Genomic DNA, 55,910 nt, shown 5'->3' with positions numbered 1-55,910 from the left:
GCGACCTCGGCGGGCGCAGCCCCGCGCCGCTGGCGGCGCGGGTCGCCGAGGGGCGGCCTGCCGCCGTGATCCTCGCCCTCGCCGAGGAGACGGGCGCGGACCTCATCGTGCTCGGCAGCCACGGCCGCTCCACCCTGGGCGAGGTGCTGGTGGGCTCCACCGCCCACCGGGTGAGCCAGCGCGCGCGGGTGCCGGTGCTGCTGGTGCCGCTGCGCTGACCGCCCCGCCCCTCAGTCGAGGAGGCGGCGCAGCACGTAGGGCAGGATGCCGCCGTGGCGGTAGTAGGCCAGCTCGTCCTCGGTGTCGATGCGGCACAGGGCCTCGAAGGTGCGCGGCCTGCCCCGCCGCGGGTGCACCGTGACCTCGAGCCGCGCCCGCGGCGCGAGCCCCTGGGCGATGCCGCGGATGTCGTAGGTCTCGCTGCCGTCGAGGCCGAGGCTGCGCCGGTCGACGCCCTCCGGGAACTCCAGCGGGAGCACTCCCATGCCCACCAGGTTGGAGCGATGGATGCGCTCGAAGCTCTCGGCGATGACCGCGCGCACGCCGAGCAGCCGCGTCCCCTTGGCCGCCCAGTCCCGGGACGAGCCGGTGCCGTACTCCCGCCCCGCGATCACCACCAGCGGCACCCCCTCCTCGGCGTAGGCCATGGCGGCGTCGTAGATGGACATCTCCGCGCCGTCCGGCATGTGGCGGGTGAAGCCGCCGCGCCGTCCCGGGACCATCTCGTTCTGCAGGCGGATGTTGCCGAAGGTGCCGCGGATCATCACCTCGTGGTTGCCCCGGCGCGAGCCGAAGCTGTTGAACTCGCGCGGCTCGACGCCGTGGGCGACGAGATAGCGCCCGGCGGGGCTGTCCGGCTTGATGGCGCCTGCGGGCGAGATGTGGTCGGTGGTGACGGAGTCGCCGAGGATCGCCAGCGCCCGCGCGCCCAGGATGTCGTCCACCGGCGGCGGCTCGCGGCCGACGCCCTCGAGGAAGGGCGGGCGGCGGATGTAGGTGCTGCGCGGGTCCCAGCGGTAGAGGACCCCCTCCGGGACCTCGATGGCGCGCCACGCCTCCGGGCCGCGGAAGACGTCGGCGTAGCGGCGGCGGAAGGCCTTCGGGCCCACGTGGCGACGCACCGCCTCGGCCACCTCCGCGGCGCTCGGCCAGAGATCGCGCAGGTAGACGGGGTTGCCGGCGCGGTCCTCGCCCAGGGGCTCGCGCGCGAGATCGACCCCCATGTTGCCGGCGAGGGCGTAGGCCACCACCAGGGGCGGCGAGGCGAGGTAGTTGGCCCGCACCAGCGGGTGGATGCGGCCCTCGAAGTTGCGGTTGCCCGAGAGCACCGCGCAGGCGACGAGGTCGCCCTCCTCGATGGCGCGGGCCACGGGCTGCGGCAGCGGGCCCGAGTTGCCGATGCACGTGGTGCAGCCGAAGCCCACGACGTGGAAGCCGAGGGCCTCGAGGGGCGCCACGAGGCCGGCCGACTCGAGGTAGTCCACCACCACCTGCGAGCCCGGGGCGAGCGAGGTCTTGACCCACGGCCGCGTCGTCAGCCCGCGCTCCACCGCCTTGCGCGCCACGAGGCCCGCGGCCAGCATCACCGACGGGTTGGAGGTGTTGGTGCAGCTCGTGATGGCGGCGATGACGATGTCGCCGTCGCGCAGCCGCCAGTCCACCCCTTCCACCGCCGCCGACTTCGTCTCCGCCGCCTCCGCCTCCCCCTCGCGCATGGCGGTCAGCGCCATGCGGAACGCGGCCGCGGCGCGGCCGAGGGGCACTCGGTCCTGGGGGCGGCGCGGGCCGGCGACGGACGGCTCGATGGCGCCGAGGTCGATCTCCACCACCTCCGTGTAGTCGGCCTCGGGGCCGTCGTCCCCGCGCCACATCCCCTGGGCGCGGGCATAGGCCTCGACGAGCGCGATGCGGGCCGGGTCGCGCCCGGTGAGCTCGAGGTAGCGCACGGTCTCGGCGTCGATGGGGAAGAGCCCGCAGGTGGCCCCGTACTCCGGTGCCATGTTGGCGAGGGTGGCGCGGTCCGGCAGGGGCAGATGGGCGAGGCCCGGCCCGAAGAACTCCACGAACTTGCCCACGACCCCGTGGGCGCGCAGCCGCTCGGTCACGGTGAGGACGAGATCGGTGGCGGTGGCGCCCTCGGGCAGGACGCCCTCGAGGCGCACCCCCACCACCTCCGGGATGCGCATGGTGACGGGCTGGCCGAGCATCGCCGCCTCGGCCTCGATCCCGCCCACGCCCCAGCCGAGCACGCCGAGGCCGTTGATCATGGTGGTGTGGCTGTCGGTGCCCACGAGGGTGTCGGGATAGGCGAGGGGCGCATCGTCGCCGGCGGCCTCTTCCGTCCACACCACCTGGGCCAGGTGCTCGAGGTTGACCTGGTGGCAGATGCCGGTGCCGGGGGGGACGACCCGCAGCCGGCCGAAGGCCTGCTGGCCCCAGCGCAGGAAGGCGTAGCGCTCGCGGTTGCGCTGCATCTCCAGGGCGACGTTGGCCTCGAAGGCGTCGGGGCTCGCCCAGCGGTCCACCATCACCGAGTGGTCGATGACGAGGTCCACGGGGGTGAGGGGCTCGATGCGCGCCGGATCCCCGCCGAGGGCGGCCATGGCCTCCCGCATCGCGGCCAGATCCGCCACCGCGGGCACGCCGGTGAAGTCCTGCATCAGCACCCGCGCCGGGCGGAAGGCGATCTCGCGCTCGGAGCGGCGCGACGCGAGCCAGGCGCCGATGGCGGCGACGTCGTCCTCGGTCACGCTGCGCCCGTCGAGGTGGCGCAGCAGGTTCTCGGCCAGGATCTTGAGGGCGAAGGGCAGGCGGGCGGGGTCCCCCAGCCGCTCCGCGGCGGCCTCGAGGCTGTGGTAGCGGTAGCGGCGGCCGCCCGCCTCCAGGGTGCGCAGGGTGTCGGCGTGCAAGGGTGTGCCTCCCGTGGCTGGATCGCTGCCCTCAGTCTAGGACCGCGGCGGCGGCGCGGCCAGCTCAGGGCAGGACGAAGGCGAGCACCGCGGGAATGGTGACGAAGGCGCCGAGGTTGCCCAGCATGACGATGGAGGCCACCTTGGCGGGCTCCTGGCGGTAGCGCTCGGCGACGATGTAGTTGAGGACCGCCGGCGGCAGCGCGCCGAAGAGGAGCAGCTGCGCCTCCTGCAGGGGCGGCAGGTGGAGCAGGGGGCGCACCGCGAGGGCGACGGCGAGCCCCGTCGCCGGGCACACCACCGCGCCCACGAGGCCCGTCCGCCAGTGGGTCAGGTCGACGTCGATCAGGCGCACGCCGAGGGCGAAGAGCAGCAGCGGGATGCAGACCTGGCCCAGCATGTCGATGGGCACCGCGAGCACCGGCGGCAGGGTCAGGCCCGTGAGGCTGAAGGCGATGCCGGCGAGGGTGGCGACGACGATGGGCATGCGCAGCACCGCGAGCCAGTGGGCGCGATGGTCCATGATCCAGGTGCCCAGGGTGAAGTGCAGCCCGTTCTCGATGATGAAGAGCACCACCGCCGCCGGCAGGGCCTGCTCGCCGAAGGCGAACACCGCCAGCGGCAGCCCCATGTTGCCGGAGTTGGAGAACATCATCGGCGGCACGAAGGTGCGCGGCGCGTAGCCGAGGAGCCGCGCCACCGGCAGCGCCAGCAGCCCCGAGCCCAGCACCACCGCGAACCCCCCGAGGGCGAGGGGGCCGTAGGCGCCGGGGTCGAAGTCCTTGCCGGCGAGGACGCCGAAGAGCAGCGCCGGCACGAAGACGTCCATGTTGAGCTGGTTGGCGAAGGTCATGTCCGGGCGCTTGAGGCGCCCGTAGAGATAGCCCGCGCCGACGATGGCGAAGAGGGGGAAGACGATCTCGAGGATGCGCAGGGCGAGCATGGGGCGGGCACGTTAGCGCGCCCCCGCCGCCCGCGCAAGCGAGCCCTAGTGCGGCTTCGCCAGGTCGTCCATCACCGCGCGCAGGAAGCGCGCCGCCTCCCCGCCGGTGACGCAGCGGTGGTCGAAGGAGAGCGACAGCGGCAGCACGCGGTGGATGGCCGGGCCCTCGTCGGTGGCCACCACCTCGCGCCGCAGCCGCCCGGCGCCGAGGATGGCCACCGTCGGCGGCACCACCACGGGGTCGGCATAGCGGCCGGCGATGGTGCCGAAGTTGGACAGCGTGAAGGTGTAGCCGCGCATCTCCTCCGGCGGGACCTGCCGCGTCCGCACGTCGGCCTTGATGCGGTCGAGGGCCGCGCGCAGGTCCTCGGGGCTGCGCCCGGCGACGTCGCGCAGCACCGGCGTGAACAGCCCGTCGGGGGTGTCGACGGCGATCGCGAGATGGATCGCCTCCACCACGCGCCGGGTCATCGCGTGGCCGTCGTACCAGGCGTTGAGGCCGGGCTCGGCGCGGCAGCCGGCGACGATGGCGCGGACGAGGCGCAGGGTCACGTCCTGGCCGTCCTCCCACGCCTCGATGTCGGCGTCGTCCACCACCGTGACCGCGGCCACCTCGGCGTGGGCCTGGGCCATGTTGCGCGCCATCGCCCGGCGCACCCCGCGCAGCGGCTCCGGCGGGCCGGCCTCCTCCAGGGCGCGAGCGGCGCGCTGCACGTCGGCGGCGGTGATCATCCCGTCGGGGCCGGTGGGCTTGACCATCGCGAGGTCGACGCCGAGGCGCTGGGCGAGGGCCCGCACCGCCGGGGTCGCGCGCACCCCGGCGGGGCTCGGGCGCGCGGCCGGGGGGGCGGGCCGCGGCGGCGGGGCGGCCGCCGCCGGGGGCGCCTTGGCCACCTCGCCCACCACGGCGCCGGCGTCCTCGCGCCCGCCCTCGCCGAACTCCACCAGGGGGTCGCCAACGTGGACCACGTCGCCGGGCTCGGCGTAGAGGCGGACCACGGTGCCGCTCTGCGGCGCCGGGATCTCGACGATGGCCTTGGCGGTCTCCACCGAGACCAGCGGCTGGTCGGCGACGACGCGGTCGCCGGGCGCCACGTGCCAGGCCACGATCTCGGCCTCGGCGAGGCCCTCGCCCAGATCGGGCAGCTTGAAGATCTGCATCAGGCGTACTCCAGGATGCGGCGCGCGGCCTCGACGATGCGCGCGGTGTCGGGCAGGTAGGCGCGCTCGAGCCGCGGCAGGGGCATGACGGTGTCGTAGCCGGTCACCCGCAGCACCGGCGCAAGGAGCGAGGTCAGCCCCTCCTCGGCGAGCACCGCCGCCACCTCGGCGCCGACGCCGCCGGTGCGCGCCGCCTCGTGGACGACGACGCAGCGCCCGGTGCGGGCCACCGAGGCGAGCAGCGTCTCCGTGTCCATGGGCTTGAGGGTGGCCAGGTCGAGGACCTCGGCGGAGACCCCCTCCTCGGCCAGGACCTCCGCCGCGGCCAGGGTCTCCACCAGCATCGCCCCCCAGGAGACCAGGGTGAGGTCCGTGCCCTCGCGCAGGACGAAGGCGGTGTCCAGCGGCAGGGTCCCGGCCCCCTCGTCCACCTCCTCGCGCATCATCCGGTAGATGCGCTTGGGCTCGAGGAAGACCACCGGGTCGGGGTCGCGGATGGCGGCCAGCAGCAGGCCGTAGGCCCGCGCCGGCGACGACGGGATCACCACCCGCAGGCCCGGGATGTGGGCGAAGAGCGCCTCGGTGCTCTCGGAGTGGTGCTCGGGGGCGTGGATGCCGCCGCCGTAGGGGGCGCGCAGGACCATGGGGCAGGTGAGGCGCCCGCGGGTGCGGTTGCGCAGGCGCGCGGCGTGGTTGAGGACGTGGTCGATGGTGGGGTAGATGAAGCCCATGAACTGGATCTCGGCCACCGGGCGCAGGCCCTGCGCGGCCATGCCCACCGCCATGCCCGCGATCAGGGTCTCGGCGAGCGGGGTGTCGATGACGCGCTCGGGGCCGAAGCGGGCCTGCAGGCCCTCGGTGGCGCGGAAGACCCCGCCGTTGGCGCCCACGTCCTCGCCCAGGACCACCACCGACGGGTCCTCCTCGAGGGCGCGGGCGAGCGCCCGGTTGACGGCCTCCACCAGGGTCAGCTCAGCCATGGCCGCCCCTCCCCGCCACCTCCGCCCGCTGCCGTGCGAGGGCCGCGGGAAGCTCCGCGTGGAGGTGGTCGAACATGGCCTCGGGCGCCGGCGGCGGGGTGGCGAGATAGGCCGCCACCGCCTGCTCCACCTCGGCGCGGGCCTCGGCGAGCAGCGCCTCCTCGTCGGCCTTGCCCCAGGCGCCCACCGCCACCAGGTGGCTTCGCAGCCGGGCCGCCGGCTCCTCGGCCCAGCGCCGGCGCACCTCGTCGTCGTCGCGGTAGCGGCTCGCGTCGTCGGCGGTGGTGTGGTCGCCGAGGCGGTAGGTGAGGGCCTCGACGAGGCTCGGCCCCTCGCCCGCGCGGGCGCGGCCGAGGGCCTCGTCCAGCGCGGCGCGCAGGGCGACGACGTCGTTGCCGTCCACCTGCTCGCCGTGGATGCCGGCGGCGACGGCCTTCTGGGCCAGGGTCTCGGCGGCGCTCTGGCGGCTGCGCGGGACCGAGATCGCCCACTGGTTGTTGTTGACCACCACCACCAGGGGCAGGCGCCAGACCCCGGCGGCGTTGAGGGCCTCGTAGAAGTCGCCCTTGGAGGTGGCGCCGTCGCCCATCACCGCCACCGCCACCCGCGCCTCCCCGCGCAGCCGGAAGGCGTAGGCGACGCCGACGGCGTGGCAGGCGTGGGTCGCCACCGGGATGCAGACCGGGAAGTCCTCGCGCGGGCCCGCGAAGTCGCTACCGCGTTCGTCGCCGCCCCAGTAGAGCAGGAGCTCGGTCATGGTGACGCCGCGGAGCAGCTGCGCGGCGTGCTCCCGGTAGGAGGGCAGGAGCACGTCCTCGGGGCGCATGGCGCTGCCGACGGCGACGCCGATGGCCTCCTGGCCGAGGGCGGAGGCGTAGGTGCCGAGCTGGCCCGTGCGCTGCAGCGCCACCGCCTTGGCGTCGAAGGTGCGGGCGCGCACCATGGCCCGGTAGAGCGGGATCAGGCGGGCGGGGTCGCGGGCGAAGGCGGGGGCGTCGTCGTCGAGGCGGCCGTCGGGGTGGAGGTGGCGCCGGTAGGCGACGGCGAAGCGGGCGACGGTCTCGCGCATGGGGCCTCCCTTCGGCCTCGGAACGGGCCTTCGGGCCTGCCCCTATAGACCGGCCGGCGCGCGCGGTCGTTCCGCGCCGCCGTCCGCGGCTCAGCCCGGGATGAAGATCCCGGCGCTGCGGATGGCGCGGATGTAGCGCTTGGTGGACTCCTCGAGGCTCTTCACCGCGGCCTCGAAGTCGCCCGCCGCGGCCTGCTCCTCGGCCTCGCGCCGCAGGGCCTCGGCCTGCGCCGAGAACCGCGCCACCATCTGGGCCGTGTACGGGTTGTCCTTCTTCTCCTGGAGGAGCAGGTTGACGAGCATCTTGTGGCTGTCGTTGCGGTCGAGCTCGTACTTGTACTCGTCCTCCTTGGTGGCGAAGTTCAGCGAGCGGGTCAGGGTGTCGCCCTCGCGCATGCGCTGGATCGCCATCTTGGTGGTGATGTACGCCCGGTCCAGAAGGGCCCGGGCCTCCTCGAGCCGGCCCGCCCGGAAGGTCGCATCGGCCTCCCCCACGAGGCGGGCGACCTCGTCGTGGACCTCCCTGGCCGCCTTCCCGACCTTCTTCTCCTCGGCGACGCGGTCGTGGGCCTCGAGCAGGGCCTCCACGCTCTTGTGCCGCGCCTCGTAGTCCCGCCGCTGCTTCTCTGCCAGGAGCGCGCCCGAGTCGGCGTGGCGGATGGCCTGGAACATGGTCCGCGTGGCCTCCGAGAAGAGCTTGTTGGCGCCGCCGTAGTCGCCCGCCTCCAGGGCCTGCATGGCCTCGCGGTAGGTGGCGCGGGCCTGCTCGTGCAGCTCGTGGGCCTGGGGGTTGCCGCTCCCCTCGACCCGCTGCGCCCCGGAGGAGCGCTCGAGGAGCCGCTCCACCTGGGCGGCACGGGCCTTGAGCTGCGCCTCGGGGGTGGTGTCGGCGGCGCGCGGTGCGGCGGTCGAGGCCGCGAGGAGGAGGGCCGCCGCCCCCGCCAGGAACCTTCGCTTCTTCATCTGCCGGGTCTCCCCTGCCGCTCCCGCCGCCATTGTACCGCCCCCGCGGGCCGCCTTGCGGGGGGCGATGCCGTGGTCTACGGTTTTAGAGTGAGTGCGGGGGCCGACGGTTCAGGCGGATGGAGGAGACGACGATGACGCAGAGCGAGCAGGAGGTGGTCGAGGCCCTTCTCGAGGAGAGCCGGCTGTTCCGGGAGCTGCACGAGCAGCACCGCGTCCTCAAGGCGCAGATCCGGGAGGCCGAGCTCGGCACGCTGCCCATGGACGACCTCACCCTGCATCGGCTGAAGAAGGAGAAGCTGCGCATCAAGGACCGCATGGCCGAGATGGTGCGCGCCTACCGGCGCAGCAGCACGGCCTGAGCCGCGGGGGCGGGGGTGGCGGTCTTCCGGCAGCTCTTCGACCCCGAAAGCAGCACCTACACCTATCTCCTGGGGGAGGCCGGCGAGGCCGTCCTCATCGACCCGGTGCGCGAGCAGGCGGGGCGGGATCTCGCGCTGCTGGCGCGGCTGGGCCTGCGCCTGGTCTGGAGCCTCGACACCCACGTCCATGCCGACCACGTCACCGCCGCCGCGCTGCTGCAGGCGCGCACCGGTTGCGCCACCGCGGTGGGGCAGCGCGCGGGGGTGGCCTGCGCCGACCGGCTGCTCGCCGAGGGCGACGAGATCCGCTTCGGCGGCGAGGTGATCCGGGTCCTCGAGACCCCGGGGCACACCGCCGGCTGCGTCAGCTACCTCTGGCGCGACCGCCTCTTCACCGGCGACGCCCTCCTCATCGGCGGCTGCGGCCGCACGGACTTCCAGGACGGCGATCCCGGCACCCTCTACGACAGCATCGTGGGCAAGCTCTTCACGCTCCCGGACGAGACCCTGGTCTACCCGGCCCACGACTACGAGGGTCGGCGCGTCTCCTGCATCGGCCAGGAGAAGGCCATCAACCCCCGGCTCGCCGGACGCAGCCGCGAGGCCTTCGTGGCCCTCATGGAGTCGATGGCCTTCCCGCTGCCGCGGCGGATCCAGGTGGCGGTGCCGGCCAACCGCCGCTGCGGGCGCGAGGGGATCGGGGGCGGGGCGTAGGGAGGACAACTTTTCCTTATGCCTCGGATAAGAAGGGGTTGCGGATGCCCCTCCTTGCCGGTAAAGTGCGCGCCCCATCGGGCGGGGCCCCCGCCCGAGCGGAGAGGATCGGAGGAGGCGCAGGGGCGGGACGATCCCGTCCCGGCGGCGGGCACCGTCGGCGCATCCCCGCCCGTGCGGGGTGGCCGAGGGTCGGGCAACGACAACCACAAGGCCGCGACACCGTCCCCCGCAGCGCCCCCGCATGGTGGCAGGTTGACCTGAGTCCGAGACGACGGCCCGACGGCAGCCCCGGGGCGGCGCGGACGTGGACCGCCGCCGGGAGCGAGGAGCGGAAGCCATGGCCTACTTCCTGCAGCAGCTCGTCAACGGCATCACCCTCGGGATGATGTACGGCCTCATCGCCATCGGCTACACGATGGTCTACGGCATCATCGGGATGATCAACTTCGCCCACGGCGAGATCTACATGATCGGCTCGTTCGTGGCGATCATCTTCTTCACGCTCTTCTCCATGATGGGGGTGAGCAGCGTCGCGCTGGGGATCCTCGCGGTGCTGCTGATCTCGATGTTCTTCACCTCCGTCTACGGCTGGACCCTGGAGCGCATCGCCTACCGGCCCCTGCGCGGGGCGCCGCGCCTTGCGCCGCTCATCTCCGCCATCGGCGCCTCCATCTTCCTGCAGAACTACGTGCAGCTGCTGCAGGGGGCGCGGGTCCGGCCCATGCCGCCCCTCATCCGCGGCGGCATCACCCTCTATCAGGAGGGCGACTTCGTGGTCCAGCTCAGCTACGTCCAGATCATCATCTGGGTCACCACCATCGTCCTCATGGCGATCTTCGCCACCATCATCGCCAAGACCTCTCTCGGGCGCGCGCAGCGCGCCTGCGAGCAGGACCGCGTCATGGCCGGCCTGCTGGGCATCAACGTCGACCGCACCATCTCCACCACCTTCGTGATGGGCGCGGCGCTCGCCGCGGTGGCGGGCACCATGGCCACCCTCTACTACGGCGTGGTGGACTTCTTCATCGGCTTCCTCGCCGGCATCAAGGCCTTCACCGCGGCGGTGCTGGGCGGCATCGGCTCGCTGCCGGGGGCGATGCTGGGGGGACTCATCCTCGGCCTGGTGGAGGCCTTCTGGTCGGGCTACTTCACCACCGAGTACAAGGACGTGGCGGCGTTCTCCATTCTCGTGCTGGTGCTGATCTTCCTGCCCACCGGCTTCCTCGGCAAGCCCGAGATCGAGAAGGTGTGAGGCGATGAACCGTCAGAGCGTGACCGCGGCGCGGGGCCGCATCGATCTTGGCGAGATCCTCAAGGACAGCGGGCTTGCGGCGCTGGTGGCGCTGCTGCTCGCCTTCCCCCTGGTGGGCTTCCAGACCGTCGACCAGGTGGGCGGGCGGCTGGGTCTGAACACGCGCTTCGACTGGGTCGCCGTCGGGGTCGGCGCGGTCTTCGTCGGGCGCGTCCTCGTCCGGCTGCTGGCCGCGCTGTGGCCGCGCCGCGAGGAGGGCAGGAAGGGCGTCATGGCCCGCGCGGGGCTCGCCATCCGGCCCTACATGCGCTGGATCGGCGCCGCCGGCATCGCCTTCGCCATCGTGCTGCCCTTCCTGCCCTTCGCCAGCCGCTACGTGGTGGATCTCGCCACCGGGGTCCTGATCTACGTCATGCTGGGCTGGGGGCTCAACATCGTGGTGGGCCTCGCCGGGCTGCTGGACCTCGGCTACGTGGCCTTCTACGCCGTGGGGGCCTACAGCTACGCGCTGCTCTCGGTCCACTTCGGGCTCTCGTTCTGGGTGGTGCTGCCGCTCGCCGGGCTGCTCGCGGCGACCTTCGGCGTGATCCTGGGCTTTCCCGTGCTGCGCCTGCGCGGCGACTACCTGGCCATCGTGACGCTGGGCTTCGGCGAGATCATCCGCGTGGTGCTGCTCAACTGGTACAAGGTCACCAACGGACCGGACGGGATCTCGGGCATCCCCCGCCCGACCTTCTTCGGGCTTCCCTTCGCCCGCACCGCACCCGACGGCGGCACCACCTTCCACCAGTTCTTCGGCCTCGAGTACGCCGGCATCCATCGCATCATCTTCCTCTACTACCTGATCCTCGCCCTCGCCCTCATCACCAACTTCTTCACCCTGCGCATCCGCCGGCTGCCGGTGGGCCGTGCGTGGGAGGCGCTGCGCGAGGACGAGATCGCCTGCCGCTCGCTGGGCATCAACCCCACCAACACCAAGCTGACGGCGTTCGGCATCGGCGCCATGTTCGGCGGCTTCGCGGGCTCCTTCTTCGCCACCCGCCAGGGCTTCATCAGCCCGGAGAGCTTCACCTTCATCGAATCCGCGACCATCCTCGCCATCGTGGTGCTGGGGGGCATGGGCAGCCAGATCGGCGTCGTCCTCGCGGCGATGGTGCTGATCCTGCTGCCGGAGTTCGGGCGCGAGTTCGCCCAGTACCGGATGCTCTTCTTCGGTGCGGCGATGGTCATGATCATGGTCTGGCGGCCGCAGGGGCTGCTCGCCTTCCGCGAGCCGACGGTGCGGCTGCATGCACGCTCCGAGGGGGAGGCCGAGCGATGAGCGAGTACCGCCCGAGCGAGCCGCTGCTCACCGTCGAGCACCTCACGATGCGCTTCGGCGGCCTCGTGGCCGTCAACGACCTGTCCTTCGTCGCCGGCAAGCGCGAGATCACCGCCATCATCGGTCCCAACGGCGCCGGCAAGACCACGGTCTTCAACTGCCTGACCGGTTTCTACCGCCCGAGCGTGGGCAGGCTGACCCTGCACCGCGACGGCCGTCCCCGCTACCTCGAGCGCATGGACGGGCACAAGATCGCCCAGGCCGGGGTGGCGCGGACGTTCCAGAACATCCGCCTCTTCTCGGGCATGTCGGTGCTGGAGAACCTGATCGTGGCCCAGCACGTGCGGCTGATGAAGGCCTCGCGCTGGACCGTCGGCGGCCTGCTCGGCCTGCCGGGCTACCGCAGGGCCGAGCGCGAGGCGGTGGAGCTGGCGCGGTTCTGGCTCGACCGCATCGGGCTGACCGCGCGCGCGGACTGGAACGCGGGCAGCCTCCCCTACGGCGACCAGCGCCGCCTCGAGATCGCCCGCGCCATGTGCACGCGCCCGGTCCTGCTCTGCCTCGACGAGCCGGCGGCCGGCCTCAACCCCAAGGAGTCGGCCGAGCTCAACGAGCTGCTGCTCTCGATCCGGGACCAGGAGGGCATCGGGATCCTCCTCATCGAGCACGACATGAGCGTCGTGATGGAGATCTCCGACCACATCGTCGTCCTCGACTACGGCCGCAAGATCGCCGACGGCACCCCGGACGAGGTGCGGCGGGACCCGGCGGTGATCCGCGCCTACCTGGGCGAGGAGGAGGACGAGGCGCTGCCGGAGGAGGTGGCCGCCGACCTGGGCGGCGGGCCGGCCGGCGGCTGAACACGGTTCGGGGGTAGGAGCCATGCTGAGCATCGAGGGGGTCGAGACCTTCTACGGGCACATTCAGGCCCTGCACGGCGTCGACCTGCACGTCGAGGAGGGCGAGATCGTGACCCTCATCGGCGCCAACGGCGCCGGCAAGACGACGCTGCTCATGACCATCTGCGGCCATCCGCGGGCGGCCGCGGGGCGGATCGTGCTCGAGGGCGAGGACATCACCCATCTGCCCACCTACGAGATCGTGCGACGCGGCATCGCCCACGCCCCGGAGGGGCGCAGGATCTTCCCCAAGATGACCGTGCTCGAGAACCTGCAGATGGGCGCCACGGTGGCCGACCCCAGGTACTTCGACGAGGATCTCGAGCGGGTCTTCACCCTCTTCCCCGTCCTCAAGGAGCGGCAGCACCAGCGCGGCGGCACCCTCTCCGGCGGCGAGCAGCAGATGCTCGCGATCGGCCGGGCGCTCATGGCGCGCCCGCGCATCCTCCTCCTGGACGAGCCGTCGCTGGGGCTCGCCCCGCTGGTGGTGAAGCAGATCTTCGAGGTCATCCGGGAGATCAACCGCCAGCAGAAGGTGACCATCTTCCTGGTGGAGCAGAACGCCTACCATGCCCTGCGCCTGGCCCACCGCGCCTACGTCATGGCCACCGGCAGGATCATCATGACCGGGACCGGGCAGGAGCTGCTGGCCAATCCGGAGGTCCGCGCCGCCTATCTCGAGGGCGGCGTCAAGCACTGACACGGCCTGCGAGGAGGACGACGCGATGGAGGCCTTGCTCGGCGCGCGACTGGGGGTGTTCATCGGGGTCACGGTGATCCTCATGGGAGGCGCGGCCTGGATGACGGGGCGGGCGGTGGCCAACACCTGGCGCCCGGCCTGGCAGGTGGTCGCCTACTGCATCCTGGAGGCCGCCGGTAGCCGCTTCCTCATCTACGCCCTCTTCGAGGGCAGGCTGCTCAGCGCCACGGGCTTCCTCGCCGACGCGGCGGTGCTCGTGGCCATCGGGCTGGTGGCCTACCGCTACTACCACGTGCGGCGGATGGTGGAGCAGTACCCGTGGCAGTACGAGCGGGCGGGGCTCTGGGCCTACCGGGAGAAGCGCAGCTTCGGCTGAGGGCGACGATTTGACGGGCGCCGGCCGCGTGCTATGGTTCGGACGTCCGCGCGGTTCCGTCCCCCGCGGGGATGGAGGGCGCGGCGGGCCCCGAGGGGGCCCGGCGTGCAGATCGAGAGCCACCACGAAGGAGAGAAAGGCATGAAGAAGATCGCGCTCCTTTCGGGTGTGGCGGCGATGGCCTTCGGGCTTGCCGCCCACGCCGAGATCAAGATCGCGACCGTGGGCCCGATGACCGGCCAGTACGCCTCCTTCGGCGAGCAGATGCGCCGCGGCGCCGAGATGGCGGTGGCCGACATCAACGCCAAGGGCGGGGTGCTGGGCCAGAAGCTCGAGCTGATCATCGGCGACGACGCCTGCGACCCCAAGCAGGCGGTGGCGGTGGCCAACCAGCTCGTCAACAAGGGCGTGGTGTTCGTGGCCGGGCACTTCTGCTCCGGCTCGTCGATCCCGGCCTCCGAGGTCTACGCCGAGGAGGGGATCCTGATGATCTCGCCCGCCTCCACCAACCCGAAGCTGACCGACCGCGGCCTGCCCAACGTCTTCCGCGTCTGCGGCCGTGACGACCAGCAGGGCATCGTCGCCGGCAACTACATCGCCGACCACTTCGCCGATCGCAAGATCGCGATCCTCCACGACAAGACCGCCTACGGCAAGGGGCTGGCGGACGAGACGCGCAAGCAGCTGCACAAGCGCGGCATCCGTGAGGCCATGTACGAGCCCTACACCGCCGGCGAGAAGGACTACTCGGCGCTGGTCTCCAAGATGAAGGACGAGGGCATCGGCCTCATCTACATCGGCGGCTATCACACCGAGGCCGGGCTCATCATCCGCCAGGCCCGCCAGCAGGGGCTCGACGCCGTCCTGATGTCGGGTGACGCGCTGGTCACCGACGAGTACTGGGCGATCACGGGCAAGGCCGGCGAGGGCACGCTGATGACCTTCAGCCCCGACCCGGCGAAGAACCCGGAGGCGCGCCCGGTGGTGGAGAAGTTCCTCGCCGCCGGCTACAAGCCCGAGGGCTACACCCTCTACACCTACGGCGCCATCCAGGTCTTCGCCCAGGCCGCCGAGAAGGCCGGCACCACCGACCCGATGAAGCTGGCGAAGGTCCTCAAGAGCAGCCAGTTCGACACCGTCCTCGGCCGCATCGGCTTCGACGCCAAGGGCGACGTCACCGCCCCCGGCTACGTCGTCTACGAGTGGAAGGACGGCAAGTACGACTACGTCCAGAACTGACCGGTCCCTGAGGCCGCTCTGAGACGCGAGGGCCCGGGGCCGCGACCCCGGGCCCTCGCCGTTTCCGGCAGCCGCGGCGTCCCCGGGCCTTCGGCCGCGGGGCGCGCCGCACCACACGGGTGGAAGGCCCATGATCCGTCCGCAGAACATGTCCTCCGCAGGGGGCGCCGGCCTCCGGGCCGTGCGCGAGGCCTATCTCGCGCCCGAGGCCGACGCGGTCATGCGCCTGGTGGCGGAGGCGCGCACCGACGCCGCCACCGGCGCCCGCATCGAGGCGCGCGCCCGCGCCCTGGTGGAGACGGTGCGTGCCGAGCGCACGCGGCGCGGCGGCCTCGACGCCTTCCTCCACGAGTACGACCTCTCCAGCCGCGAGGGGATCGTGCTCATGTGCCTGGCGGAGGCGCTGCTGCGCATCCCCGACCCCGAGACCGCCAACCGCCTCATCCGCGACAAGCTGGCCGAGGCCGACTTCTCGCGCCATCTCGGCGAGGGCGGCTCCATCTTCGTCAACGCCTCCACCTGGGCGCTGATGCTCACCGGCCGCCTGGTGCGCCTGAGCGAGCGCGAGACCGAGGACGTCGGCGGCTTCCTCCAGCGCCTGGTGGCCCGCAGCGGCGAGCCCGTGGTGCGCCAGGCCCTGCTCGCCGCGATGCGCATCCTGGGGCGGCAGTTCGTGATGGGGCGCACCATCGGCGAGGCCCTCGCGCGGGCGCGCGAGGCCGAGGGGCGCGGCTACCGCCACTCCTATGACATGCTCGGCGAGGCGGCGCGCACCCGCGCCGACGCCGAGCGCTACCACCGCGCCTACCTCGGCGCCATCGAGGCCATCGGCCGCGAGGCCGGCGGACGCGGCCCGCTGGAGGGGCCGGGGATCTCGGTCAAGCTCTCGGCCCTCCACCCGCGCTACGAGGAGGCCCAGCGCGAGCGCGTGCTCGCCGAGCTCTGGCCGCGCCTGCGCGAGATCGCGGCGGCCGCGCGCGAGGTGGACATCGGCCTGACCATCGACGCCGAGGAGGCCGAGCGGCTGGATCTTTCGCTGGCGCTCGTCGAGCGTCTGGCGCGCGATCCGGGGCTCGCCGGCTGGGAGGGGCTGGGGCTTGCGGTGCAGGCCTACCAGAAGCGGGCCCGTCCCCTCATCGACTGGCTCGAGGGGCTGGCGCGCGCGAGCGGGCGCCGTCTCATGGTGCGGCTGGTCAAGGGCGCCTACTGGGACACCGAGATCAAGCGCGCCCAGGAGCGGGGGCTGGCCGGCTACCCGGTCTTCACCCGCAAGGTCTACACCGACGTCTCCTACCTCGCCTGCGCCCGCCGCCTGCTCGCCGCCGGTGCGGCCTTCTACCCGCAGTTCGCGACCCACAACGCCCACACCGTGGCCTGGGTCCTGGAGATGGCCGCGGGCCGGCGCGACCTCGAGTTCCAGCGCCTCCACGGCATGGGCGAGCCGCTCTACGACCAGGTGGTGGGCCCCGAGGGGGTCGCCTGCCGGGTCTACGCCCCGGTGGGCAGCCACGAGGACCTGCTGCCCTACCTGGTGCGGCGGCTGCTGGAGAACGGCGCCAACACCTCCTTCGTCAACCGCATCGTGGACGAGCGGCTGCCGGTGGAGGCCATCGTCGCCGACCCGGTGGCGCGGGCGGCGGATCTCGCCGGCGCCCCCCATCCGCGCATCCCGCTGCCCGCCGACCTCTACGCGCCGCAGCGGCGCAACTCCGCCGGGATCGAGCTCAACGACCCGCTGGCCCTGGCGCGCCTGGCCGAGGGCATGGGCGCTTTCGGCGAGCATCGCTGGCGCGCGGCGCCGCTGGTGGCGGGCCGCGCCCGCGAGGGCCGGGCCCGCCCGGTGCACGAGCCCGCGGATCGGCGCCGGGTGGCGGGCGAGGTGGTGGAGGCGGACGAGGCCCTCGTGGACGAGGCGCTGGCGGTGGCGGCGGCGGCGCAGCCGGCCTGGGACGCCACCCCCGCGACGCGCAGGGCGGAGATCCTCGAGCGGGTGGCCGAGCTCTACGAGCGCCACCGCGACGAGCTCATGGCCATCGCCGTGCGCGAGGGCGGCAAGACCATCCCCGATGCGCTCGCCGAGGTGCGCGAGGCGGTGGACTTCTGCCGCTATTACGCGGCGCAGACCCGCGCCGCCTTCGCCGAACCCATGCGCCTGCCCGGGCCCACCGGCGAGGACAACCGCATGAGCCTGCACGGCCGCGGCGTCTTCGCCTGCATCAGCCCGTGGAACTTCCCTCTCGCCATCTTCACCGGCCAGGTGGCGGCGGCGCTCGCTGCGGGCAACGCGGTGGTGGCCAAGCCCGCCGAGCAGACCCCGCTCATGGCCGCGCGCGCGGTCGCCCTCATGCACGAGGCCGGGGTGCCCGGCGAGGTCCTGCACCTGCTGCCGGGGGCGGGCGAGGTGGTGGGGGCGCGCCTGGTGGCGGATCCCCGCACCGCCGGCGTCGCCTTCACCGGCTCCACCGAGACCGCCCGCCACATCCACCGCGCGCTGGCCGCGCGCGAGGGGCCCATCGTGCCCCTGATCGCCGAGACCGGCGGCCAGAACTGCATGGTGGTGGATTCCAGCGCCCTGCCCGAGCAGGTGGTGGTGGACGTGCTCACCTCGGCCTTCCGCAGCGCCGGCCAGCGCTGCTCCGCGCTGCGGGTGCTCTTCGTCCAGGAGGAGGTGGCCGAGCGGCTGCTGCGCATGATCGCCGGGGCCATGGACGAGCTCGCCATCGGCGACCCGCGCTGGCTCGCCACCGACGTCGGCCCGGTGATCGACGAGCAGGCGCGGGCCACGCTCGCCGCCCACGTCGAGCGCATGGAGCGCGAGGCGCGCATCCTGCACCGCCTGCCCCTGCCCGGGGAGACCGCCAACGGCACCTTCTTCCCGCCGACCTTGGTGGAGCTGGACCACATCGGCCGCCTCGAGCGCGAGGTCTTCGGCCCCGTGCTGCACGTCATCCGCTACCGCGCCAGCGCGCTCGACCGCGTCATCGAGGCCATCAACGGCACCGGCTACGGCCTGACCCTCGGCGTGCACACCCGCATCGACGCCACCGCGCGCTACATCCACGCCCGCGTCCGGGTCGGCAACACCTACGTCAACCGCAACATGATCGGCGCCGTGGTGGGGGTGCAGCCCTTCGGCGGCGAGGGGCTGTCCGGGACCGGCCCCAAGGCCGGCGGCCCCCACTACCTGCTACGCTTCGCCACCGAGCGCACGCTGTCCATCGACACCACCGCCGCCGGCGGCAACGCCAGCCTCGTCTCGCTGCAGGACGAGGAGGCCGAGGGAGGAAGCAAGCCGTGAGCGATGCCTACCACGCCGTCCCTGCGGAGCTGCGCCTCGACGCGCTCTGGAAGCCCTTCACCGCCAACCGCCAGTTCCGCGCCGCACCGCGCCTGGTGGTGGGGGCCGAGGGCGTGCACTACCGCGCCGCCGACGGGCGGCGCATCCTCGACGGCTGCTCCGGCCTCTGGTGCGTCAACGCCGGCCACGGCCGGCGCGAGATCGTCGAGGCGATCCAGGCCCAGGCCGCACGGCTGGACTACGCGCCGGCCTTCCAGATGGGCCACCCGGGCGAGTTCCGGCTCGCCGAGCGCCTCGCCGCCATGGCCCCGCCCGGGCTCGACCACGTCTTCTTCGTCAACTCCGGCTCCGAGGCCGTCGACACCGCGCTCAAGATCGCGCTCGCCTACCATCAGCTGCGCGGCGAGGGCACGCGCACCCGCCTCGTGGGGCGCGAGCGCGCCTACCACGGGGTCAACTTCGGCGGCCTCTCGGTGGGCGGCATCGGCGCCAACCGCCGCCTGTTCGGCCCGCTCCTGCCCGGGGTCGACCACCTGCCCCACACCCACCACCCCGAGCACAACGCCTTCTCGCGCGGCCAGCCCGCCTGGGGGGCGCACCTCGCCGACGCCCTCGAGGATCTGGTGGCGCTGCACGGGGCGGGCACCATCGCCGCCGTCATCGTCGAGCCCATGATGGGGTCTGCGGGGGTGTACCTGCCGCCGGTGGGCTACCTGGAGCGGCTGCGCGCGCTCTGCGACCGCCACGGCATCCTGCTCATCTTCGACGAGGTGATCACCGGCTTCGGGCGCCTCGGCGCCGCCTTCGCCGCGGAGCGCTTCGGGGTCGTCCCCGACCTCATGACCGTGGCCAAGGGGCTGACCAACGGCGCCGTGCCCATGGGCGCGGTGCTGGTGAGCGAGGCGGTGCACCGCACCTTCATGGAGGCGGCCGCGACCCCCATCGAGCTCTTCCACGGCTACACCTACTCGGGCCACCCCCTCGCCTGCGCCGCCGGGCTCGCCACCCTCGGGGTCTACGAGGACGAGGGGCTGTTCGCGCGGGCGGCCGAGCTCGCCCCGGCGTGGGAGGATGCGATCCACGCCCTGCGCGGGCGGCGCCACGTGACGGACCTGCGCAACCTCGGCCTCGTGGGGGCGGTGGAGCTCGAGCCGCGGCCCGGGGCCCCGGGGGCGCGCGGCTTCGAGGCCTTCCTGCGCTGCTTCGAGCGCGGCGTGCTGGTGCGCGTCACCGGCGACGTCATCGCGCTGGCGCCGCCGCTGGTGATCGAGCGGGCGCACATCGACGAGCTCCTCGGCGTGCTCGCCGAGGTGCTGGAGACCATCGACTGAACCCCGGACGGAGAGTGCCATGAAGATCGGCGTGCCCACCGAGATCAAGGTCCACGAATACCGCGTCGGCCTCGTGCCCTCGAGCGTGCGCGAGCTCGCCGAGCGCGGCCACCAGGTGCTGGTGCAGTCCGGCGCCGGCGCCGGCATCGGCATCGGCGACGACGACTACCGCGCCGCCGGCGCGCGCATCCTGCCCGACGCCGAGGCGGTCTTCGCCGAGGCCGAGATGATCGTCAAGGTCAAGGAGCCGCAGCCGCAGGAGTGGCGCATGCTGCGGCCGGAGCAGGTGCTCTTCACCTACCTGCACCTTGCCCCCGATCCGGCGCAGGCCGAGGGGCTCATGGCCTCGGGCTGCACCGCCATCGCCTACGAGACCGTCACCGATCCCCACGGGCATCTGCCGCTGCTCGCCCCCATGAGCGAGGTGGCCGGCCGCATGTCGATCCAGGCCGGCGCCCGCTGCCTCGAGCGCGAGATGGGCGGTCGCGGCATGCTGCTCGGCGGCGTCCCCGGGGTGGCGCCGGCCCGGGTGGTGGTGATCGGCGGCGGCGTGGTGGGCACCAACGCCCTGCGCGTGGCCATCGGGATGGAGGCCCACGTCACCGTGCTGGACCGCTCGCTGGAGCGGCTGCGCGAGCTGGACGCCCAGTTCGGCGCCCAGCTCAACACCATCTTCTCCACCCGCAGCGCCCTCGAGGAGTACGTCACCGACGCCGACCTCGTCATCGGCGCCGTGCTCGTGCCGGGGGCGGCGGCCCCCAAGCTCGTCACCCGCGACATGATCCGCGCCATGCGCCCGGGTTCGGTGGTGGTGGACGTCTCCATCGACCAGGGCGGCTGCTTCGAGACCAGCCGCCCCACCACCCACGCCGATCCCACCTACGTGGTGGACGAGGTGGTCCACTACTGCGTCGCCAACATGCCCGGGGCGGTGCCGCGCACCTCGGCCTTCGCCCTCAACAACGCCACCCTGCCCTACGTGCTGGCGCTGGCGGACAAGGGCTGGCGGCAGGCCCTGCGCGAGGACGAGCACCTGCGCAACGGCCTCAACGTCCACCGCGGGCGGATCACCCACGAGGCGGTGGCGCGCGACCTCGGCAAGCCGTACACGCCGGCGCTCGAGGCCCTGGAGATCGACTGACGGCGGCCCGGAGGCCGCGGGGAGCCACGCCATGGGCGGGATCATCGGGCACTGGATCGGCGGGCGCCGGGTCGCGGGGGGGGAGCGCACGGCCCCGGTCTACGACCCCGCGCGCGGGGTGGTGCAGGCGGAGGTGGCGCTCGCGGGGGCGGCGGAGGTGGAGGCGGCGGTGCGCGCCGCCGCGGAGGCGCTCCCGGGGTGGGCGGCGGCGCCGCCGCTGCGGCGCGCGCGGGTGCTCTTCCGCTTCCGCGACCTCCTCGAGGCCCACCTGGACGAGCTCGCCGCCCTCATCGCCCGCGAGCACGGCAAGGTGCTCGCCGATGCCCGCGGCTCGCTCCAGCGCGGGCTCGAGGTGGTGGAGTACGCCTGCGGCGCGCCCGAGCTCCTCAAGGGGGAGTTCACCGCCGCGGTGGGCACCGGGGTGGACAGCCACGCCCTCTTCCAGCCCGTGGGGGTCTGCGCCGGGATCACGCCGTTCAACTTCCCCGCCATGGTGCCGCTGTGGATGTTCCCGGTGGCCATCGCCTGTGGCAACACCTTCGTGCTCAAGCCCTCCGAGCGGGTCCCCTCCACCGCGCTGCGGCTCGCCGAGCTGCTGGCCGAGGCGGGCCTGCCGCCGGGGGTGTTCAACGTCGTGCAGGGGGACCGCGAGGCGGTGGACGCGCTCCTCGCCCACCCCGACGTGGCGGCGGTCAGCTTCGTCGGCTCCACCCCGGTGGCCGAGCACGTCTACCGCACCGCCGCCGCCCATGGCAAGCGGGTGCAGGCCCTCGGCGGGGCCAAGAACCACGCCGTGGTGCTGCCCGACGCCGACCCCGACCACGCCGCCGAGGCCCTGGTGGGCGCCGCCTACGGCTCCGCCGGCGAGCGCTGCATGGCGATCTCGGTGGCGGTGGCGGTGGGGGAGGAGACCGCCGACGCCCTCGTCGCCGCCATCGCCGCGCGGGCGCGGGCGCTGCGGGTCGGGCCGGGCACGGACCCGGCCTCGGAGATGGGGCCGCTGGTGACGCCGGAGCATCTGGCGCGGGTGCGGGGCTACGTCGACCTCGGGGTGGCCGAGGGCGCGGAGTTGGTGGTGGACGGGCGCGGCCTGCGCGTGCCGGGCCACGAGGAGGGCTTCTTCCTCGGGCCGTGCCTGTTCGACCGCGTCCGCCCGTCCATGCGCATCTGGCGCGAGGAGATCTTCGGTCCGGTGCTGTGCGTGGTGCGCGCCGCCGACGCCGAGCAGGCCCTGCGGATCGTCAACGGCCACGAGTACGGCAACGGCGCCGCCGTCTTCACCCGCAGCGGACGCGCCGCGCGGGCCTTCGCCGAGCGGGTCGAGGCCGGCATGGTGGGGATCAACGTGCCGATCCCGGTCCCCATGGCCTTCCACAGCTTCGGCGGCTGGAAGCGCTCCCTCTTCGGCCCCCTGCACGTGCACGGCCCCGACGGCGTGCGCTTCTACGTGCGGCGCAAGACGGTCACCGCGCGCTGGCCCGAGGGGCCGGACGGCGGCGGCCTCACCATGCCGGTGATGCGCTGATGGCGGTGCGCGGACCGGGCTTCGCCAGCGACAACTACGCCCCCATGTGCCCGGAGGCGCTCGAGGCGCTGGTGCGGGCCAACGAGGGGCCGGCGCCGGCCTACGGCGCCGATGCCTGGACGGCCCGGGCCGAGGCCGCCATCGCGGCGTGGTTCGAGGCCGAGTGCCGGGTCTTCTTCGTCGGCACCGGCACCGCCGGCAACGCGCTGGCGCTGGCGACCCTCGCCCGGCCCTATGAGCGGGTCCTGTGCCACGAGGCCGCGCATGCCATCCACGACGAGTGCGGGGCGCCGGGGCTCGTCGGCGGCGGGGTGCGGCTGACGCCCCTTCCCGGCGCGCACGGGCGGATCGACCGGGAGACGCTGGCCGGGGCCCTGGCCGGGCGCGCCGACGTCCACCACGGGCGCGCCGCCGCTCTCACCCTGACCCAGCCCACCGAGCTCGGCACCGTCTACACCCCGGAGGCGCTGGCGGGGCTGTGCGCGCTGGCGCACGGGCACGGCCTGCGGGTGCACGTGGACGGGGCGCGGCTGTTCAACGCCGTGGCCGCGCTCGGCTGTGCGCCGCGGGCGCTCGGGCCCGACGCCGGGGTCGACGTGCTCACCCTCGGCGGCACCAAGGGCGGGCTCGGGCTCGGCGAGGCGCTGGTGTTCTTCGACCTCGAGCTCGCCGAGGGTTTCGCGTGGCGGCACAAGCAGGCCGGGCAGCTCTTCTCCAAGATGCGCTTCCTCAGCGCCCCCTGGACGGGGCTTCTGGAGGGCGATGCGTGGCGCCGCCACGCCGCCCACGCCAATGCCTGCGCCCGCCGCCTGGCCGAGGCGGTGGCCGGGGTCGAGGGGGTGCGCCTCGCGCATCCGGTGGAGGCCAACGCGGTCTTCCTCGAGCTGCCCGCCGCGGTGGCCGCGGGGCTCGAGGCCCGCGGCTGGCGCTTCCACGCCCTGCCCGCCTGGGGCGGGGCCCGCTTCCTGTGCGCCTGGGACACGGAGGAGGCCGCGGTCGACCTCCTCGCCGCCGACATCGCGGAGCTCGCCGCCGGCTGAGCGGCGGCCTTCTGTCGGCCCCGGTTTCCGGCTACCCTTTGCGCCGGGTCCGCAGGCGCCATCCCATGTCCGGCAACACCATCGGCAGGCTGTTCACCGTCACCACCTTCGGCGAGAGCCACGGCCCCGCCCTCGGCGCCGTCGTCGACGGCTGCCCGCCGGGGCTCGCGCTCACCGAGGCCGATCTCCAGCGCGACCTCGACCGGCGCCGTCCCGGGCGCTCGCGCTACACCACGCAGCGGCGCGAGCCCGACCGGGTGGAGATCCTCTCCGGGGTCTTCGAGGGGGTCACCACCGGCACCCCCATCGGGCTGCTGATCCGCAACCAGGATGCGCGCTCGCGCGACTACGAGCGCATCCGCGACCGCTTCCGCCCCGGGCACGCCGACTACACCTACACCATGAAGTACGGCCGCCGCGACTGGCGCGGCGGCGGGCGGGCCTCGGCGCGGGAGACGGCGATGCGGGTGGCCGCCGGGGCCATCGCGCGCAAGTACCTGGCCGAGCGCCTGGGCGTGCGCATCCGCGGCTGCGTGACCCAGATCGGCCCGGTACGCGCGGCGCGGGTGGTGTGGGAGGCGGTGGAGGAGAACGAGTTCTTCTTCGGCGACCCGGACCAGGTGGCGCGGCTGCGCGAGCTCATCGAGCGGCTGCGCCGCGAGGGCGACTCGGTGGGGGCGCGGGTGGAGGTGGTCGCCGAGGGGGTGCCGCCGGGGCTCGGCGAGCCCGTCTTCGACCGCCTCGACGCCGATCTCGCCCACGCCCTCATGGGGATCAACGCCGTCAAGGGGGTGGAGATCGGGGCCGGCTTCGCCTGCGTCGCCCAGCGCGGCTCCGAGCACCGCGACGAGATCACGCCGCAGGGCTTCCTCAAGAACGATGCCGGCGGCGTCCTCGGCGGCATCTCCAGCGGCCAGCCCATCCGCGCCGCCATCGCCCTCAAGCCCACCTCCAGCATCCGCATCCCCGGGCGCACGGTGGACGCGCGGGGCGAGGCGGTGGAGGTGGTGACCGAGGGGCGCCACGACCCCTGCGTCGGGATCCGCGCCGTGCCCATCGCCGAGGCCATGGTCGCCATCGTCCTCATGGACCACTGGCTGCGCCACCGCGCCCAGAACGGCGAGGTCGAGCCCCCGCTCGCCCCCATTCCGCCGCAAGCCTGAGGGGATGCTGGCCGTCCGCGCCGTCCCCTACTGGCGCCTGTCCGCCTTCTATCTCCTCTACTTCGCCTCGCTCGGGGCGCTGATCCCGTACTGGGGGCTGTACCTGCGGGCGCAGGGCCTCGACGCCGCCGCCATCGGCACCCTCATGGCGGTGCTTGCGGGCACCAAGATCGTCGCCCCCAACCTCTGGGGCTGGATCGCCGACCACGCCGGCGTGCGTATGGGCATCGTGCGCCTCGGGGCGCTGGCGGCGGCGGTCTGCTTCGCCGGGGTCTTCGCCGGCAGCGGCTACGGGTGGCTGCTTCTCGTCACGGCGGCCTTCAGCTTCTTCTGGAACGCCGTGCTGCCCCAGTTCGAGGCCACCACCCTCGGCCACCTCGGCGAGCACAGCCACCGCTACGCCCACGTCCGCCTGTGGGGCTCGGTGGGCTTCATCGTCGCGGTGGGCGCCCTCGGGCGGCTGCTCGATCGGCACGGACCGGCGCTGCTGCCCGGGGTCATCCTCGGGCTCCTTGCGGGCATCTGGCTTGCCAGCCTGCTGGTGCCGGAACGCGCCGGCGCAGGGGGCGACGGCGCGCGCGCGGGCGCCGCGGCCGTGCTCCGGCGGCCGGCGGTGCTCGCCCTGCTCGCGGTGGTCTTCCTCATGCAGGCGAGCCACGGGCCCTACTACGCCTTCTACACCCTCTACCTCGTGGATCACGGCTACAGCCGCGAGGCGGCGGGCTGGCTGTGGTCGCTGGGGGTGGTGGCGGAGATCGGGGTGTTCCTGGTCATGCACCGGCTGCTCGCGCGCTACGGGGCGCGTGCGATCCTGATCGCGAGCCTGTGGCTTGCGGCGGCGCGCTGGCTGCTCATCGCGGGGCTGGCCGAGCAGCCCGTGGTCCTTGTGCTGGCCCAGACCCTGCACGCGGCGAGCTTCGGCAGCTACCACGGCGCCGCCATGCACCTCATCCAGCGCCACTTCCCCGACGGCTGGGAGGGGCGCGGCCAGGCCCTGTACTCGAGCCTGAGCTTCGGCGCGGGGGGTGCCGTCGGCAGCCTCGCCGCCGGGCACCTCTGGGGCAGCGTCGGCCCCGAGGCCACCTACGCGCTCGCCGGCCTCGTCGCCGCCTGCGGCGCCCTCGTCGCCGGGCGCTGGCTGCGCTAGGGCGCGGACGGCGGCGCCGGGCGCTCCTCGCGCAGCATGTCGAGGAAGGCGCGGGCGGGGTTGGAGAGCGTGCGGTGGACGTGGGTCACGGCGCCGAGCTGGCGGCGCAGCACCAGCCCGGGCACGCGGTGGACGACGAGGCCGTCGTCCACCATGGAGGCCGGCAGGCAGCCCCAGCCGAGGCCCACCGAGATCATCACCCGCACCGTCTCCATGTAGTTGGTGGCGAGGCGCTCGCGCACCTTGACGCCGATGCGGGCGAGGCCCTCCTCGATGATCCCGCGGGTGCAGGTCTCCACCCCCGGCAGCACCGCGGCGTGGCGCGAGAGGTCCTCGGCGGTGACGCTGCGCCGCCGCGCCAGCGGATGATCCGGTGCGCTCGCCACCACCAGCCGCTCGCGCCAGACGGGCTCGAAGCGCAGCCCCTCCATGGGGCGCGGCGGCAGGGTGACCACGGCGAGCTCCAGGTCGCCGGCGCTCACCATGCGGCAGGCGCCCTCGGAGTCGGCGAAGTGCAGGTCCAGCTCCACCTCGGGATAGCGCGCGCTGTAGCGGCGCAGCAGCTGGGGCAGCAGGCGCAGGCCCACGTGGTGGCTGATCGCCAGCGGCAGCCGCCCCGCGACCCGTCCCACGAGGCGGTGCAGGCCGCGGCGGGCCTCCTCCACCTCGGCGAGGATGCGCTCGGCGCGGGCGAGCAGGGCGCGCCCGGCCTCGGTGAGCACCACGCGGCGCCCCATGCGGTCGAAGAGGGGCCCGCCGAGCTCGCGCTCGAGGGCCTGGATGCGCTTGCTCACCGCGGGCTGGGACAGATGCAGCCGCTGCGCCGCGGCGGTGAAGGAGCCGCAGCGCGCCACTTCGCGGAAGGTCTCCAGCTCGGCGATCTCCATGGGGGCAGGATAAGCCGCGCCGCCGCCGGCGGCGAGCCTGCGGCCGCGCCCCCGTGGCCCGGATCCGCGCCATGCCGTAAACTGCCCGGTCTTCGACGAGGGCACCCCGCAGCGGGCGGGGCCCGGGGGCAGGGGCGCGCTGGGGCGCCCCCCGACGAGAGGCTGCGATGGCGGGCAAGACGCTCTACGACAAGCTCTGGGACGCGCATGTGGTGCGCGAGAACGAGGACGGCTCGACCCTGCTCTACATCGACCGCCACCTCGTGCACGAGGTCACCTCGCCGCAGGCCTTCGAGGGGCTGCGGCTCGCCGGGCGGCGCCCGTGGCGGCCGCAGGCGGTGCTCGCGGTGCCCGACCACAACGTGCCCACCACGGGGCGCGAGCGCGGCATCGAGGACCCGGTCTCGCGCCTGCAGGTGGAGACCCTGGACCGCAACTGCGCCGAGTTCGGGATCACCGAGTTCGCCATGGACGACCCCCGCCAAGGCATCGTCCACGTGGTGGGCCCCGAGCAGGGGGCGACGCTGCCGGGGATGACGGTGGTCTGCGGCGACTCCCACACCGCCACCCACGGCGCCTTCGGCGCCCTCGCCTTCGGCATCGGCACCTCGGAGGTGGAGCACGTGCTCGCCACCCAGTGCCTGGTGCAGCGCCGCTCGCGCACCATGCGCATCCACGTCGAGGGCGTCCTGGGCGAGGGGGTCACGGCCAAGGACCTGATCCTCTACGTCATCGGCCGCATCGGCACCGCCGGCGGCACCGGCTTCGCCATCGAGTTCACCGGCCCCGCCATCGAGGCCCTCTCCATGGAGGGGCGCATGACGGTGTGCAACATGGCCATCGAGGCCGGCGCCCGCTCCGGCCTCGTGGCGGTGGACGACAAGACCATCGACTATCTTCGCGGCCGCCCCCTGGCGCCGAAGGGCGAGCTGTGGGCGCGCGCGGTGGCGGCGTGGCGCGGGCTGCGGAGCGATGCCGACGCCGTCTTCGACCGCACCATCACCCTGGATGCCCGGGACATCCGCCCGCAGGTGACCTGGGGCACCTCGCCGGAGATGGTGGTGGCGGTGGACGAGCGGGTGCCGGACCCGGCCGCCGAGGCCGATCCGGTGCGCCGCCGGGGGATGGAGCGGGCGCTCGAGTACATGGGGCTCGAGCCGGGCATGCCCATGGAGGCCGTCCGCATCGACAAGGTCTTCATCGGCTCCTGCACCAACGGGCGCATCGAGGACCTGCGTGCCGCCGCCGCGGTGGCCCGCGGCCGGCGTGTCGCCGACCACGTCCAGGCCCTGGTGGTGCCGGGCTCGGGCCTGGTCAAGCGCCAGGCCGAGGCCGAGGGGCTCGACCGCATCTTCCGCGACGCCGGCTTCGAGTGGCGCGATCCGGGCTGCTCCATGTGCCTGGCCATGAACGCCGACCGGCTCGGCCCCGGCGAGCGCTGCGCCTCCACCTCCAACCGCAACTTCGAGGGGCGCCAGGGCGCGGGCGGGCGCACCCACCTGGTGAGCCCGGCGATGGCCGCGGCGGCCGCGGTCGCGGGCCGCTTCGTCGACGTGCGCAGCCTCTGAGGAGCCCGACGATGGAGAAGTTCACCGTCCACGAGGGGATCGTGGCCCCGCTCGACCGGGCCAACGTCGACACCGACGCCATCATCCCCAAGCAGTTCCTGAAGTCCATCCAGCGCACGGGCTTCGGGCCCTACCTCTTCGACGAGTGGCGCTACCTGGACCGCGGCGAGCCCGGCATGGACTGCACGAAGCGGCCGCGCAACCCCGACTTCGTCCTCAACCAGCCGCGCTACCAGGGGGCGACGATCCTGCTTGCGCGGCGCAACTTCGGCTGCGGCTCCTCCCGCGAGCACGCCCCCTGGGCCCTGGTGGACTACGGCTTCCGCGCCATCATCGCGCCGAGCTTCGCCGACATCTTCTACAACAACTGCTTCAAGAACGGGCTCCTCCCGGTGGTGCTGCCGGAGGAGACGGTGGACCGGCTCTTCCGCGAGGTGGAGGCCACCGAGGGCTACCGCCTGACGGTGGACCTGGTGCGCGAGCGGGTGGTCACCCCCGCGGGCGAGGAGATCCCGTTCACGGTGGATGTGCACCGCCGCCACTGCCTGCTGGAGGGGCTCGACGAGATCGGGCTGACGCTGCAGCACGCCGACGAGATCCGCGCCTACGAGGCGCGGCGCCGGGTCGAGGCGCCGTGGCTGTTCGAAGCGCCGTGAGCACGGGAGGGGGACGGACGATGACGCACAAGGTCCTGGTGCTGGCTGGCGACGGCATCGGCCCCGAGATCGTGGCCGAGGCGCGCAAGGTGCTGGAGGCGCTGCGGCGCGGCTTCGGGCTCGCGGTGGAGCTGGAGGAGGGCCTGGTGGGGGGCGCCGCCATCGACGCCACCGGCACGCCGCTGCCCGAGGCGACCCTGCGCCTCGCCCGCGAGGCCGACGCCGTGCTGCTCGGCGCGGTGGGCGGGCCGAAGTGGGACGACCTCCCCAGCGAGCGGCGCCCGGAGAAGGGGCTGCTGGGGCTGCGCGGCGGCCTCGGGCTCTTCGCCAACCTGCGCCCGGCGGTGCTCTACCCGGAGCTCGCCGCGGCCTCGACCCTGCGCGCCGAGGTGGTCGCGGGGCTCGACATGCTCATCGTGCGCGAGCTCACCGGCGGCATCTACTTCGGCGAGCCCCGCGGCATCCGCACCCGCCCCGACGGGGTGCGCGAGGGCGTCAACACCATGGTCTACAGCGAGCCCGAGATCGAGCGCATCGCGCGCGTCGCCTTCGAGGCCGCGCGGCGGCGCGGGCGCCGGGTCTGCTCCGTGGACAAGGCCAATGTGCTGGAGGTGAGCGCGCTGTGGCGCGAGGTGGTCACGCGCGTGGCCGCCGACTATCCCGACGTGGAGCTCGCCCACATGTACGTGGACAACGCCGCCATGCAGCTCGTGCGCGCGCCGCGGCAGTTCGACGTCATGGTCACCGGCAACCTCTTCGGCGACATCCTTTCCGACTGCGCGGCGATGCTCACCGGCTCCATCGGCATGCTGCCCTCGGCGAGCCTCGACGCCGCGGGCAAGGGGATGTACGAGCCCATCCACGGCTCGGCCCCCGACATCGCCGGCAGGGGGGTGGCCAACCCCCTGGCCACCATCCTCTCGGTGGCCATGATGCTGCGCCACAGCCTCGGCGAGGGGGAGCTCGCCGGGCGTGTCGAGGCGGCGGTGCGGGAGGTCCTCGCCGCGGGGCTGCGCACGCCCGACATCGACGGCGGCGAGGGCACGCGCCGGGTGGGCACGAAGGAGATGGGCGACGCCGTGGCGGCGGCGCTCCTGGCGCAGGCGTGACGGGGTTCCGGTGCGGGACCGAGGGGGTGTCATGAGACGGATCGGGTTCGTCGGCTGGCGGGGCATGGTGGGCTCGGTGCTCATGGAGCGGATGCGCGCGGAGGGGGACTTCGGGCGCATCCCGGAGCCCGTCTTCTTCTCCACCTCCCAGGCCGGGCAGCCGGGGCCGGACATCGGGCGCGAGGTGCCGCCGCTTGCGGATGCGCGCGACCTCGAGGCCCTTGCGGCCATGGACGCCATCGTCTCCTGCCAGGGGGGGGACTACACGCGGGAGATCCACCCGCGGCTGCGCGCGGCGGGCTGGGACGGCTACTGGATCGACGCCGCCTCCGCCCTGCGCATGGAGCCCACCAGCGTCATCGTCCTCGACCCCGTCAACGGCGATGCGATCCGCGACGCCCTGGTGCGCGGGGTGCGCGACTTCATCGGCGGCAACTGCACGGTGAGCCTCATGCTCATGGCCGTCGGGGGGCTGTTCCGCGCCGGGCTCGTGGAATGGGTCTCCTCCATGACCTACCAGGCGGCCTCGGGTGCAGGCGCCCAGAACATGCGCGAGCTGCTGGCGCAGATGGGGCGGCTGCGCGAGGCCGCCGGCGATGCCCTCGACGACCCCGCGCGCGGCATCCTCGAGATCGACCGCGCGGTGACCGAGGCCCTGCGGGCGGCGGACTTTCCCACCGCCCACTTCGGGGTGCCGCTGGCGGGCAGCCTCATCCCCTGGATCGACGTCCCCATGCCGGACGGGCGCAGCCGCGAGGAGTGGAAGGGGGCGGTGGAGACCAACAAGATCCTCGGGCGCGAGGACAACCCGATCCCGGTGGACGGCATCTGCGTGCGGATCGGCGCCATGCGCTGCCACAGCCAGGCGCTCACCATCAAGCTCACCCGCGACGTGCCGCTCGACGAGCTCGAGGCCATCATCGCCGAGGCCAACGCGTGGGTGCGGGTGGTGCCCAACGAGCGCGAGCGCACCGTGCGCGAGCTCACCCCGGCGGCGGTCACCGGCACCCTCGACATCCCCGTCGGGCGCCTGCGCAAGCTCGCCATGGGGCCGCAGTATCTCGGCGCCTTCACCGTCGGCGACCAGCTCCTGTGGGGCGCCGCCGAGCCGCTCCGGCGCATGCTGGGGATCCTCCTGGAGCGGTGAGCGCGCCCGCCCTCGCCGTCCTCGGCGCGGCCGGCAGCCTCGGCCGCGTCGTCCTCGAGCGCCTCGCCGAGGCGGGGGTGGAGGCGGCGCGGGTCGGCGCCTGGGACGGGGCGGAGGCGGCCGGGGACACCGTGCCGTTCGGCGCCGCGGAGCTGCCGGTGGGGGCGCTCGCCGCCTTCGACCCGGGTGCGGCGGCGGTGGTCCTGGTGGCCCTGCCGCCGCGGGAGGCGGCGGCGTGGGCGGCCCGCTGCGCCGGCGCCGGCTGCGCCGTCGTCCGCCTCGGCGGCGAGGACGACGGGATCGTGCTCATGCCGGGGGGCGCGGCGGCGCCGGGCGCGGTGGCGACGGTCCCCGACGCCCTGCCCCTGGCGCTGGCGCTGGCGCTTCGCCCGCTCGCGGACGAGGCCGGCCTCGAGGCGCTCCACGTCGTCACCTACGAGGCGGCCTCGGGCCGCGGCCGCGAGGGGGTCGAGGAGCTGGCGCGCCAGAGCGCGCTGCTCCTCAACGGCCGTCCGGTGGAGCCGGTGGTCTTTCCCGGCCGGATCGCCTTCAACGTCCTGCCCCTGGGGGATGCGCAGGGGGCGGCGCGGGCCGAGGCGGCGCTCGCGGCGGCGCTGGGGCGGCTGCTCGGCATCGCGCCGCCGCCGCTCGCCCTCACCCGCACCGAGGTCCCGGTCTTCTTCGGCCATGCCGCCGCGGTGCACCTGCGCCCGGCGCGGCCGCTCGCGCCGCAGCGCGCGCAGGCGCTGCTCGCGGCCGCCCCCGGGCTGGCGGCGGGCGGATCGGCGGCGGCGCCGGCCACCGAGGCCCTGGGCACAGGCGCGGTCCACGTGGGGCGGGTGCGCGCCGACGGCACCGGCGGGCTTGCCCTGTGGGTGGCGGTGGACGATCTGCGGCTCCTGGCCGAGGTGGCGGTGGGGGCGGTGCTGCCGTTGGTGGGGGGCGGGCGCTGAGGCTATAGTTGCCCCAGGGACTTCAAGTACGCCCTGGGGAGGCGGCTGCAAGCCCGCGGCGCGACGGCATCGGTTCAAGAAAGCCGGCCGCGCGCCGATCCGCTTCGGGGGGAAGCAGGCCCGCGGGCCGCGGCCCGCGCTGGGAGAGGGAGGGATCATGCGAAGAGGCCTCTACGCCCTGGTCCTCGGCTTCCTGGTCGCCGCCCTGCCGGGCGGTGTCCGGGCCCTCGGCCTGGGAGGGGTCGAGCTGCGCTCGGCCCTCAACGAGCCGCTGCGGGCGCGCATCGCGCTGCGGGTGGGCCCGGCCGAGGACATCGAGGCGCTGCGCGTCGGCCTGGCCACGCCGGAGGAGTTCCGTCGTGCCGGCATCGAGCGCTCGGCCCTGCTCGGAAATCTGCGCTTCGAGGTCCGCCGCGAGGGGGACCGCGCCTGGATCGAGGTGACCACCCGTGACCCGGTGCGCGAGCCCTTCGTGAGCCTGCTGCTGGTGGCGGAGTGGCCGAGCGGCCGCCTCGTGCGCGAGTACACGCTGCTGCTGGATCCGCCGGTGCTGGCGCGGCGCGGCCCCGCGGCGGTGGCGGCCCCGGCGGCGGCCCCGCCCGCCGCCCCGGAGGCGGTCCCTGCCCCGGCCCCGCGCGCCCCGGCGCCGCTCGCGCAGGCCTCCGCCGCGCCGGACACCTACGGGCCGACCCGGCGCGGCGACACCCTCTACGCCATCGCCTCGCGCCTGCGCCCGGATCCGTCGGTGAGCGTCGCGCGCATGATGGTGGCGCTGCAGCGCGCCAATCCCGACGCCTTCCTCGGCGGCAACATCAACCGTCTCAAGGCGGGGGTGGTGCTGCGCGTCCCCAGCCGGGCCGAGATCGAGGCCGTGGGCGCCGCCGAGGCGCTGGCCGAGGTGCGGCGGCAGAACGCCGCCTGGCGCACGGCCGCCGGCGGGCGCCGGGAGCCTCCGCCGGAGGTGGCGCAGGCCCCGGCGCCGGCGCGCCTCGAGGTGGTGGCCCCGGAGGGCGAGGAGGGGGGCGGGCGCCCCGGCGGCGCCGTGGGCGGCACCGCGGAGGCCGCCGCCGATGACGAGGTGCGCCGCCTCCAGCGCGAGCTTGCGCTCGCCACCGAGGCCGCCGAGGCGCGCCGGCTCGAGAACGAGGAGCTGCGTCAGCGGCTCGCGGAGCTGGAGAAGCGCATCGCCGAGATGCAGCGCCTGATCAGCCTGCGCGCGCAGACGCTGGCGGAGCTGCAGGCGCGGCAGGCGGCGGAGGCCGAGCAGGCCGCGGCGGGCGCACCCGCGACCGGCGAGGCGGGCGGCGCCGGGACGGCACCGGGGAGCGCCGGTGCCGAGACGGAGGCGCCGACCGCACCCGCAGCGGAGGAGTCGGCGCAGGCGCCGACCCCGGAGCCGGTGCCCGCCCCGAGGCCGGCGCCATCCGCGGCGCCGGCACCGCCCCCGGCGGCGGCCCCGCCGCCGCCGGGCCCCGTGGAGGCGGTGCGCGACGCCCTGCTGGGGGATCCGATGCGGATGGCCGCGGCCGGCGGCGCCCTGGTGCTGCTTCTCCTCCTGCTGCTGCTCGCCGTGCGTCGGCGCCGGCCCGCCGCCGAGGCGGCTCCGGCGGTGGCCGAGGCCGCGCCCGCCCCGGAGGTGCCGGCGCCCGAGCCGGAGCCGGCGGAGGCGGCGGCGATGGACGTGCCGCAAGCTGCGCCGCCGGCCGAGACGCCGGGCGAGGACACCATCCTCCTCGAGGAGTCCCCGGCCGGCGCCGAGGAGGTGGAGCGGATGCTCGCCGAGGCCGACGTCTATCTCGCCTACGGGCGTGCCGACCAGGCCGAGGCCATCGTCCGCAGGGGGCTCGAGTCCTACCCCGACCGCCTGGATCTGCGCCTGAAGCTCGCGGAGATCCACTACGCCAACCGCGACCGCGCGGCCTTCGAGCCGCTGGCGATGGAGCTTGCCGATGCGCTCAAGGCCCGGGGCGGCGGCGACTACGGCAAGCTCGTCCTTATGGGGCGCGACCTCTGCCCCGACAATCCGGCCTTCGCGGGCGACGGGGCCGCGGACCTCGCCGAGGCGGGGGAGGCGCCCGCGGCGGCGGAGGGCCCCCCGCCGGTCGACTTCCGGCTCGACTTCGAGGACGAGGCGACGCAGGCCCCGGAGGGCGAGGGCTCCAGCGTGGACCTGGAGATCCCGGGCGCGGGGGGGGAGGATCAGGAGGAATACTTCGACCTCGAGCTGGACACGGTGCGCGGGCAGGCGCCGCTGGACGCCGAGCTGGGGACCCCGGAAGGGGAGGCCGGGGAAGCGGCGCCCGCGGAGGAGGACGAGGGGCGTCGCGACTTCTCCATCGAATGGGACGTCACCGGCTCCGGGCTCGGCAAGGGCGCCGAGGAGGCGCCGCCGGCGCAGGAGGACGCGGGGGCCGAGCAGGCCGGCGTCGAGGACTTCTCGGTGGCCTGGGATGCCGGCGAGTCGGCGGGCGCCCCCGGGGCGGCGCCCGAGGGCGAGGTCGCGCCCGAGGCGGGCCCGGTGCCCGAGGAGGAGGACTTCTCCATCGACTGGAGCGAGGTGGGGCCGCGCGCCGAGCGCATCCGCGAGCTCGAGGAAGGCCTCGAGGGGGGCGATGCCGCGGCGCAGACGCCGCCGGAGGGGGCGGCGGAAGAACCGCTGGACCTGGATCTCGGCGTCGGGGAGGAGGGGGCGGCCCCGGAGGAGGCGGCGGAGGCGGCGGAGGCCCCGCCGAGGCGCGCCCTTGACGAGAGCGGCGACTACTCCATCGAGTGGGAGACCGCGGGGGTGTCCGAGGCGCCCGCCGAAGGGGCGTCCCCCGAGGAGGCGCGGCGGGCGGAGCCGCCCGCGGAGGAGGTCGGTGCCGGCGGGGACCGGGTGGAGGAGGTGTTGCCGGAGGAGGCCGCCGCAGGCGCGGAGCCTGTGGGAGAGGCGCCCACGGGGGCAGATGCCGCCCGCACGGAGCCGACGGGGGCGCCCGAAGGGCCTTCGGCCGCCGGTGACGGCGAGGCCGCCGGGGCGCCCCTGCCGGCCGACAGCCTGGGCGGCGACTTCTCGGTCGAATGGGATGCGGGCGCCCCGGGCGAGGCCAGCGGCGAGGTGGATCTCGCCGAGCTCGGCGAGGGGGCGGAGGAGGATCTGGTCGCCACCAAGCTGGACCTCGCGCGCGCCTACCTGGACATGGGCGACGAGGAGGGCGCGCGCGAGATCCTCGAGGAGGTGCTCGAGGAGGGCGACGAGGCCCAGCGCCGCGAGGCCGAGGAGCTGCTGGGGCGGCTGCCGGGGGCCTGACGTGGGGCGGGCGCGGATCGCGGGCCGCGGGTGCCCGCGGCGGGCACGGTGAGGGTCGCCCTCGGGGTCGAGTACGACGGCAGCGCCTTCCGCGGCTGGCAGGCGCAGGACGGCGAGCGCACGGTCCAGGCGGAGCTGGAGCGGGCGCTGTCGGTGGTCGCCGACGCCCCGGTGCGGGTGGTCTGCGCGGGGCGCACCGACGCCGGCGTCCACGCCACCGCGCAGGTGGTCCACTTCGACACCGAGGCCCGGCGCAGTCCGCGCAGCTGGGTCCTGGGGGCCAACGTCAACCTGCCCCCGGATGTGGGCGTGCGCTGGGCGCGGGAGGTGCCGGAGGCGTTCCACGCCCGCTTCTCGGCCACCGCGCGCCGCTACCGCTACGTCATCCTCAACCGCATGGACCGCCCGGCCCTCGCCCGCGGCCGCGTGGCCTGGGTGCACCGGCCCCTGGACGCGGCGCGCATGGCGGAGGCTGCCGCCCACCTGGTGGGCGAGCACGACTTCAGCGCGTTCCGTGCCGTGGCCTGCCAGGCGCGCCACCCGGTGCGGGAGCTGCGCGAGCTCACGGTGCGCCGTGCGGGGGACCTGGTGATCCTGGAGGCCGAGGCCAACGCCTTCCTCCATCACATGGTGCGCAACATCGCCGGCGTGCTCATCGACATCGGCCGGGGCAAGCGCCCGCCCTCGTGGGCGCGCGAGGTGCTGGAGGGCCGCGACCGCACCCGCGGCGGCTTCACCGCGCCGCCCGAGGGGCTCTACCTGGTGGCGGTGCGCTACCCGGCGCACTTCGGCATCCCCGAGCCCGACCTTGGGGCCGGCTGCACCGTCTGCTAACCTTGCCCGCCTATGCCCACGCGCACCCGGGTCAAGATCTGCGGCCTGAGGCGGCCGGCGGACGCCGTCGCCGCGGCGGCCGCGGGCGCCGACGCCATCGGTCTCGTCTTCTACGGGCCCAGCCCGCGGGCGGTGGACCTGGGGCAGGCGCTGGCGGTGGCGGCGGCGGTGCCCCCGTTCGTCGCCCGCGTGGCCCTGTTCGTGGATCCGGATCCCGAGCTGGTGCGGGGCGTGCTGGCCACGGTGCCGGTGGAGCTTCTCCAGTTCCACGGCGAGGAGCCGCCCGCCTTCTGCCGCAGCTTCGGCCGCCCCTACATCAAGGCGGTGCGGCTGCGGGAGGCGGGCGACTGGGCGCGGGCCGAGGCCCGCTGGGGCGACGCCGCGGCGCTGCTCGCCGACACCGACCGGCCGGGCAGGCCCGGCGGCACGGGCGAGACCTTCGACTGGTCGCTGGTGCCGGCGCACAGGCGGCTGCCGCTGATCCTCGCCGGGGGGCTGCGGCCGGACAACGTCGGCGCCGCGGTGCGCGCGGTCCGGCCCTACGCGGTGGACGTCAGCGGCGGCGTGGAGCGGGCGCCGGGGGAGAAGGACCCGGCGCGGATGGAGGCCTTTCTGGGGGAGGTGCGCGATGCCGACGCAGCCTGACCCGGCGCTGCCGGACGCCCGCGGGCACTTCGGCCCCTACGGCGGGCGCTTCGTGGCCGAGACCCTGATGCAGCCGCTGGAGGCGCTGGAGGCGGCCTGGCGCCGCTTCATGGCGGATCCCGGGTTCCTCGCCGAGCTGGATGCCGACCTCGCCCACTACGTGGGCCGCCCGACGCCCCTCTATCTGGCCGAGCGCTGGAGCCGGGCGCTGGGCGGGGCGCGGATCTATCTCAAGCGCGAGGACCTCAACCACACCGGGGCGCACAAGATCAACAACTGCGTCGGCCAGGCGCTGCTCGCCCGCCGCATGGGCAAGCGCAGGCTCATCGCCGAGACCGGCGCCGGCCAGCACGGGGTGGCCACGGCCACGGTGGCGGCCCGCCTGGGGATGGCGTGCGTGGTCTACATGGGCGCCGAGGACGTGCGCCGCCAGGCCATCAACGTCTACCGCATGCGCCTGCTGGGGGCCGAGGTGGTGCCGGTGGAGGCCGGGTCGCGCACCCTCAAGGACGCCCTCAACGAGGCCCTGCGCGACTGGGTCACCCACGTGGACGACACCTTCTACGTCATCGGCACGGTGGCCGGCCCCCATCCCTACCCGGCGATGGTGCGCGACTTCCAGGCCGTGATCGGGCGCGAGACGCGGGCCCAGATCCTCGAGCGCGAGGGCCGGCTGCCCGACGCCCTCGTGGCCTGCGTCGGCGGGGGCTCCAACGCCATCGGCCTCTTCCATCCCTTCCTCGCCGACGAGGCTGTCGCCCTCTGGGGGGTGGAGGCGGCGGGCGAGGGGCTCGCCAGCGGGCGGCACGCCGCGCCCCTGTGCGCCGGCGCCCCGGGGGTGCTGCACGGCAACCGCACCTATCTCATGGAGGACGACGACGGCCAGATCCTCGCCACCCACTCCATCTCCGCCGGGCTCGACTACCCGGGGGTCGGTCCGGAGCACGCCTGGCTCAAGGACACGGGGCGGGCCCGCTACGTCGCCGTCACCGACGAGGAGGCCCTGGCCGCCTTCCACGAGCTCGCCCGCACCGAGGGCATCCTGCCGGCGCTGGAGTCGGCCCACGCCCTCGCCTGGGCGCGCCGGCTGGCACCGGAGCTCGGCCGCGACGCCGTCGTGGTGGTCAACCTCTCCGGGCGCGGCGACAAGGACATCCACACCGTGGCGGCGCGGGAGGGGATCGAGGTATGAGCCGGATCGCGGCCCGCTTCGAGGCGCTGCGCGCGGCGGGGCGGACGGGGCTGGTGCCCTTCCTCACCGCCGGCGACCCGGACGCGGAGACGACCCTGCGTGCCCTGCACGCGCTGGTGGCGGCGGGGGCCGACGTGGTGGAGCTGGGGGTGCCCTTCTCCGACCCCATGGCCGACGGCCCCGTGATCCAGCGCGCCAGCGAGCGCGCCCTCGCCGCCGGCATGACCCTGCGCGGCGTGCTGGAGCTGGTCCGTCGCTTCCGCGAGTCCGATGCCGAGACCCCGGTGGTCCTCATGGGCTATCTCAACCCGGTGGAGCGCATGGGCTACGAGGCCTTCGCCGAGGCCGCCGCGGCGGCGGGCGCCGACGGCGTCCTCACCGTGGACCTGCCGCCGGAGGAGGGCGAGGGGCTGTTCGCCGCGCTGCGCGCCCGCGGGCTCGATCCGGTGCTGCTCGCCGCCCCCACGACGCCGCCGGCGCGGCTTGCGCGCATCGGCGCCGAGGGCTCCGGGTTCCTCTACTACGTCTCCCTCAAGGGGGTGACCGGCGCCGCCCACCTCGATCCCGGGGCGGTGGCGGAGGGGGTGGCGCGGGTGCGCGCGGCGGTGGATCTGCCGGTGGCGGTGGGCTTCGGCATCCGCGACGCCGCCTCGGCGGCGCGGGTGGGGCGGCTCGCCGACGCGGTGGTGGTGGGCAGCGCGGTGGTGGCGGCCATGGAGGCGGCGCAGGCGGCGGGCGCCGATCCGGCCGCGGCCGCAGCCGAGGTGCTGGCGCCGATGCGCGCCGCCCTGGACGCAGGGGAGGGGGAGCCGTGAGCTGGTTCGAGCGCCTGGTGCCGTCGCGGATCCGCACCGAGGGGCGGCGCAGCAAGAAGGTCCCGGAGGGGCTCTGGACCAAGTGCCCGGGGTGCGCCGCGATCCTCTACCGGCCCGAGCTGGAGCGCAACCTGGAGGTCTGCCCCAAGTGCGGCCACCACATGCGCATCGGCGCCCGCCGCCGCCTCGACGCCTTCCTCGACGCCGAGCCGCGCGAGGAGATCGGGGCGGAGCTGGCGCCGGTGGATGCCCTGCGCTTCCGCGACAGCAAGCGCTACAAGGATCGCATCGCCCAGGCCCAGAAGAGCACCGGGGAGCGGGATGCGCTGGTGGTGCTGCGCGGCGCCCTCGAGGGCCGGCCCCTGGTGGCGGCGGCCTTCGAGTTCGCCTTCATGGGCGGGTCCATGGGCTCGGTGGTGGGCGAGCGCTTCGTGCGCGGGGTCGAGCGCTGCCTCGACGAGGGCATCCCCCTGGTCTGCTTCACCGCGAGCGGCGGCGCGCGCATGCAGGAGGCCCTCTTCTCCCTCATGCAGATGGCCAAGACCAGCGCCGCCCTCGAGCGGATGCACCGCGCCGGGCTGCCCTACATCTGCGTCCTCACCGACCCCACCACCGGCGGCGTCTCGGCGAGCCTCGCCATGCTCGGCGACCTCCTCATCGCCGAGCCGGGGGCGCTGATCGGCTTCGCCGGGCCGCGCGTGATCCAGCAGACCGTGCGCGAGACCCTGCCGGAGGGCTTCCAGCGCAGCGAGTTCCTCCTCGAGCACGGCGCCATCGACATGATCGTGGACCGCCGCGCGCTGCGCCCGCGCATCGCGCTGCTGCTGGACCTCCTCCTCGGCGGCGCCGCCGCCTGAGCCGTGGCCGCCGATCTCGCCGGGTGGCTCGATCGCATCGGGCGGGCCCACCCCAGGGCCATGGAGCTCGGCCTCGAGCGGGTGCGGGCCGTGCTCGCGCGGCTCGGCTGGCAGGGGGCGCCGTGGCCGGTGGTGACGGTGGCGGGGACCAACGGCAAGGGCTCGGTGGTGGCCCTGCTGGAGGCGGCCTGCCTCGCCGCCGGGCGCCGTGTCGGGGCCTACACCTCGCCCCATCTCGTGCGCTTCAACGAGCGGGTGCGCATCGGCGGTGCCGAGGCCGGCGACGAGGCCCTGTGCGAGGCCTTCGCCCGCGTCGAGGCCGCCCGCGGCGACATCCCCCTCACCTACTTCGAGTTCGCCACCCTTGCCGCGCTGGTCCTCTTCGCCGAGGCCGGGATCGAGGCGGCGGTGCTGGAGGTGGGGCTCGGCGGGCGGCTGGACGCGGTCAACGCCGTCGACCCGGACGTGGCCGTGATCACCCAGGTCGCCCTCGACCACACCGAGTGGCTGGGGCCCGACCGCGAGGCCATCGGCGCCGAGAAGGCGGGGATCCTGCGCCCGGGGCGCCCGGCGGTGGTGGGCGAGGCGGCGCCGCCGCGCAGCGTTCTCGAGGCGGCGGCCCGGCTCGGGGCGGCGATCCGCGTGGCGGGCAGGGACTACCGCTGGGAGGCGGCGGGCGGCGGCTGGCGCTTCCGCTGCGACGGGGTGGACGAGCGCCTGCCCGCGCCGGCGCTCCCCGGCGCGCACCAGCTCGCCAACGCCGCCTGCGCGCGCATGGCCTTCGAGCTGCTGCGCACGCATCTCGCCGCACCGGCCGCGGCCTTCGCCGAGGGGCTTGTGCGGGTGCGTCTGGCGGGGCGGCTGCAGGTGGTGCCGGGGACGCCCGAGCTCGTCCTGGACGTGGCCCACAACCCGGCGGCCGCGGCGGCCCTTGCGGCCTGGCTCGCGGCCTGCAGGCGGCCGACGGCGGCGGTCCTCGGGATGCTCGCGGACAAGGACGCCGCGGCGACGGTGGCGGCGCTGGCGCCGGTGGTGGACGCCTGGCACACGATCCCGCTGCCGGGGGCGCGCGGGCGCAGCGCGGAGGATCTGGCGCGGGCGGTGCGGGGCGCGGCCCCGGGGGCGGTGGTGGCGGCCTGGCCCGATGTGGGGGCGGCCCTTGCGGCGGCGCGCGCGGCGGTGCCGGCACAGGGGCGGGTGGTGGTGACCGGCTCCTTCCTCACCGTCGGCGCCGCCTTGCCGCTGGTGGGGGCGGCGCCGTAACCTTGGGCGCGTGAGCGACCGGATGCAGCAGCGCCTGGTCGGGGCCGTGGTCCTGGTGGCCCTGGCGGTGATCTTCGTCCCCATGATCCTGGAGCGCGGCGGCGGCGCGCTGCCCGAGGCGGCGATCCCGCCGCGGCCCGAGATCCCCCCGGCCCTCGACCGCGCCCCCGAGCCCGTGGCGCCGCCGCAGGTGGCGGCGGTGCCGCCGCGCCAGCCCGAGCCGGCCCCGCAGGTGCCGGTGCCGCCGCAGGCGCGTGAGGCCGCCGAGGCGGCCCGCGCCATCCCGCCCGCCGAGGCCTGGGTGGTGCAGGTGGGCAGCTTCGGCCGCCGCGACAACGCCGTCGCCCTGCGCGATCGGCTGCGCAAGGCCGGCTTCACCGCCTTCATCGAGGAGGCGGAGGCGGGCGGGGAGACCGCCTACCGGGTCCGCGTCGGGCCGGAGCTCGGCGAGGACGAGGCGAAGGCCCTGCAGCGGCGGCTCGCCGGCGAGCAGGGGCTCGAGGGGGTGGTGCTGCGCCTGCGCTGAGGCGCACCGCCCGCGGCTTGAAGGCGGCGCCGCCGGCCCCCATTTCGGGCCCGGTCCACGCACCCGACGGAGGAGGAAGCCCAAGGTGAAGGTACGCAAGGCCGTCTTTCCGGTCGCCGGGCTCGGCACCCGGTTCCTGCCCGCCACCAAGGCGAGCCCCAAGGAGATGCTGCCGGTGGTGGACAAGCCGCTGATCCAGTACGCCGCCGAGGAGGCGGTGGCCGCCGGCATCAGCGAGCTGATCTTCGTCACCAGCTCCGCCAAGCGCGCCATCGAGGACCACTTCGACAAGAACTTCGAGCTGGAGGTGGAGCTGGAGCGGCGCGGCAAGCACGCGCTGCTCGAGCAGGTGCGCCGCATCGTCCCGGCGGGGGTGAGCTGCGTCTACGTGCGCCAGCCCGAGGCCCTGGGCCTCGGCCACGCGGTGCTGTGCGCCCGCCAGGTGGTGGGCGAGGAGCCCTTCGCGGTGATCCTCGCCGACGACCTCATCGACGGCGGCGACCGTCCCGTGCTGGCGCAGATGGTGGAGGCCTTCGAGCGCGAGGGGGCGAGCATCCTCGCGGTGGAGGAGGTGGACCCCGAGGAGACCCACAAGTACGGGGTGGTCAAGCCCGAAGGGGGCGAGGGGGCGTTGGTGCGCATCCGGGGCATCGTCGAGAAGCCGCACCCGGAGGTGGCGCCCTCCAACCTCGCGGTGGTGGGGCGCTACGTGCTGACGCCGCGGATCCTCGACCTGCTCGAGCACACCGAGCGCGGCGCCGGCGGCGAGATCCAGCTCACCGACGCCATCGCCGAGCTCCTCCATCACGAGCCCGTCTTCGCCTACCGCTACCGCGGCCGGCGCTACGACTGCGGCAGCAAGCTGGGCTATCTCGAGGCGACGGTGGAGTACGGGCTGCGCCACCCGGAGCTGGGCGAGGACTTCCGCCGCTACCTCGCAGGCCGCTGCCCCGGGCTCTGAGGCGCCGCCTCCCTGCGCCCGAGGCGCGGATCCAGCGCGGCGCCCCACGCCCGCAGCGCGCGCCAGAGGGTCTCGAGGCGGTCGGTGAGGGCGTGGTCGGCGGCGAGCAGCAGCAGCTCCGCCTGCGGATTGCGCTCCAGGTAGCGGACGCTGTCGCTCCAAGGGACCACCTCGTCGCGGATGCCGTGCACCACCAGCGCCGGCAGGGTCCGGCGGCCGGGCTCGGCGGGGTGGCGGCGGGCGTCCTCGACGAGCCCGTAGTGGAGGCGGTGCCGGCCGCCCCGGGCGTAGTGCGCCACCTCCATCCAGCCGCGGCGCCGCCATGCGTCGTGGGCCGCTTCGCCGATGTGGGCGAGGTAGCGCTCGAGGAAGCGGAAGGCGGGGGCGAGGAGGGCGAGGGCGGCGACGCGCGGCTCGTCGTCGGCGACGAGGGCGGCCACGTACCCCCCCATGCTGGAGCCGACGAGGGCCACGGGCCCCGGGGCGGCGGCGATGCGCCCGCGCACCGCCTCCACCTGGGCCGTGAGGGTCAGGGTCTCGAAGCGGGGGAGGTTGAGGTCGGGGGTCTCGAGGTCGATGCCGCACGCGGCGAGGCGCGTGCGCAGGAAGGTCCCCTTGGTGGTGGCGGGCCCCGAGGCGAAGCCGTGGAGATAGATCCAGTGCATGCTGCCCGATCCGCGCCGGCGTCGGCGCGAGGATGCCACGAAAAGGGGGGAGGGGTCGCCCCCTCCCCCCGGGCGGCGGCGGTCCGCCGGCGCGCTCAGAAGACGTAGCGGCCGGAGAACTGCAGGCGGTTGAGCTCGCCCTCGTCGCCGTTGAAGAGCTCGCGCTTGCCGTAGAGGTACTCGATGCCGTAGCGCACGTTCTTCTGCGGGCTCCACATCAGGTTCAGGTGCACCGACTGCACCGTCTCCTCCTCGGTGTCGGCGAGGCCCGTCTCCTGGTCGATGTCGGCGATGCCGTAGACCAGGTTGGAGCGCACCGTCGGCGTCCACCAGTGCTGATAGGCGACGAAGCCCTGCACCGACGAGACCGCGCTCAGGGTGCCGTCGGCCCGCAGCACGGCGTCGGGGGAGAGGGCGAGGCTGGCGTAGCGGCCGATGCCGTCGCCGCCGTTGATCTCGAAGCGGAGGTTGTCCTTGCCCCCGCCCACATTGATGCGCCCGCCCACGGCGCCCCAGAAGGCGGTCTCGGTCTCGTCCTTGGTCCCCTCGTTACGCAGCTGCCGGAAGACGCCCAGCACCGAGACGGTGCCCCAGGCGCGGTTCCAGTTGATTGACGCGGCCGATGATGTCGGGGATCTGGTCGTCGTCCACGACCATGAAGCTGCCGCCGGAGGCGTCGAAGAGGAACGACTCCGGGTTCTCGAAGGCGAGCTGGAAGCTGCCGCCCTCGAAGGGGAAGGTGAGCCGCACCTGGCCCTGGCGCACGAAGCTGTCGCCGGCGGGGCCGCCGAAGTCGTTGGTCTCGGGCAGCGCCGGCAGGATCATCACCGTCGACCAGGTGCGCCCCATGAGGATGTTGTTCCAGGTGAAGTAGGCGTGGCGGATGCGCGCCCCGCGCGAGTTGGACACCACCTGGTTGCCCTCGGCGGTGTCGAAGTCGAACTCCAGGTGGCTGTTGAGGGGGCCCTTGTCGGTGGGGGTGGAGGTCTTGATCCAGACCCGGCTCTCGCGGCCGTTGAACTGGATCTGGTCGGTGCCCTCCTCCTTGCCGTCGATGGGGATGGCCGAGGGCGTGAACTCGATGTTGGCCTGCGAGTCCTCGCCGGCGGTGACGTCGTTGTAGATGATGTCGAGCTTGACGTAGCCGCCGAGGTCGAGCTTGGTGCTGGTGCCCGGCACCTGGAACTCGACGGCCGCGGCCGGGGCCGCGGCGAGGGCGGCGGCCAGGGTGCCGGCGGCGCTCGCGGTGGCGACGAAGGAACGGCTGCCTCGCGTCATGGTGCTCTCCTTCCTCTCTCGGGTGTCTCGACGGAAAGCCCCACCCTCTTCTGCCCCGGGGTGGTGGCGGGGGCCCCTCCCCGGCCGCCGGAGACGTTCCGGAACGACCGGACCAAAACGCAGTTTTGACCCCTATACAACAATTGCAAGACCAGCGTTGCCCCGATGCGCCGACGTCCACGGCCGTTGCCCAGACGCTACAGGGCCGCAGGCGTGGATCAGAATATCATCGGATGCTAAAGTACCGCCCCTGCGACCGCACGGGAGGACGAAGCCATGACGGTGGATCGACTGGTGCTGGCCTTCGCGGGCCTCTTCATCCTCGCAAGCCTGGCCCTCGCGCAGCTGCACGACCCGCGCTGGCTGTGGTTCACGGCCTTCGTGGGGGCGAACCTGCTGCAGGCGGCCTTCACCCGCTTCTGCCCGCTGGCGCGGATCCTCGCCCGCCTCGGCGCACCCAGGGGCACGATCTTCTCCTGACCCGGGTCAGGGCGGCCGGCGGCGGCCGCGGTACAATGGCCCGGCCCGCCGCGGGCGGGCCGGGACCGAGGATGGAGACCGACACGCTCATCTGCCGCCTGCGCCGTGCCGTTGCCGGGCCGCCCGGCGAGGCCGGCGGCGACCATCGCCTCGATCCGGGGCTGGCGCCGCGCGCCCCGGCGGTGGCGGCGGCGGTGCTGGTGCCCGTGCTCCGCCGGCCTGCGCCCACCGTCCTCCTCACCCGCCGCACCGACCATCTCCACGACCACGCCGGCCAGGTGAGCCTGCCGGGGGGGCGCTGCGAACCCGGCGATCCGCACCCGGAGGCCACCGCCCTGCGCGAGAGCGAGGAGGAGATCGGGCTCGCCCCGGGGGCGGTGGAGATCCTCGGGCGCCTGGAGCGCTACGAGACCGTGACGGGCTTCGCCATCACGCCGGTGCTGGCGCTGGTGGACGGCGGTTTCGTGCCGCGGCCCGACCCCTTCGAGGTGGCGGAGGTCTTCGAGGTGCCGCTGGCGCAGGTCCTCGATCCCGCCGCCTACCGCCTGGAGCGGCGCGAGGTGGCGGGCCGGCGGCGCACCTTCCGCGTCCTGCCCCACCCGCGGCACTTCATCTGGGGGGCCACCGCCGGGATCCTCTACCGGCTCGCCTGCCGCTGCGCCGACGCCGCCGCCGGGGTATGATCGGCCCCCGGTCCGCTCCCGGAGGTCCCCGGTGAAGTACCTGATCGTCGTCGGCGACGGCATGAGCGACGAGCCCGTCGCCGCCCTCGGCGGGCGCACCCCGCTCGCGGCCGCGTGCACGCCGCACCTCGACCGCATGGTACGCGCGGGGGTGGGGGGCGCGGCGCGCCTGACTCCGGAGGGCTTCGAGCCCGGCAGCGACGTCGCCAACCTCGGGCTGCTGGGTTGCGACGTGCGCGAGGGCTACACCGGCCGCAGCCCGCTGGAGGCGGCGGCGATGGGGGTCGCCCTCGGACCCGGCGACGTCGCCTTTCGCTGCAACCTGGTCAGCCTCGCGGGGGAGGGCACCGTCATGGGCGACTTCTCCGCCGGGCACATCGGCAGCGCCGAGGCGGCGGAGATCGTCGCCGACCTGGACCGCCGCCTCGGCGGCGACGGCATCCGCTTCCACGCCGGCGTCGGCTACCGCCACCTGATGGTCTGGGCCGGCGGGAGTGATGCCGTGCGCTGCGTGCCGCCGCACGACATCATGGGCCGGGCGCTCGCGCCGCACCTGCCGACGGGGCCCGGGGCGGAGCGGCTGCGGGGGCTGATGGAGGCGGCGCGGGCGATCCTCGCCGACCACCCCGTCAACCGCCGCCGGCGCGCGCGGGGGGAGGCGGCCGCGGACGGCATCTGGCTCTGGGGGCAGGGGCGCAGGCCGCGCCTTGCGCCGCTCGCCGAGCGCTTCGGGGTCACGGGCGCCATGATCTCGGCGGTGGATCTGCTCAAGGGCATCGCCCTGCACCTGGGGATGGAGGTGGTGGAGGTGCCGGGCGCCACCGGGTGGATCGACACCGACTACGAGGGCAAGGCCGCGGCGGCGATGGCGGCCCTGGATCGGCACGATCTCGTCTGCGTCCACCTGGAGGCGCCGGACGAGGCCGGGCATGCCGGTCGCGCCGACCTCAAGGTGCAGGCCATCGAGGATCTGGACCGGCGGCTCCTGGGGCCGCTGCTGGCGCATCTGGAGGCGCGGGGCGGGCCGTGGCGCGCGCTGGCCCTGCCCGACCACCCGACCCCGGTGCGCCTGCGCACCCACGCCGCGGGGCCCGTGCCCTTCGCCGCCTGCGGCGAGGGCATCGCCCCCGACGGCAACACGCGCTACGACGAGGACCTGCTCGCGCACCCGGGGCGGGTCTTCGACCCGGGCCACGGGCTCCTGCCCTGGTTCCTGGGGCGGGGCTGAGGCGGCGCGGCCGCGCAGCGGCTATCCTCAGGGCAGGCGTCCCATGGAGGCAGGGTCATGCGTGCCTATCTCCTCATGACCGGCAGCGGCCCCCTGGTGATCCTCACCTCCCACGCCAGCCTCACCGACCCCTCGCTGCTGGAGAAGCTGCGCGCCAAGGGGGTGGAGAAGTTCATCGCCTATCCCATCCCCCTGGAGGAGGCGAGGGCGCGCTACGGCGGGCACTTCCAGGTGGTGGTCAACGACCTGCGCGAGAGCGACGACCTGCGCGTGCTCGACTACAACGGTGAGCGCGCCTTCCGCCTCTTCCGCCTGCGGGACCTCGGCGAGCCCATCGTCCACGACCCGGACTGAGGCCCGGGGCGCGCGGTCCTAGCGCGCCAGCGCCTCGCGCAGGGCGGCGATGGCGTCCAGCGCCTCGGGGTTGGCGAGGGCGTCGCGGTTGGTCACCGGCTCGCCCTGGATGACGCGGGTGGCGGCGAGCTCCACCTTCTTGCCGCTGATGGTGCGGGGCACGTCGGGGATCTGGAGGATGCGCGCGGGGACGTGCCGCGGCGTGGCGTTGCGGCGGATCTCGTCGCGGATGCGCCGCGCGAGCGCCTCGTCCAGGGTCAGCCCCTCGCGCAGGACCACGAACAGCACCACGCGCACGTCGTTGTCCCAGGGCTGGCCGATGACCAGCGAGTCCACCACCTCGTCCAGCCCCTCCACGACGCGGTAGATCTCGGCGGTGCCGATGCGCACCCCGCCCGGGTTGAGGGTGGCGTCGGAGCGGCCGTAGACGATGACGCCGCCGCGCGGGGTGATCTCGATGTAGTCGCCGTGGCGCCACACGCCGGGGAAGTGGCGGAAGTAGGCGTCGCGGTAGCGCTCGCCGTCGGGGTCGTTCCAGAAGCCCACCGGCATGGAGGGGAAGGGGGCGGTGCAGACCAGCTCGCCCTTCTCGCCGATGACGGGACGGCCGGTCTCGTCCCAGGCCTCCACGCGCATGCCGAGACCGCGCTTCTGGATCTCGCCGGCGTAGACGGGGCTTATGGGCGAGCCCAGCATGAAGCAGGAGACGATGTCGGTGCCGCCGGAGATGGAGGCGAGCTGCAGGTCGGCCTTGACGTTGCCGTAGACCCACTCGAACTGCTCGGGGGCGAGGGGCGAGCCGGTGGAGAGCAGGGCGCGCAGGCGCGAGAGGTCGAAGTCGCGCCCCGGGACGAGGCCCGCCTTCTCCACCGCGGAGAGGAACTTGGGGCTGGTGCCGAGGACGTCGAGGCCGAGCCGCTCGGCGAGCCGCCAGAGCACGCCGAGGTCCGGGTGCGAGGGGCTGCCCTCGTAGAGGACCACGGTGGCACCCACGAAGAGCGCGCTCACCAGCCAGTTCCACATCATCCAGCCGCAGGTGGTGAAGTAGAGGATGCGCTCGCCGGGGCGCAGGTCGGTGTGGAGGATGAGCTCCTTGGCGTGCTGGATGAGGGTGCCGCCGGCGCCGTGGACGATGCACTTGGGCGCGCCGGTGGTGCCGGAGGAGTAGAGGATGTAGACCGGGTGGTCGAAGGGCAGGGCCGCGAACTCGATCTCCTCGGCGTCGCCGGCGAGCGCCTCGGCCCACGGCACGGCGCCGCGGATCCCGCCGAGATCGGGGGCCTCCGAGAGGTAGGGCACCACCACCACGCGCTCGATGGCCGGGATCTCCCGCGCCACGTGGGCCACCCGCTCCAGGGTGTCGAAGCGGCGGCCGTTGTAGAAGTAGCCGTCGGTGGCGATGAGGACCTTGGGCTCGATCTGGCCGAAGCGGTCCATGACGCCGCGGAAGCCGAAGTCGGGGCTGCAGGAGGACCAGATGGCGCCGAGGCTGGTGGCGGCGAGCATGCCGATCACGGTCTCGGGGCGGTTGGGCATGAAGGCGGCGACGCGGTCACCCGGCCCGACGCCGGCCTCGCGCAGGAAGCGGGCGAGGCGCGCCACCTGCCGGTGCAGCTCGGCATAGGTCAGGGTGACGGGCTCGCCGCCGCGCTCGTCGGCGGCGATGAGCGCCGGTGTGTCGTCGCGGCGCGAGAGCAGGTTCTCGGCGAAGTTGAGGGTGGCGCCGCGGAACCACCGCGCCCCCGGCATCCGCGGATCTTCCAGCACCGCGTGGTAGGGGGTATGGGCGCGGATGCCCACGAAGTGCCACACGCTCTCCCAGAAGGCCGCAAGGTCGCTCACGGACCACGCCCAGAGGCTGTCGTAGTCGGCGGCCTCGACGCCGTGGCGCTCGCGCACGAAGCGCATGAAGCGGGTCAGGTTGGCGCGCTCGATGCGCTCCGGCGAGGGGGTCCAGAGGGGTCGCACGGAATCGCTCATGGGCTCCTCCTTCCTCCGCGCTGTGGCGGGATTCTACCTGCCGGGGGGGCGAGCGCGAGCAGCAGGCCGATCAGGGTCTTGGCGTCGCGGATGGTGCCGTCGCGGCACCAAGCGAGGGCCTCGCCGGCATCCACCCAGTGCACCTCGATGCACTCGTGCCGCTCGTGGGCGGTGCCCACCCGCCGCAGCCCCTCGGCGCGGAAGACGTGGATCACCTCGTCGCAGAAGCCGGGCGTGGTCAGGAACGAGGCCACCGGCGTCCACCGCGCCGCCTCGACGCCCGCCTCCTCGGCGAGCTCGCGGCGAGCGGTCTCGAGCGGGTCCTCACCGCGGTCGATCTTGCCCGCCGGCAGCTCCCAGAGCCAGCCCCCGGCGGCGTGGCGGTACTGGCGCAGCAGGCACACGCGCCCGGCCTCCAGCGCCACCGCCGCCGCGCCGCCCGGGTGGTGCACCACTTCGAGCGCGATGCGCCGCCCGTCCGGCAGCACCGCCTCCTCGATGCCGAGGTCGACGACGCGGCCGCGATGGATCGGACGCCGGCTCACACCGCGACCAGGGCGCGCTCGCTGCCGTGGAGCTGGGCGTCCACCACCGCGAGGGCGGCGGCGTTGACGATGCGGCGCACCGTGGCCGAGGGCGTGAGCACGTGCGCCGGGTGGGCGCAGCCGAGCAGGATCGGGCCGATGGCCACCCCGTCGCCGAGGACCTTGAGCAGGTTGTAGGCGATGTTGGCGGCATCCACCGTGGGCATGATGAGCAGGTTGGCGGTGCCGTGCAGGCGCGAGTTGGGGAAGATGCGGGCGCGGATGGCCTCGCTGAGGGCGGCGTCGGCGTGCATCTCGCCCTCCACCTCCAGGTGCGGGGCGCGGCGCATGAGGATCTTGAGCGCCTCGCGCATCTTCTGCGCCGAGGGCGCCTCGGAGGTGCCGAAGTTGGAGTGCGACAGCAGCGCCACCTTCGGATGGATGCCGAAGCGCTGCACCTCCTCGGCGGCGAGCATGGTGATCTCGGCGATCTCCTCGGCGTCGGGGTCGGCGTTGACGTAGGTGTCGGCGATGAAGAACGTGCCCTGCTTGAGCACGAGCACGTTCATGGTGGCCACCTGCCGCACCCCGGGGCGCCGCCCGAGGACGTCGATGACGTGCTTGAGGTGGCGGTGGAAGCGGCCGGTGGTGCCGCAGATGAGGGCGTCGGCGGCCCCGCGCAGGACCATCAGGGCGGCGATCACGGTCTGGCGCGTGCGCACGATCTTGCGCGCGTAGTCGGGCGAGACCCCGCGCCGCTCCATGATGCGGTGGTACTGCTGCCAGTACGACTTGTACTCGGGGTGGTCGAGGATGTTGACGAGCTCGTAGTGCTCGCCCTCCACCAGGCGCAGCCCCAGCTGCTCGATGCGGCTGCGGATCACGCTCGGGCGGCCGATGAGGATCGGGCGCGCCAGCCCCTCGGCGACGATCTGGCTCACCGCCTGCAGCACGCGCGGCTCCTCGCCCTCGGCGAAGGCGATGCGCTTGGGATCCTGCTTGGCGCACTCGAAGATGGGCTTCATCACCAGCCCGGACTTGAAGACGAACTGCTGCAGCCGCTCGCGGTAGGCGCGGAAGTCCTCGATGGGGCGGGTCGCCACCCCCGTCTCCATGGCGGCGCGCGCCACCGCCGGCGCGATCTCCACGATCAGGCGCGGGTCGAAGGGCTTGGGGATGAGGTAGTCGGGGCCGAAGCGCAGGCTCTGCCCGCCGTAGGCGGCGACCACGATGTCGGAGGGCTCGGCCAGGGCCAGGTTGGCGATGGCCTTGACGCAGGCGATCTTCATCGCCTCGTTGATGGTGGTGGCGCCGACGTCCAGCGCGCCGCGGAAGATGAAGGGGAAGCAGAGGACGTTGTTGACCTGGTTGGGGTAGTCGGAGCGCCCGGTGGCGATGATGGCGTCGGGGCGCACCGCCTTGGCCTCCTCGGGCAGGATCTCCGGCACGGGGTTGGCCAGGGCGAGGATGATCGGGCGCTCGGCCATCCGTGCCACCATCTCCTGCGTCAGCACCCCGGGGGCGGAGAGGCCGAGGAAGATGTCGGCGCCGACGATGGCCTCGCCGAGGGTGCGGGCCTCGGTGTCGGCGGCGTACTCGGCCTTGCGCGGGTCCATGTCGGCCTCGCGGCCGCGGTGGATGACGCCGTGGCGGTCGCAGACGATGACGTGCTCGCGCCGCAGGCCCAGGCTCACCAGCAGGTCGAGGCAGGCGAGCCCCGCCGCCCCCGCGCCCGAGGCCACCAGCCGCACCTCCTCGATGCGCTTCTCCACCACGCGCAGGGCGTTCAACACCGCGGCGGCGACGATGATGGCGGTGCCGTGCTGGTCGTCGTGGAAGACCGGGATGCGCATGCGCTCGCGCAGCCTGCGCTCGATCTCGAAGCACTCGGGGGCCTTGATGTCCTCGAGGTTGATGCCGCCGAAGGTGGGCTCGAGGCTGGCGACGATCTCCACGAAGCGCTCGGGGTCGCGCTCGTCGATCTCGATGTCGAAGACGTCGATGCCGGCGAACTTCTTGAACAGGACCCCCTTGCCCTCCATCACCGGCTTCGCCGCCAGCGGCCCGATGGCCCCGAGCCCCAGCACCGCGGTGCCGTTGGTGACCACCGCGACCAGGTTGGCGCGCGAGGTGACGCGCCCGGCCTCGGCGGGGTCGGCGACGATGGCCTCGCAGGCCGCGGCCACGCCCGGCGAGTAGGCCAGCGCCAGGTCGCGCTGGTTCGACAGGGGCTTGGTGGGCGTGACCTCGATCTTGCCGGCGGTCGGCGAGCGGTGGTAGTGCAGGGCGGCTTCACGCAGGTCCTCGGGCATGGGCTCCTCCGCAACGCGAACGCCGCCGCCTCCCGGGGGGAGCCGCGGCGGCGGGGTGGGGGGCGGGCCTTCCGCTGCCGCGCCCCAAGCCGTTCAATTCTAGCATAAGCATGGGTTATGACCTGGCGGCCTCGGCCGCCTTGGCCTCCGCCCACAGGGCCTCGAGGGCCTCGGCATCGAGCGCGGCGAGGGCCGTCCCGCGCGCCGCGGCGAGGCGTTCCATGGTCCGGAAGCGGGCCTCGAAGCGGGCGGTGGCGCGGCGCAGGGCGTCCTCGGCGTCCACCCCCAGGTGGCGGGCGAGGTTGACGGCGGCGAAGAGGAGGTCGCCGAGCTCGTCGGCGAGCCGGGCGCGGTCGCGGGCGGCGAGCTCGGCGGCGAGCTCCGCCGTCTCCTCGCGCACCTTCTCCAGCACCGCCTCCGGCGCGTCCCAGTCGAAGCCGACGCGGGCCGCGCGCCGCTGCACCTTGGCCGCCCGCACCAGCGCCGGCAGGGCGAGGGCGATGCCGTCGAGGGCGCTGTCCGCCGCGCCCCGCTCGGCGGCCTTGATGGCCTCCCAGTGGCGGCTCTGCGCCGCGGCGTCGTCCACCGACGCGTCGCCGAAGACGTGGGGGTGGCGGCGGCGCATCTTGGCCACCAGCCCGTCGATGACGGCGCGCAGGTCGAAGGCGCCCTGCTCCTCCGCCATGCGGGCGTGGAAGACCACCTGGAAGAGGAGGTCGCCCAGCTCCTCGCGCAGGGCCCCGAGGTCGCCGCGGGCGATGGCGTCGGCGACCTCGTAGGCCTCCTCGATGGTGTAGGGGGCGATGGTGGCGAAGGTCTGGGCGCGGTCCCAGGGGCAGCCCCGCTCCGGGTCGCGGAGCCGTGCCATGAGGTCGATGAGGCGGCGCAGCCGCGCCGCGTCGTCCTCGAGGGCGGGGGCGAGCCCGGGGAAGGCGGCGGCGATCAGGCGCGGGAGCACCCCGGCGGCGGGGCCGCGGAGCACGTGGTGGGCGTGCGCGCTGAGGGGGGTCGCCTCCGGGTTGATCTCCGCCACCACGGCGCCCGCGGCGAGCGCCACCCGCGCGAGGGAGGCGGCCGGCTCCACCCGTGCCGAGGTACCCACCACCAGCAGGACCTCGCACGAGGCGGCCGCCGCGCGGGCGGTGTCGAGGGCCTCGGCGGGCACCGCCTCGCCGAACCACACCACGTCCGGGCGCAGCAGCGCGTCGCAGCGGGGGCAGTGCGGCGGGTGCGGCGGCGGGGGGAAGGGGTAGCGGGCGGCGCAGCCGGTGCAGCGGGCGCGGGTGAGGGTGCCGTGCAGCTCCACGAGGCGGCGGCTGCCGGCGCGGCGGTGCAGCCCGTCGACGTTCTGCGTCACCAGCGTGAAGTGCTCGGACTGGGCCTCCGCGAGGGCGAGGGCGCGGTGGGCGGCGTTGGGCTCGGCGCGGGCGACGAGGGCGTGCCGCCAGGCGTACCAGTCCCAGACCAGCGCGGGGTCGCGGGCGAAGGCCTCGGGGGTGGCCAGCTCGTGGGGGTCGTACCGGGCCCAGAGGCCGGTGGCGGCGTCGCGGAAGGTGGGCACGCCGCTCTCGGCGGAGACGCCGGCGCCGGTGAGGACGGCGATGCGCCGGGCCTTGGCCAGCGCCTGCACGAGGGCCTGCGGCGGGACGGGTTCCTCCACGCCCCCGTTGTAGAGGGCGCGGCGCCTGGGGTCAAGCGCGGCCCTGTACAGGGGCCGGCCGGCGCCCTACCTTGTAGGGGTCGAGCTGGGGGATCGCGGGGCAGGTGGTCGAGCACTACAGCCGCAACACCGAGGGCCGGGACTTCGTCTGCGGCGACATCCACGGCGAGTACCGGATGCTGGAGCGGGCGCTCGCGCAGGTGCGCTTCGATCCGGCGCGCGACCGCCTCTTCTGCGTCGGCGACCTGGTGGACCGCGGCCCCGCCTCCCGCGAGGCCCTCGACTGGCTCGCGAGGCCCTGGTTCCACGCCTGCCGCGGCAACCACGACGAGTTCGTGCACACCGCGGTGCACAACGTCGACGACCTCTCCTGGTGGGTGGGGGTCAACGGCGGCGACTGGTGGCTGGGCGTGGACCCGCCCACCCGCGAGCGCTTCGTGGAGATCTTCGCCCGCCTTCCCCTCGCCCTGGAGGTGGAGACCGACGCCGGGCTGGTGGGCATCGTCCACGCCGACGTGCCCTGCGGTATGCCCTGGGCGGAGTTCACGGCACGCCTTGCGGAGGACGCGGAGCTGCGCCAGTTCGCGCTGTGGAGCCGCCAGCGCGCCCGCGGCCTGTGCACCGAGCCCGTCCCCGACGTGGTCCGGGTCTACTGCGGCCACACCGTCTTCGACGATGTGGCCCGCATCGCCAACGTCTGGTTCATCGACACCGGCGCCGGCTACGGCTTCGAGGGGGCCCGCCTGACCCTGCTGCCCCTCGCACCGTAGCGGTGCACCCCGCGCCAGCCTGGTGCGCCGGCGCCGTGCCGGCCGGTGCACGGTGCGGTCCTGCAACGGCTTCGCGACCTGGCACGCCGCCTGCAGGGCAGGGGGCGGGTCCAACATGGGAGCGGGGTCATGAAGCTCGTCACCGCCATCATCAAGCCGTTCAAGCTGGACGAGGTGCGCGAGGCGCTGGCCGAGGTGGGCGTGCGCGGGGTCACCGTCACCGAGGTCAAGGGCTTCGGCCGCCAGAAGGGGCACACCGAGCTCTACCGCGGCGCCGAGTACGTCATCGACTTCCTGCCCAAGGTCCGCCTCGACGTCGCGGTGGAGGACGGGCTCGTGGAGCAGGTGGTGGAGACCATCGTGCGCGCGGCGCGCACGGGCAAGATCGGCGACGGCAAGATCTTCGTGCTGCCGCTGGAGCAGGCGGTGCGGATCCGCACCGGGGAGGCCGGCCATGAGGCGCTCTGAGGGACGCGGACGGGGCGGGGCGATGCCCCTGCACCGCGGGGGGGTGCGGCGGCGGCTGCTCGGTGCGGCGGCGCTGCTGGCTTCGGGGCCTGCGCCGGCCGCGGAGCTCGCACCGGGCGACACGGCCTGGATGCTCACCGCCACCGCGCTGGTGCTGCTGATGACGATCCCGGGGCTGGCCCTCTTCTACGCCGGCATGGTGCGCGCGCGCAACGTGCTGTCGGTGATGATGCAGTGCTTCGCCATCACCGCGCTGGCCTCGGTGCTGTGGGCCCTGTACGGCTACAGCGTCGCCTTCGGCGGCGAGGGCGCGTTCTGGGGCGGGCTCGCCAAGGCCTTCCTGCGGGGCCTCACCCCGGAGGCTCTCAGCGGGACCATCCCCGAGTCGGTGTTCATGACCTTCCAGATGACCTTCGCCGTGATCACGCCGGCGCTCATCGTCGGCGCCTTCGCCGAGCGGATGCGCTTCTCCGCCCTGCTCTGGTTCACGGGGCTGTGGCTGAGCCTCGTCTACGCCCCGGTGGCGCACTGGGTCTGGGGCGAGGGCGGATGGCTCGCGGGGCGGGGCGTCCTCGACTTCGCCGGCGGCACCGTGGTCCACGTCAACGCCGGCGTGGCCGGCCTGGTGGCGGCCCTCGTGCTGGGGCCGCGCCGGGGCTATCCGGCGACGCCGATGCCGCCCCACAACCTGACCCTGACGGTGACGGGGGCGTCGCTGCTGTGGGTGGGCTGGTTCGGCTTCAACGCCGGCTCGGCCCTGGCCGCCGACGGCACCGCGGGGATGGCGATGGCGGTGACGCAGCTGGCCACGGCGGCGGCGGCGCTCGCCTGGATGTCCGCCGAGTGGGTGAGCCACGGCAAGCCCAGCGTGCTCGGCATCGCCTCCGGAGCGGTGGCGGGCCTGGTGGCGATCACGCCGGCGGCGGGCACGGCGGGGCCCATGGGGGCGCTGGCCATCGGTGTCGCCGCGGGCCTCGGCTGCTTCTACGCCGCCACCCGCCTCAAGCGCGCCCTGGGCTACGACGACGCCCTCGACTGCTTCGGCGTCCACGGCGTGGGCGGCCTCATCGGCGCGCTCCTCACCGGCGTCTTCGCGGCCCCGGCGCTGGGCGGGGCCGGCCTCGGCGAAGGCGTCGCGGGCATCGGCGAGCAGGTGGCGGTGCAGGCCCTGGGGGTCGCGGCCACCATCGCCTACACCGCGGTGGCGAGCCTCGTCATCCTCAAGGGGCTGGACCGGGTCGTCGGCCTGCGCGTGAGCGAGGAGCAGGAG

The 55,910-nt window shown here is 74.5% G+C and carries 51 protein-coding genes and 1 pseudogene (2 of these 52 cut by a window edge); 37 read left to right on the top strand and 15 right to left on the bottom strand.

The features are described from left to right. Positions 1-218, top strand: partial view of a universal stress protein gene (locus EDC57_RS10325; protein WP_123401763.1) — the final stretch only. Its footprint begins 259 nt before the window's first position; 218 of the gene's 477 nt are visible here — the last part of the coding sequence; the start codon falls outside the window, past its left edge; its stop codon occupies positions 216-218. A gap of 12 nt (positions 219-230) precedes the next feature. Here EDC57_RS10325 and acnA read toward each other — a convergent pair whose 3' ends face one another. The 6 genes from acnA to EDC57_RS10295 all read right to left on the bottom strand — a co-directional run bounded on the left by acnA (position 231) and on the right by EDC57_RS10295 (position 8,025). Continuing rightward, positions 231-2,909, bottom strand: a complete 2,679-nt coding sequence (acnA, locus tag EDC57_RS10320; RefSeq protein ID WP_123401762.1) for an aconitate hydratase AcnA — start codon at positions 2,907-2,909, stop codon at positions 231-233. 64 nt (positions 2,910-2,973) lie between these two features. Continuing rightward, positions 2,974-3,852: an AEC family transporter gene (locus tag EDC57_RS10315; RefSeq protein ID WP_123401761.1), complete on the bottom strand. Its 879-nt coding sequence runs from the start codon at positions 3,850-3,852 to the stop codon at positions 2,974-2,976. 45 nt (positions 3,853-3,897) lie between these two features. Then, complete coding sequence (locus EDC57_RS10310; RefSeq protein ID WP_123401760.1) at positions 3,898-5,013, bottom strand: dihydrolipoamide acetyltransferase family protein; 1,116 nt, start codon at positions 5,011-5,013, stop codon at positions 3,898-3,900. Continuing rightward, positions 5,013-5,993, bottom strand: coding sequence for an alpha-ketoacid dehydrogenase subunit beta (locus EDC57_RS10305; RefSeq protein WP_123401759.1), 981 nt, complete (start codon positions 5,991-5,993; stop codon positions 5,013-5,015). The genes EDC57_RS10310 and EDC57_RS10305 overlap by 1 nt, the downstream gene beginning before the upstream one ends. Further along, the gene (gene pdhA, locus EDC57_RS10300; protein ID WP_123401758.1) at positions 5,986-7,062 is read right to left on the bottom strand and encodes a pyruvate dehydrogenase (acetyl-transferring) E1 component subunit alpha; all 1,077 of its coding nucleotides are present in this window, start codon (positions 7,060-7,062) and stop codon (positions 5,986-5,988) included. Before pdhA ends, EDC57_RS10305 begins: the two co-directional genes overlap by 8 nt. 90 nt (positions 7,063-7,152) lie before the next feature. Then, a complete protein-coding gene (locus EDC57_RS10295) occupies positions 7,153-8,025 on the bottom strand; it encodes a hypothetical protein (protein ID WP_123401757.1) in 873 nt (290 codons plus the stop codon). A gap of 134 nt (positions 8,026-8,159) precedes the next feature. Here EDC57_RS10295 and EDC57_RS10290 point away from each other — a divergent pair, with 134 nt between their 5' ends. From EDC57_RS10290 to EDC57_RS10220, 15 genes are all read left to right on the top strand, one after another. Next, on the top strand, positions 8,160-8,387 hold the full coding sequence (locus tag EDC57_RS10290; RefSeq protein ID WP_123401756.1) for an HP1242/YdcH family protein: 228 nt from the start codon (positions 8,160-8,162) through the stop codon (positions 8,385-8,387). A 15-nt stretch (positions 8,388-8,402) separates the two neighbouring features. Next, positions 8,403-9,101, top strand: coding sequence for an MBL fold metallo-hydrolase (locus EDC57_RS10285; protein WP_123401755.1), 699 nt, complete (start codon positions 8,403-8,405; stop codon positions 9,099-9,101). 340 nt (positions 9,102-9,441) lie between these two features. After that, on the top strand, positions 9,442-10,356 hold the full coding sequence (locus tag EDC57_RS10280; protein WP_123401754.1) for an ABC transporter permease subunit: 915 nt from the start codon (positions 9,442-9,444) through the stop codon (positions 10,354-10,356). Positions 10,357-10,360: 4 nt separating this feature from the next. Continuing rightward, entirely contained in the window at positions 10,361-11,677 is a 1,317-nt protein-coding gene (livM, locus tag EDC57_RS10275; protein WP_123401753.1) for a high-affinity branched-chain amino acid ABC transporter permease LivM, read from the top strand. After that, on the top strand, positions 11,674-12,537 hold the full coding sequence (locus tag EDC57_RS10270) for an ABC transporter ATP-binding protein (RefSeq protein WP_123401752.1): 864 nt from the start codon (positions 11,674-11,676) through the stop codon (positions 12,535-12,537). The genes livM and EDC57_RS10270 overlap by 4 nt, the downstream gene beginning before the upstream one ends. Positions 12,538-12,559: 22 nt before the next feature. Continuing rightward, positions 12,560-13,276 (top strand): ABC transporter ATP-binding protein, encoded by a 717-nt coding sequence (locus tag EDC57_RS10265; RefSeq protein WP_123401751.1) that lies wholly within the window; start codon positions 12,560-12,562, stop codon positions 13,274-13,276. A 25-nt stretch (positions 13,277-13,301) separates the two neighbouring features. Further along, the gene (locus EDC57_RS10260; protein WP_123401750.1) at positions 13,302-13,652 is read left to right on the top strand and encodes a DUF6867 family protein; all 351 of its coding nucleotides are present in this window, start codon (positions 13,302-13,304) and stop codon (positions 13,650-13,652) included. A 141-nt stretch (positions 13,653-13,793) separates the two neighbouring features. Continuing rightward, on the top strand, positions 13,794-14,891 hold the full coding sequence (locus tag EDC57_RS10255; protein WP_123401749.1) for a branched-chain amino acid ABC transporter substrate-binding protein: 1,098 nt from the start codon (positions 13,794-13,796) through the stop codon (positions 14,889-14,891). A gap of 130 nt (positions 14,892-15,021) precedes the next feature. After that, positions 15,022-18,189, top strand: a complete 3,168-nt coding sequence (gene putA / locus EDC57_RS10250) for a bifunctional proline dehydrogenase/L-glutamate gamma-semialdehyde dehydrogenase PutA (protein ID WP_123401748.1) — start codon at positions 15,022-15,024, stop codon at positions 18,187-18,189. Then, entirely contained in the window at positions 18,186-19,520 is a 1,335-nt protein-coding gene (gene aptA / locus EDC57_RS10245) for an omega-aminotransferase AptA (protein ID WP_123401747.1), read from the top strand. The genes putA and aptA overlap by 4 nt, the downstream gene beginning before the upstream one ends. A gap of 19 nt (positions 19,521-19,539) precedes the next feature. Then, positions 19,540-20,661, top strand: a complete 1,122-nt coding sequence (gene ald, locus EDC57_RS10240) for an alanine dehydrogenase (protein WP_123401746.1) — start codon at positions 19,540-19,542, stop codon at positions 20,659-20,661. A gap of 31 nt (positions 20,662-20,692) precedes the next feature. After that, positions 20,693-22,186 carry a CoA-acylating methylmalonate-semialdehyde dehydrogenase gene (locus EDC57_RS10235; protein ID WP_123401745.1) on the top strand — a complete coding sequence of 498 codons (1,494 nt, stop codon included), beginning with the start codon at positions 20,693-20,695 and terminating at the stop codon, positions 22,184-22,186. Further along, positions 22,186-23,226 carry a threonine aldolase family protein gene (locus EDC57_RS10230; RefSeq protein ID WP_123401744.1) on the top strand — a complete coding sequence of 347 codons (1,041 nt, stop codon included), beginning with the start codon at positions 22,186-22,188 and terminating at the stop codon, positions 23,224-23,226. Before EDC57_RS10235 ends, EDC57_RS10230 begins: the two co-directional genes overlap by 1 nt. Before the next feature lie 65 nt (positions 23,227-23,291). After that, on the top strand, positions 23,292-24,389 hold the full coding sequence (gene aroC, locus EDC57_RS10225; RefSeq protein ID WP_123401743.1) for a chorismate synthase: 1,098 nt from the start codon (positions 23,292-23,294) through the stop codon (positions 24,387-24,389). A gap of 4 nt (positions 24,390-24,393) precedes the next feature. Then, a complete protein-coding gene (locus tag EDC57_RS10220) occupies positions 24,394-25,536 on the top strand; it encodes an MFS transporter (protein ID WP_123401742.1) in 1,143 nt (380 codons plus the stop codon). Here EDC57_RS10220 and EDC57_RS10215 read toward each other — a convergent pair. Then, a complete protein-coding gene (locus tag EDC57_RS10215) occupies positions 25,533-26,423 on the bottom strand; it encodes a LysR family transcriptional regulator (RefSeq protein WP_123401741.1) in 891 nt (296 codons plus the stop codon). The genes EDC57_RS10220 and EDC57_RS10215 overlap by 4 nt on opposite strands. A gap of 167 nt (positions 26,424-26,590) precedes the next feature. Between EDC57_RS10215 and leuC the strand changes: the two genes are divergently transcribed. From leuC to galU, 14 genes are all read left to right on the top strand, one after another. Beyond that, positions 26,591-27,991 (top strand): 3-isopropylmalate dehydratase large subunit, encoded by a 1,401-nt coding sequence (leuC, locus tag EDC57_RS10210; RefSeq protein ID WP_123401740.1) that lies wholly within the window; start codon positions 26,591-26,593, stop codon positions 27,989-27,991. An 11-nt stretch (positions 27,992-28,002) separates the two neighbouring features. Further along, a complete protein-coding gene (gene leuD / locus EDC57_RS10205) occupies positions 28,003-28,647 on the top strand; it encodes a 3-isopropylmalate dehydratase small subunit (RefSeq protein ID WP_123401739.1) in 645 nt (214 codons plus the stop codon). A gap of 20 nt (positions 28,648-28,667) precedes the next feature. Continuing rightward, on the top strand, positions 28,668-29,756 hold the full coding sequence (leuB, locus tag EDC57_RS10200; RefSeq protein WP_123401738.1) for a 3-isopropylmalate dehydrogenase: 1,089 nt from the start codon (positions 28,668-28,670) through the stop codon (positions 29,754-29,756). Between the two features lie 31 nt (positions 29,757-29,787). Then, positions 29,788-30,903 (top strand): aspartate-semialdehyde dehydrogenase, encoded by a 1,116-nt coding sequence (gene asd, locus EDC57_RS10195; protein WP_123401737.1) that lies wholly within the window; start codon positions 29,788-29,790, stop codon positions 30,901-30,903. Beyond that, positions 30,900-31,856, top strand: coding sequence for an Asd/ArgC dimerization domain-containing protein (locus tag EDC57_RS10190; RefSeq protein ID WP_170165107.1), 957 nt, complete (start codon positions 30,900-30,902; stop codon positions 31,854-31,856). The genes asd and EDC57_RS10190 overlap by 4 nt, the downstream gene beginning before the upstream one ends. A gap of 157 nt (positions 31,857-32,013) precedes the next feature. Next, on the top strand, positions 32,014-35,145 hold the full coding sequence (locus tag EDC57_RS10185) for a motility hub landmark protein FimV (protein ID WP_123401735.1): 3,132 nt from the start codon (positions 32,014-32,016) through the stop codon (positions 35,143-35,145). Between the two features lie 48 nt (positions 35,146-35,193). Beyond that, the gene (gene truA / locus EDC57_RS10180) at positions 35,194-35,979 is read left to right on the top strand and encodes a tRNA pseudouridine(38-40) synthase TruA (protein ID WP_123401890.1); all 786 of its coding nucleotides are present in this window, start codon (positions 35,194-35,196) and stop codon (positions 35,977-35,979) included. A gap of 12 nt (positions 35,980-35,991) precedes the next feature. Then, a complete protein-coding gene (locus EDC57_RS10175) occupies positions 35,992-36,624 on the top strand; it encodes a phosphoribosylanthranilate isomerase (protein WP_123401734.1) in 633 nt (210 codons plus the stop codon). Next, entirely contained in the window at positions 36,608-37,816 is a 1,209-nt protein-coding gene (gene trpB / locus EDC57_RS10170) for a tryptophan synthase subunit beta (protein ID WP_123401733.1), read from the top strand. The genes EDC57_RS10175 and trpB overlap by 17 nt, the downstream gene beginning before the upstream one ends. After that, entirely contained in the window at positions 37,813-38,631 is an 819-nt protein-coding gene (trpA, locus tag EDC57_RS10165; protein ID WP_123401732.1) for a tryptophan synthase subunit alpha, read from the top strand. The genes trpB and trpA overlap by 4 nt, the downstream gene beginning before the upstream one ends. After that, a complete protein-coding gene (gene accD / locus EDC57_RS10160; protein ID WP_123401731.1) occupies positions 38,628-39,488 on the top strand; it encodes an acetyl-CoA carboxylase, carboxyltransferase subunit beta in 861 nt (286 codons plus the stop codon). Before trpA ends, accD begins: the two co-directional genes overlap by 4 nt. A gap of 3 nt (positions 39,489-39,491) precedes the next feature. Further along, complete coding sequence (folC, locus tag EDC57_RS10155) at positions 39,492-40,751, top strand: bifunctional tetrahydrofolate synthase/dihydrofolate synthase (RefSeq protein ID WP_123401730.1); 1,260 nt, start codon at positions 39,492-39,494, stop codon at positions 40,749-40,751. Between the two features lie 22 nt (positions 40,752-40,773). Further along, positions 40,774-41,277, top strand: a complete 504-nt coding sequence (locus EDC57_RS10150; protein WP_123401729.1) for an SPOR domain-containing protein — start codon at positions 40,774-40,776, stop codon at positions 41,275-41,277. Positions 41,278-41,362: 85 nt separating this feature from the next. Further along, the gene (gene galU / locus EDC57_RS10145) at positions 41,363-42,238 is read left to right on the top strand and encodes a UTP--glucose-1-phosphate uridylyltransferase GalU (protein WP_123401728.1); all 876 of its coding nucleotides are present in this window, start codon (positions 41,363-41,365) and stop codon (positions 42,236-42,238) included. Here the strand turns inward: galU and EDC57_RS10140 are convergent. The 3 genes from EDC57_RS10140 to EDC57_RS10130 all read right to left on the bottom strand — a co-directional run bounded on the left by EDC57_RS10140 (position 42,208) and on the right by EDC57_RS10130 (position 44,181). After that, positions 42,208-42,903, bottom strand: a complete 696-nt coding sequence (locus EDC57_RS10140; RefSeq protein WP_123401727.1) for a YqiA/YcfP family alpha/beta fold hydrolase — start codon at positions 42,901-42,903, stop codon at positions 42,208-42,210. The genes galU and EDC57_RS10140 overlap by 31 nt on opposite strands. A 95-nt stretch (positions 42,904-42,998) precedes the next feature. Next, positions 42,999-43,481, bottom strand: a complete 483-nt coding sequence (locus tag EDC57_RS10135) for a DcaP family trimeric outer membrane transporter (RefSeq protein ID WP_123401726.1) — start codon at positions 43,479-43,481, stop codon at positions 42,999-43,001. Beyond that, positions 43,453-44,181, bottom strand: coding sequence for a DcaP family trimeric outer membrane transporter (locus tag EDC57_RS10130; protein ID WP_123401725.1), 729 nt, complete (start codon positions 44,179-44,181; stop codon positions 43,453-43,455). The genes EDC57_RS10135 and EDC57_RS10130 overlap by 29 nt, the downstream gene beginning before the upstream one ends. A 276-nt stretch (positions 44,182-44,457) precedes the next feature. On the opposite strand from EDC57_RS10130, the gene EDC57_RS10125 reads away from it, so the two are divergent. The 4 genes from EDC57_RS10125 to EDC57_RS10110 all read left to right on the top strand — a co-directional run bounded on the left by EDC57_RS10125 (position 44,458) and on the right by EDC57_RS10110 (position 46,926). Then, positions 44,458-44,661 carry a YgaP family membrane protein gene (locus EDC57_RS10125; protein ID WP_123401724.1) on the top strand — a complete coding sequence of 68 codons (204 nt, stop codon included), beginning with the start codon at positions 44,458-44,460 and terminating at the stop codon, positions 44,659-44,661. 71 nt (positions 44,662-44,732) lie between these two features. Then, complete coding sequence (locus EDC57_RS10120) at positions 44,733-45,344, top strand: CoA pyrophosphatase (RefSeq protein WP_123401723.1); 612 nt, start codon at positions 44,733-44,735, stop codon at positions 45,342-45,344. 31 nt (positions 45,345-45,375) lie between these two features. Further along, positions 45,376-46,572 (top strand): cofactor-independent phosphoglycerate mutase, encoded by a 1,197-nt coding sequence (locus tag EDC57_RS10115; protein WP_123401722.1) that lies wholly within the window; start codon positions 45,376-45,378, stop codon positions 46,570-46,572. Between the two features lie 57 nt (positions 46,573-46,629). Continuing rightward, positions 46,630-46,926 (top strand): cytosolic protein, encoded by a 297-nt coding sequence (locus EDC57_RS10110; protein ID WP_123401721.1) that lies wholly within the window; start codon positions 46,630-46,632, stop codon positions 46,924-46,926. An 18-nt stretch (positions 46,927-46,944) separates the two neighbouring features. Here the strand turns inward: EDC57_RS10110 and EDC57_RS10105 are convergent, their stop codons facing one another. From EDC57_RS10105 to EDC57_RS10085, 5 genes and pseudogenes are all read right to left on the bottom strand, one after another. Continuing rightward, positions 46,945-48,906, bottom strand: a complete 1,962-nt coding sequence (locus EDC57_RS10105; RefSeq protein WP_123401720.1) for an acetoacetate--CoA ligase — start codon at positions 48,904-48,906, stop codon at positions 46,945-46,947. Then, complete coding sequence (locus EDC57_RS10100; protein WP_123401719.1) at positions 48,903-49,451, bottom strand: NUDIX hydrolase; 549 nt, start codon at positions 49,449-49,451, stop codon at positions 48,903-48,905. Before EDC57_RS10100 ends, EDC57_RS10105 begins: the two co-directional genes overlap by 4 nt. Continuing rightward, a complete protein-coding gene (locus EDC57_RS10095; protein ID WP_123401718.1) occupies positions 49,448-51,742 on the bottom strand; it encodes an NADP-dependent malic enzyme in 2,295 nt (764 codons plus the stop codon). Before EDC57_RS10095 ends, EDC57_RS10100 begins: the two co-directional genes overlap by 4 nt. Positions 51,743-51,857: 115 nt before the next feature. Next, positions 51,858-52,631: a nucleoside triphosphate pyrophosphohydrolase gene (mazG, locus tag EDC57_RS10090; RefSeq protein ID WP_211331980.1), complete on the bottom strand. Its 774-nt coding sequence runs from the start codon at positions 52,629-52,631 to the stop codon at positions 51,858-51,860. Positions 52,632-52,688: 57 nt separating this feature from the next. Continuing rightward, positions 52,689-53,372, bottom strand: a pseudogene (locus tag EDC57_RS10085) (NAD-dependent deacylase); the annotation flags it as partial. Positions 53,373-53,506: 134 nt separating this feature from the next. On the opposite strand from EDC57_RS10085, the gene EDC57_RS10080 reads away from it, so the two are divergent. The 3 genes from EDC57_RS10080 to EDC57_RS10070 form a co-directional block, all read left to right on the top strand. Then, positions 53,507-54,172 (top strand): metallophosphoesterase, encoded by a 666-nt coding sequence (locus tag EDC57_RS10080; protein WP_245995226.1) that lies wholly within the window; start codon positions 53,507-53,509, stop codon positions 54,170-54,172. Positions 54,173-54,301: 129 nt separating this feature from the next. Next, entirely contained in the window at positions 54,302-54,640 is a 339-nt protein-coding gene (locus tag EDC57_RS10075; RefSeq protein ID WP_123401717.1) for a P-II family nitrogen regulator, read from the top strand. A gap of 22 nt (positions 54,641-54,662) precedes the next feature. Further along, positions 54,663-55,910, top strand: partial view of an ammonium transporter gene (locus tag EDC57_RS10070; protein ID WP_123401716.1) — the 5' portion only. Its footprint extends 51 nt past the window's final position; the window shows 1,248 of its 1,299 coding nt (coding positions 1-1,248); its start codon is at positions 54,663-54,665; its stop codon lies off the right edge, out of view.

The organism is Inmirania thermothiophila (genome assembly GCF_003751635.1).
Classification (GTDB): domain Bacteria; phylum Pseudomonadota; class Gammaproteobacteria; order DSM-100275; family DSM-100275; genus Inmirania; species Inmirania thermothiophila.
This window is presented reverse-complemented; position numbering and strand designations above follow the sequence as displayed.

Coding starts and splice junctions, on each gene's coding strand:
- EDC57_RS10305 (WP_123401759.1), bottom strand. CDS start 5,993: ATGGCTGAGCTGACCCTGGTGGAGGCCGTCAACCGGGCGCTCGCCCGC.
- EDC57_RS10215 (WP_123401741.1), bottom strand. CDS start 26,423: ATGGAGATCGCCGAGCTGGAGACCTTCCGCGAAGTGGCGCGCTGCGGC.
- EDC57_RS10175 (WP_123401734.1), top strand. CDS start 35,992: ATGCCCACGCGCACCCGGGTCAAGATCTGCGGCCTGAGGCGGCCGGCG.
- EDC57_RS10120 (WP_123401723.1), top strand. CDS start 44,733: ATGGAGACCGACACGCTCATCTGCCGCCTGCGCCGTGCCGTTGCCGGG.
- leuC (WP_123401740.1), top strand. CDS start 26,591: ATGGCGGGCAAGACGCTCTACGACAAGCTCTGGGACGCGCATGTGGTG.
- leuB (WP_123401738.1), top strand. CDS start 28,668: ATGACGCACAAGGTCCTGGTGCTGGCTGGCGACGGCATCGGCCCCGAG.
- EDC57_RS10265 (WP_123401751.1), top strand. CDS start 12,560: ATGCTGAGCATCGAGGGGGTCGAGACCTTCTACGGGCACATTCAGGCC.
- EDC57_RS10095 (WP_123401718.1), bottom strand. CDS start 51,742: ATGCCCGAGGACCTGCGTGAAGCCGCCCTGCACTACCACCGCTCGCCG.
- aroC (WP_123401743.1), top strand. CDS start 23,292: ATGTCCGGCAACACCATCGGCAGGCTGTTCACCGTCACCACCTTCGGC.
- pdhA (WP_123401758.1), bottom strand. CDS start 7,062: ATGCGCGAGACCGTCGCCCGCTTCGCCGTCGCCTACCGGCGCCACCTC.
- EDC57_RS10295 (WP_123401757.1), bottom strand. CDS start 8,025: ATGAAGAAGCGAAGGTTCCTGGCGGGGGCGGCGGCCCTCCTCCTCGCG.
- asd (WP_123401737.1), top strand. CDS start 29,788: ATGAGACGGATCGGGTTCGTCGGCTGGCGGGGCATGGTGGGCTCGGTG.
- EDC57_RS10255 (WP_123401749.1), top strand. CDS start 13,794: ATGAAGAAGATCGCGCTCCTTTCGGGTGTGGCGGCGATGGCCTTCGGG.
- livM (WP_123401753.1), top strand. CDS start 10,361: ATGAACCGTCAGAGCGTGACCGCGGCGCGGGGCCGCATCGATCTTGGC.
- EDC57_RS10270 (WP_123401752.1), top strand. CDS start 11,674: ATGAGCGAGTACCGCCCGAGCGAGCCGCTGCTCACCGTCGAGCACCTC.
- EDC57_RS10110 (WP_123401721.1), top strand. CDS start 46,630: ATGCGTGCCTATCTCCTCATGACCGGCAGCGGCCCCCTGGTGATCCTC.
- EDC57_RS10140 (WP_123401727.1), bottom strand. CDS start 42,903: ATGCACTGGATCTATCTCCACGGCTTCGCCTCGGGGCCCGCCACCACC.
- trpA (WP_123401732.1), top strand. CDS start 37,813: ATGAGCCGGATCGCGGCCCGCTTCGAGGCGCTGCGCGCGGCGGGGCGG.
- EDC57_RS10130 (WP_123401725.1), bottom strand. CDS start 44,181: ATGACGCGAGGCAGCCGTTCCTTCGTCGCCACCGCGAGCGCCGCCGGC.
- EDC57_RS10075 (WP_123401717.1), top strand. CDS start 54,302: ATGAAGCTCGTCACCGCCATCATCAAGCCGTTCAAGCTGGACGAGGTG.
- EDC57_RS10105 (WP_123401720.1), bottom strand. CDS start 48,906: ATGAGCGATTCCGTGCGACCCCTCTGGACCCCCTCGCCGGAGCGCATC.
- leuD (WP_123401739.1), top strand. CDS start 28,003: ATGGAGAAGTTCACCGTCCACGAGGGGATCGTGGCCCCGCTCGACCGG.
- EDC57_RS10150 (WP_123401729.1), top strand. CDS start 40,774: ATGCAGCAGCGCCTGGTCGGGGCCGTGGTCCTGGTGGCCCTGGCGGTG.
- EDC57_RS10280 (WP_123401754.1), top strand. CDS start 9,442: ATGGCCTACTTCCTGCAGCAGCTCGTCAACGGCATCACCCTCGGGATG.
- EDC57_RS10230 (WP_123401744.1), top strand. CDS start 22,186: ATGGCGGTGCGCGGACCGGGCTTCGCCAGCGACAACTACGCCCCCATG.
- EDC57_RS10125 (WP_123401724.1), top strand. CDS start 44,458: ATGACGGTGGATCGACTGGTGCTGGCCTTCGCGGGCCTCTTCATCCTC.
- ald (WP_123401746.1), top strand. CDS start 19,540: ATGAAGATCGGCGTGCCCACCGAGATCAAGGTCCACGAATACCGCGTC.
- EDC57_RS10185 (WP_123401735.1), top strand. CDS start 32,014: ATGCGAAGAGGCCTCTACGCCCTGGTCCTCGGCTTCCTGGTCGCCGCC.
- EDC57_RS10315 (WP_123401761.1), bottom strand. CDS start 3,852: ATGCTCGCCCTGCGCATCCTCGAGATCGTCTTCCCCCTCTTCGCCATC.
- trpB (WP_123401733.1), top strand. CDS start 36,608: ATGCCGACGCAGCCTGACCCGGCGCTGCCGGACGCCCGCGGGCACTTC.
- EDC57_RS10290 (WP_123401756.1), top strand. CDS start 8,160: ATGACGCAGAGCGAGCAGGAGGTGGTCGAGGCCCTTCTCGAGGAGAGC.
- putA (WP_123401748.1), top strand. CDS start 15,022: ATGATCCGTCCGCAGAACATGTCCTCCGCAGGGGGCGCCGGCCTCCGG.
- EDC57_RS10235 (WP_123401745.1), top strand. CDS start 20,693: ATGGGCGGGATCATCGGGCACTGGATCGGCGGGCGCCGGGTCGCGGGG.
- EDC57_RS10220 (WP_123401742.1), top strand. CDS start 24,394: ATGCTGGCCGTCCGCGCCGTCCCCTACTGGCGCCTGTCCGCCTTCTAT.
- EDC57_RS10260 (WP_123401750.1), top strand. CDS start 13,302: ATGGAGGCCTTGCTCGGCGCGCGACTGGGGGTGTTCATCGGGGTCACG.
- EDC57_RS10310 (WP_123401760.1), bottom strand. CDS start 5,013: ATGCAGATCTTCAAGCTGCCCGATCTGGGCGAGGGCCTCGCCGAGGCC.